The 54,201-nt window shown below is 71.0% G+C and carries 39 protein-coding genes and 1 pseudogene; 24 read left to right on the top strand and 16 right to left on the bottom strand.

The features are described 5' to 3' along the window. Positions 1-256: ricin-type beta-trefoil lectin domain protein (locus tag JT723_RS32125; protein WP_205048394.1), on the top strand; the 256-nt coding region annotated here is incomplete at its 5' end. A 140-nt stretch (positions 257-396) separates the two neighbouring features. Next, positions 397-1,833 carry an arabinofuranosidase catalytic domain-containing protein gene (locus JT723_RS32120; protein WP_205048398.1) on the top strand — a complete coding sequence of 479 codons (1,437 nt, stop codon included), beginning with the start codon at positions 397-399 and terminating at the stop codon, positions 1,831-1,833. Between the two features lie 68 nt (positions 1,834-1,901). Here JT723_RS32120 and JT723_RS32115 read toward each other — a convergent pair whose 3' ends face one another. From JT723_RS32115 to JT723_RS32100, 4 genes are all read right to left on the bottom strand, one after another. After that, a complete protein-coding gene (locus JT723_RS32115) occupies positions 1,902-2,939 on the bottom strand; it encodes an ABC transporter permease (RefSeq protein ID WP_205048393.1) in 1,038 nt (345 codons plus the stop codon). Continuing rightward, positions 2,932-4,440 (bottom strand): sugar ABC transporter ATP-binding protein, encoded by a 1,509-nt coding sequence (locus tag JT723_RS32110; RefSeq protein ID WP_205048392.1) that lies wholly within the window; start codon positions 4,438-4,440, stop codon positions 2,932-2,934. Before JT723_RS32110 ends, JT723_RS32115 begins: the two co-directional genes overlap by 8 nt. A gap of 20 nt (positions 4,441-4,460) precedes the next feature. After that, a complete protein-coding gene (locus tag JT723_RS32105) occupies positions 4,461-5,516 on the bottom strand; it encodes a sugar ABC transporter substrate-binding protein (protein WP_205048391.1) in 1,056 nt (351 codons plus the stop codon). Between the two features lie 76 nt (positions 5,517-5,592). Next, a complete protein-coding gene (locus JT723_RS32100) occupies positions 5,593-6,897 on the bottom strand; it encodes an L-fuconate dehydratase (RefSeq protein ID WP_205048390.1) in 1,305 nt (434 codons plus the stop codon). Between the two features lie 258 nt (positions 6,898-7,155). On the opposite strand from JT723_RS32100, the gene JT723_RS32095 reads away from it, so the two are divergent. The 5 genes from JT723_RS32095 (at position 7,156) to larE (ending at position 11,905) form a co-directional block, all read left to right on the top strand. Next, positions 7,156-7,869 (top strand): FadR/GntR family transcriptional regulator, encoded by a 714-nt coding sequence (locus JT723_RS32095; protein ID WP_205048389.1) that lies wholly within the window; start codon positions 7,156-7,158, stop codon positions 7,867-7,869. A 25-nt stretch (positions 7,870-7,894) separates the two neighbouring features. After that, on the top strand, positions 7,895-9,169 hold the full coding sequence (gene larA, locus JT723_RS32090; RefSeq protein WP_205048388.1) for a nickel-dependent lactate racemase: 1,275 nt from the start codon (positions 7,895-7,897) through the stop codon (positions 9,167-9,169). Between the two features lie 62 nt (positions 9,170-9,231). After that, positions 9,232-9,909: a nickel pincer cofactor biosynthesis protein LarB gene (larB, locus tag JT723_RS32085; protein WP_205048387.1), complete on the top strand. Its 678-nt coding sequence runs from the start codon at positions 9,232-9,234 to the stop codon at positions 9,907-9,909. After that, positions 9,906-11,069 (top strand): nickel pincer cofactor biosynthesis protein LarC, encoded by a 1,164-nt coding sequence (gene larC, locus JT723_RS32080; RefSeq protein WP_205048386.1) that lies wholly within the window; start codon positions 9,906-9,908, stop codon positions 11,067-11,069. Before larB ends, larC begins: the two co-directional genes overlap by 4 nt. Next, positions 11,066-11,905 (top strand): ATP-dependent sacrificial sulfur transferase LarE, encoded by an 840-nt coding sequence (gene larE, locus JT723_RS32075; RefSeq protein ID WP_205048385.1) that lies wholly within the window; start codon positions 11,066-11,068, stop codon positions 11,903-11,905. The genes larC and larE overlap by 4 nt, the downstream gene beginning before the upstream one ends. A 193-nt stretch (positions 11,906-12,098) precedes the next feature. Here the strand turns inward: larE and JT723_RS32070 are convergent, their stop codons facing one another. Further along, positions 12,099-13,472: a ricin-type beta-trefoil lectin domain protein gene (locus JT723_RS32070; protein ID WP_205048384.1), complete on the bottom strand. Its 1,374-nt coding sequence runs from the start codon at positions 13,470-13,472 to the stop codon at positions 12,099-12,101. Positions 13,473-13,928: 456 nt separating this feature from the next. On the opposite strand from JT723_RS32070, the gene JT723_RS32065 reads away from it, so the two are divergent. Both JT723_RS32065 and JT723_RS32060 read left to right on the top strand, forming a co-directional pair. Then, positions 13,929-16,337 (top strand): ricin-type beta-trefoil lectin domain protein, encoded by a 2,409-nt coding sequence (locus JT723_RS32065; protein ID WP_205048383.1) that lies wholly within the window; start codon positions 13,929-13,931, stop codon positions 16,335-16,337. A gap of 69 nt (positions 16,338-16,406) precedes the next feature. Next, positions 16,407-18,389, top strand: coding sequence for an alpha-L-fucosidase (locus JT723_RS32060; RefSeq protein ID WP_205048382.1), 1,983 nt, complete (start codon positions 16,407-16,409; stop codon positions 18,387-18,389). 79 nt (positions 18,390-18,468) lie between these two features. Here the strand turns inward: JT723_RS32060 and JT723_RS32055 are convergent, their stop codons facing one another. The 4 genes from JT723_RS32055 to JT723_RS32040 are packed head-to-tail and all read right to left on the bottom strand — an operon-like array spanning position 18,469 to position 22,719. After that, positions 18,469-19,329, bottom strand: coding sequence for a carbohydrate ABC transporter permease (locus JT723_RS32055; RefSeq protein ID WP_251512520.1), 861 nt, complete (start codon positions 19,327-19,329; stop codon positions 18,469-18,471). Beyond that, positions 19,326-20,270, bottom strand: a complete 945-nt coding sequence (locus JT723_RS32050) for a carbohydrate ABC transporter permease (protein ID WP_205048381.1) — start codon at positions 20,268-20,270, stop codon at positions 19,326-19,328. The genes JT723_RS32055 and JT723_RS32050 overlap by 4 nt, the downstream gene beginning before the upstream one ends. A 20-nt stretch (positions 20,271-20,290) precedes the next feature. Next, a complete protein-coding gene (locus tag JT723_RS32045; RefSeq protein ID WP_205048380.1) occupies positions 20,291-21,625 on the bottom strand; it encodes an ABC transporter substrate-binding protein in 1,335 nt (444 codons plus the stop codon). Positions 21,626-21,684: 59 nt separating this feature from the next. After that, entirely contained in the window at positions 21,685-22,719 is a 1,035-nt protein-coding gene (locus tag JT723_RS32040; RefSeq protein WP_205048379.1) for a LacI family DNA-binding transcriptional regulator, read from the bottom strand. A gap of 116 nt (positions 22,720-22,835) precedes the next feature. Here JT723_RS32040 and JT723_RS32035 point away from each other — a divergent pair, with 116 nt between their 5' ends. Next, positions 22,836-24,974, top strand: coding sequence for a glycoside hydrolase family 36 protein (locus JT723_RS32035; protein WP_251512519.1), 2,139 nt, complete (start codon positions 22,836-22,838; stop codon positions 24,972-24,974). An 82-nt stretch (positions 24,975-25,056) separates the two neighbouring features. On the opposite strand, the gene JT723_RS35605 is transcribed toward JT723_RS32035, so the two are convergent. Beyond that, complete coding sequence (locus tag JT723_RS35605) at positions 25,057-26,763, bottom strand: ricin-type beta-trefoil lectin domain protein (protein ID WP_251512517.1); 1,707 nt, start codon at positions 26,761-26,763, stop codon at positions 25,057-25,059. Between the two features lie 200 nt (positions 26,764-26,963). Between JT723_RS35605 and JT723_RS32025 the strand changes: the two genes are divergently transcribed. The 8 genes from JT723_RS32025 (at position 26,964) to gtfA (ending at position 36,949) form a co-directional block, all read left to right on the top strand. Beyond that, positions 26,964-28,652: a CocE/NonD family hydrolase gene (locus JT723_RS32025; RefSeq protein ID WP_205048378.1), complete on the top strand. Its 1,689-nt coding sequence runs from the start codon at positions 26,964-26,966 to the stop codon at positions 28,650-28,652. Positions 28,653-28,988: 336 nt separating this feature from the next. Further along, positions 28,989-30,002 carry a LacI family DNA-binding transcriptional regulator gene (locus tag JT723_RS32020; RefSeq protein ID WP_205048377.1) on the top strand — a complete coding sequence of 338 codons (1,014 nt, stop codon included), beginning with the start codon at positions 28,989-28,991 and terminating at the stop codon, positions 30,000-30,002. A 184-nt stretch (positions 30,003-30,186) separates the two neighbouring features. Next, positions 30,187-31,128: a carbohydrate kinase family protein gene (locus tag JT723_RS32015; protein WP_205048376.1), complete on the top strand. Its 942-nt coding sequence runs from the start codon at positions 30,187-30,189 to the stop codon at positions 31,126-31,128. Between the two features lie 113 nt (positions 31,129-31,241). After that, entirely contained in the window at positions 31,242-32,633 is a 1,392-nt protein-coding gene (locus JT723_RS32010; protein ID WP_205048375.1) for an ABC transporter substrate-binding protein, read from the top strand. Next, on the top strand, positions 32,630-33,571 hold the full coding sequence (locus tag JT723_RS32005; protein ID WP_251512516.1) for a carbohydrate ABC transporter permease: 942 nt from the start codon (positions 32,630-32,632) through the stop codon (positions 33,569-33,571). Before JT723_RS32010 ends, JT723_RS32005 begins: the two co-directional genes overlap by 4 nt. Then, positions 33,568-34,392: a carbohydrate ABC transporter permease gene (locus JT723_RS32000; RefSeq protein WP_205048374.1), complete on the top strand. Its 825-nt coding sequence runs from the start codon at positions 33,568-33,570 to the stop codon at positions 34,390-34,392. The genes JT723_RS32005 and JT723_RS32000 overlap by 4 nt, the downstream gene beginning before the upstream one ends. Before the next feature lie 44 nt (positions 34,393-34,436). Further along, positions 34,437-35,402: an alpha/beta hydrolase gene (locus tag JT723_RS31995; protein WP_205048373.1), complete on the top strand. Its 966-nt coding sequence runs from the start codon at positions 34,437-34,439 to the stop codon at positions 35,400-35,402. Beyond that, positions 35,399-36,949 (top strand): sucrose phosphorylase, encoded by a 1,551-nt coding sequence (gene gtfA, locus JT723_RS31990; RefSeq protein ID WP_205048372.1) that lies wholly within the window; start codon positions 35,399-35,401, stop codon positions 36,947-36,949. Before JT723_RS31995 ends, gtfA begins: the two co-directional genes overlap by 4 nt. 87 nt (positions 36,950-37,036) lie before the next feature. Here the strand turns inward: gtfA and arfA are convergent, their stop codons facing one another. The 6 genes from arfA to JT723_RS31960 all read right to left on the bottom strand — a co-directional run bounded on the left by arfA (position 37,037) and on the right by JT723_RS31960 (position 45,560). Further along, the gene (arfA, locus tag JT723_RS31985) at positions 37,037-38,536 is read right to left on the bottom strand and encodes an arabinosylfuranosidase ArfA (RefSeq protein WP_205048371.1); all 1,500 of its coding nucleotides are present in this window, start codon (positions 38,534-38,536) and stop codon (positions 37,037-37,039) included. 115 nt (positions 38,537-38,651) lie between these two features. Next, a complete protein-coding gene (locus JT723_RS31980) occupies positions 38,652-39,554 on the bottom strand; it encodes a carbohydrate ABC transporter permease (protein ID WP_205048370.1) in 903 nt (300 codons plus the stop codon). Further along, positions 39,554-40,570, bottom strand: a complete 1,017-nt coding sequence (locus JT723_RS31975) for a carbohydrate ABC transporter permease (protein ID WP_205048369.1) — start codon at positions 40,568-40,570, stop codon at positions 39,554-39,556. The genes JT723_RS31980 and JT723_RS31975 overlap by 1 nt, the downstream gene beginning before the upstream one ends. Positions 40,571-40,581: 11 nt before the next feature. Beyond that, a complete protein-coding gene (locus JT723_RS31970) occupies positions 40,582-41,895 on the bottom strand; it encodes an ABC transporter substrate-binding protein (protein ID WP_205048368.1) in 1,314 nt (437 codons plus the stop codon). Positions 41,896-42,544: 649 nt separating this feature from the next. Continuing rightward, the gene (locus JT723_RS31965) at positions 42,545-44,287 is read right to left on the bottom strand and encodes an amylo-alpha-1,6-glucosidase (RefSeq protein WP_205048367.1); all 1,743 of its coding nucleotides are present in this window, start codon (positions 44,285-44,287) and stop codon (positions 42,545-42,547) included. A gap of 22 nt (positions 44,288-44,309) precedes the next feature. Further along, complete coding sequence (locus JT723_RS31960) at positions 44,310-45,560, bottom strand: sugar ABC transporter substrate-binding protein (RefSeq protein ID WP_205048366.1); 1,251 nt, start codon at positions 45,558-45,560, stop codon at positions 44,310-44,312. A gap of 231 nt (positions 45,561-45,791) precedes the next feature. Between JT723_RS31960 and JT723_RS31955 the strand changes: the two genes are divergently transcribed. The 6 genes and pseudogenes from JT723_RS31955 to JT723_RS35600 form a co-directional block, all read left to right on the top strand. Continuing rightward, on the top strand, positions 45,792-46,808 hold the full coding sequence (locus JT723_RS31955; RefSeq protein ID WP_205048365.1) for a LacI family DNA-binding transcriptional regulator: 1,017 nt from the start codon (positions 45,792-45,794) through the stop codon (positions 46,806-46,808). Positions 46,809-47,053: 245 nt separating this feature from the next. Beyond that, entirely contained in the window at positions 47,054-48,850 is a 1,797-nt protein-coding gene (locus JT723_RS31950; RefSeq protein WP_205048364.1) for an RICIN domain-containing protein, read from the top strand. Between the two features lie 177 nt (positions 48,851-49,027). Continuing rightward, positions 49,028-50,551, top strand: a complete 1,524-nt coding sequence (locus JT723_RS31945; RefSeq protein WP_205048363.1) for a glycoside hydrolase family 43 protein — start codon at positions 49,028-49,030, stop codon at positions 50,549-50,551. 225 nt (positions 50,552-50,776) lie between these two features. Beyond that, complete coding sequence (locus JT723_RS31940) at positions 50,777-52,513, top strand: RICIN domain-containing protein (RefSeq protein WP_205048362.1); 1,737 nt, start codon at positions 50,777-50,779, stop codon at positions 52,511-52,513. A gap of 393 nt (positions 52,514-52,906) precedes the next feature. Further along, positions 52,907-53,965 carry a LacI family DNA-binding transcriptional regulator gene (locus tag JT723_RS31935; protein ID WP_205048361.1) on the top strand — a complete coding sequence of 353 codons (1,059 nt, stop codon included), beginning with the start codon at positions 52,907-52,909 and terminating at the stop codon, positions 53,963-53,965. Positions 53,966-54,030: 65 nt separating this feature from the next. Continuing rightward, positions 54,031-54,201 (top strand): annotated as a pseudogene (locus tag JT723_RS35600) (ribulokinase); the annotation flags it as partial.

Here is a 54,201-nt window from a genome sequence, read left to right as displayed (position 1 = left end):
ACTGACGGTCGTCTCCGGCGGCGCGCAGCTGTGCCTCGACGCCTACAACAACCAGACCACCGCAGGCACCAAGGTCGAGACCTGGTCCTGCAACGGCGGCGCCAACCAGCAGTGGAGCGTCAACTCCAACGGCACGGTCACCAGTACGCAGTCGGGCCTGTGCCTGGACGTCACAGGGGCCTCGACGGCCAACGGCGCCCTGGTGGAGCTGTGGACCTGCAACGGCGGCAGCAACCAGCAGTGGACGCTGAGCTGAACCACGCCCCATGCCCCTGCCGGACCTCCGGCAGGGGCACACCTTTATCCGCAAGGAGTGGAAACATGCTGCATCCGAACGCCTCGCCAGGCGGCGGCGCACGCAGACGGGCACATCCGTCCCTCGTCGTGTCGTCCGTGCTGGCGCTCCTGGCCACCCTGCTCGCCGCGGCCGTCGGCATGTCGGCGCCCGCGTCGGCCGCGACGGCGCCCGTGGTGAGCGCGGCGTCAGGCCGGTGTCTCGACGTGAAGGGCAACGTCGACACGGTGGGCACAGCGCTGGACATCTGGGACTGCAACGGCCAGAGCGGCCAGGCCTTCGAGTTCACCTCCGCGGGCGAGCTGCGGACGCTGAACGGCACGCGCTGCGCCGACGCCAACGCCCAGGGGACGACCCCGGGGACCCAGGTGATCATCTGGTCCTGCAACGGGCAGGCCAACCAGCAGTGGCGGCAGAACTCCGACGGGTCGGTCACCGGTGTGCAGTCGGGCCTGTGCCTGGACGTCACAGGGGCCTCGACGGCCAACGGCGCCCTGGTGGAGCTGTGGACCTGCAACGGCCAGAGCAACCAGAAGTGGACCACCTCGACGACGACCACCCCGCCCCCGTCAGGCTCGGGGCCGTGCGACATCTACAACTCGGGCGGCACGCCGTGCGTCGCCGCGCACAGCACCGTACGGGCGCTCTACGGCTCCTACACCGGCAGCCTCTACCAGGTGCGGCGCTCGTCGGACAACTCGACCAGGAACATCGGCGTGCTGGCCGCCGGCGGTTACGCCGACGCCGCCGCGCAGGACTCGTTCTGCGCGAACACCTCCTGCGTGATCACGGTGGTCTACGACCAGTCCGGCCGCGGCAACGACCTGTGGTACCAGGGCTCGTCGCAGGTTCCCGGGTCGAGCCAGAGCAGTCCCGCGAAGGCGACGTCGGAAGCGCTGACCGCCGGGGGTAACAAGGCGTACTCGCTCTACATCAACCCGGGCAACAGCTACTGGCGCGACGGCCACCTGACCGGTGTCCCGACCGGCAGCGCGCCGGAGGGCGCGTACATGGTGACCAGCGGGACCCATGTCAACAACGGCTGCTGCTTCGACTACGGCAACAGCGAGACGACCAGGAAGGCGGACGCCGCCGGTGCCATGGACGCGATCAACTTCGGCACCGAGTGCTGGTTCGGCGGCTGCTCGGGCAGCGGCCCGTGGGTGCAGGCCGACCTCGAATGGGGCCTGTACCCCGGGGGAAGCCAGTCCTGGAACTCCAACCAGCGGGCGTTCACCAGCAAGTTCGTCACCGCGATGCTCAAGAACAACGGGACGTCGCGTTTCGCGTTGAAAGGCGCCAACGCCCAGTCCGGTTCGCTGACCACGCTGTGGGACGGCGGACTGCCCAGCGGGTACAGCCCCATGAAGAAGCAGGGGGCCATCGTGCTGGGCAGCGGCGGCGACTGCTGCAAGCCCGGCGGCGGAGCCAACCTCAGCGCGGGGACCTTCTACGAGGGCGCCGTCGTCGCCGGCTACCCCTCCGACGCCACCGACGCCGCGGTGCAGGCGAACATCACCGCCGCCGGCTACCGCTGAGCCGGCCGCCCGTGGTGCCGTCCCCCGTCCGGGACGGCACCACGGGCGGAAAGCCGCGCGGCACCCCGCTACTCCTGGATCTTCCCGCCGGTGACGCGGGACAGGGCCAGGGCGATGAGGATGATGCCGCCGTTGAGGGCGCCGATCCACTGGGCGGGGACACCGCCGAGGGTGAGGACGTTCTGGATGAGGTAGAGCAGCAGGATGCCGGTGAAGGCTCCGAAGACGCTGCCCTTCCCGCCGTTGAGGCTGATGCCGCCGATGACGGCCGCGGCGAAGACGGTGAAGATGTACCCGTTGCCCTGGGCGGAGGCCACCGACGCCAGCCGGCCGGAGAGCATGAGGCCGCTGAGGGCCGCGAGCCCGCCGGCGGTGACCATGACGATCCACAGGACCCGGTCGGTGCGGATGCCGGCCGCCTTCGCGGCGTCGACATTGCCGCCGATGGCGTACAGGGACCGGCCGAAGCTGGTGAAGCCCAGGACCACGATGCCGATCGCGAAGAGGATCAGGCAGACCCACACCGAGGCCGGCATTCCGAGCCATTCGGTGGTGCCGACGTAGAGCATGGAGCCGGGCAGGTGGAAGAAGGTCTGGCCGCCGGAGATGCCCGTGAGGATGCCGCGCAGCACGATGAGCATGCCCAGGGTGACGATGAAGCCGTTGAGTCCGAAGTTGATGATGAACAGGGCGTTGACCGCACCGATGGCCAGCCCGACGGCCAGCGTGACGGGGACGGCCCAGCCGCCGGGGAGCAGCCCGAGCCCGTGGCCCGCACCGGTGGGAACGGTCAGCCAGGCGGCCACGCCCGGGGCCAGCCCCATGGTGGACTCCAGCGACAGGTCCATCTTCTTGACGATCAGGACCATCGTCTCCGCCAGGACCAGGACGGCGATCTCCGACATCGTCTGGAGGACGTTGATGATGTTGTCGGTCTGCAGGAAGACGGAGTTGACCAGCTGCCCGACGACGGCGATCACGATGATGGGCGGGATCAGGGCGAGGTCCCGCAGCCGGGCGAAGGCGATCCGCCGCTCGGCCGAGACGGCGGGCCTGGGGGGTTCTGCGGAGTCCTTGTGCGTACCGGTGGCCACGGTGTCAGGCATCGAGGTCCACTCCTTCCATGGCGGCCACCAGTTCGTGGTCGTTCCATCCGCGGGGCATTTCGGCGACGACCCGGCCCTGCACCATGACCAGGACCCGGTCGCAGACGCGCAGGTCGTCCAGTTCGTCGGAGGCCAGCAGGACGGCGGTGCCGCCGGCCGCCGTCTGCTCCACCTTGTGCAGCAGGAACTCCTTGGACCGGACGTCGACGCCCGCCGTGGGGCTGATCAGGACCAGCAGCCTCGGGTCGTTGGCGAGGGCGCGGGCCATGACGACCTTCTGCTGGTTTCCGCCGGACAGCCCGGCCACCGGCAGGTCGGGGCCGGGCGTCTTGATGGCCAGGTCGTCGATCGCGGCCCGTGCCAGCTCCTCGCGCACCCGTCCGTTGATGAACCCGTACGGTCCCAGTCGGCGGGGGACGGTCAGGGTGCCGTTGTCGGCGATGGACATGTGCGGCACGTACCCCTGGTGGTGCCGGTCCTGGGGGACGAAGCCGACTCCGGCGGCCAGCGTGCCGGGGACGCTGCCCGGCCGGGGGCGGGCACCCCCGACGTCCACGGTCCCGCTGTCGGCGGCGCGCAGCCCCACGACGGTCTCCGCGACCTCGGTGCGGCCGCTGCCCGCGGCCCCGGCCAGGCCGACGATCTCGCCTGCCGCGACCTCGAAGGAGACGTCCTGGTAGCTGCCGGCGCTGGTGAGGGACCCGACGGCGAGGGTCCGGCCGGCGCCTGCGGGGGGCGGACGGCGGGGCGCGCGCCCGCCCGCCTCCGCCGCGTCGCCGGTCATGGCGGCCACCAGTTCGCCGCGCGGCAGGTCCGCCACGGGCGCGGTGAGGACATGGCGGGCGTCGCGGAAGACCGTCACGGTGTCGCAGATGTCGTAGACCTCCTGCAGGTGGTGGCTGATGAACAGGAAGGTCACGCCCTGCTGCTGGAGGTCCCCGATCCGGGTGAACAGCCGGCTGATGGCCGCGGCGTCCAGCTGTGCGGTCGGCTCGTCGAGGACGATGAAGCGGGCGCCGAAGGACAGCGCCCGGGCGATCTCCACGAACTGCCGCTGCTCGATGGTCAGTTCGCGGGCCGGCAGGCGTACGTCCACGTCCACCGACCACTTGTGGAGCAGGTCGCGGGACTTGCGCCTGACCTCGTTCCAGCGGACCAGTCCGAGCTGCCCGCGGTCCAGGCGGTGCAGGAACAGGTTCTCCGCCACGGTCAGTTCCGGGATGATCGTGGACTTCTGGTAGACGCAGGCGACCGACCTGCGCCAGGCGTCCCGGTCCGCCAGCCGCGGGGCGGGCCGGCCGCTGAAGGCGACCGCTCCCCGGTCGGGGGCCTGCAGGCCGGTCATGATGGAGACCAGGGTGGACTTCCCCGCGCCGTTGCGGCCGACGAGTGCGTGGGTCTGTCCCTGGTGGATGGTGATGTGGGCGTCGTCGAGCGCCACGGTGGAGTCGAACTGCTTGACGATTCCCGACGCTTCGGCGACGGGCGGTGCCGTACCCATGGCTGGTGTCGCCTTCCCGGTCAGCTGAGGTGGTTGCCCCACAGGGAGGTGTCGGAGTTCTTCACGCTGGCCACCCCGCCGTACGTGGCCCCGTCTGCCGTCACCAGCGGGGCGGACAGCTGGTCCTCCAGCACACCCGGGCGGACCTGGATGATGGTGCTGGCGTGGTCGGTCTTCCCCGGCTTGAAGGTCTTCCCGTCCAGGGCTGCCTGGAGGTAGTAGAGCGCGTACTTGGCGTACAGGTCGGCCGGCTGGGAGACGGTGGCGTCGATCTTGCCGGCGGCGATGTCGCTGAGTTCCTCCGGGATGCCGTCGTTGGACACGACGAAGACGTGCTTGGGGTCGCTCGGTCCGACCAGCAGTCCCTTCTGCTTGAGGACCTGCAGGGTGCCGGACAGCGCGAAGCTGGACTGCATGTAGACGCCCTTGATGCCCGGGTGGGCGGTCAGGTCCGTCTGCAGTTTCTGCGCTGCGGTCGCGCCGTCCCAGTTGGTGGCCTCCCCGTAGACCTTGATGCCGGGGAAGTCCTGCTTCATGCAGTCGTTGAACGCCTCCGTGCGGTCCCGGCCGTTGATCGAGGACAGGTCGCCCTCCAGCATGACGACCTCGCCCTTGCCGCCGAGCTTGGCGCCGAGGAACTGGCAGGCCTTCTGGCCGTACGCGCGGTTGTCGGCGCGGACCACCATGTAGACGCTGCCGCTGTCAGGGCGGGTGTCGACGGTGACGACGGGGATCTTCTTGCTCGCCAGCTGGTCGAGGGTGGGCGCGATCGCGGCGGTGTCCTGCGGCGCCATCGCCACGCCCTTGACGCCCTGGCTGATGAAGGTCTGGACGTTGGCGGTGAGTTTGGCCACGTCGTTCTGGGAGTTCGTCGTCTTCAGCGTCATCTTCAGCTGCTTGGCGAACTGCGGGGTGTACTTGATGTACGAGTTCCAGAAGTCGGTGTCGGAGCGGGGGTAGTCCACGCCGACGGCCGAGGAGCCGCCGGAGTCGGAGTTGCAGGCGGTGAGCACGGGTATCGCCACGGCGGCGAGCACGGCTGCCAGCGCGGTGGTCCTTCTCGTGGGTGGCTTCATTGCTCAGGTCTCCTCGGGTCCTTGCGCGGACGAAGCTGGGCTGGGGCGGTGCGGGGACGGACTCGGCGCGGGCCGCTCATGCCGCCTTCCGCTTCCACACGGCGCCTTCGGGGAAGCGGTGGGCGGCTGCCGACTGGGCGTGCAGCTCGGCGCTGAGCCCGGGTGCGGTCGGCGCCAGATAGCGGCCCCGGCGGATGCGCACCGGATCGGTGAAGTGCTCGTGGAGGTGGTCGACGTACTCGATGACGCGGTTGTCCATGGAGCCGGAGACGGCCACGTAGTCGAACATGGCCAGGTGCTGGACCATCTCGCACAGGCCCAGGCCGCCGGCGTGCGGGCACACCGGAACGCCGAACTTGGCGGCCAGCAGCAGGATCGCGACGTTCTCGGTCACCCCCGCGGTCCTGCTGGCGTCCATCTGCAGGACGTCCAGTGCGCCGGCCTGCAGCAGCTGCTTGAACATCACCTGGTTGTGGGTGTGCTCCCCGGTGGCCACCTTGATCGGCGCGACCGCCCTGCGGACCGCGGCGTGGCCGAGGATGTCGTCGGGGGAGGTGGGCTCCTCGATCCAGTACGGGTCGTAGGGCGCCAGCCGCCGCATCCAGTCGATCGCCTGCGGCACGCCCCAGGCCTGGTTGGCGTCGACCGCGATGCGGATGCCGGGGCCTACCGCCTCGCGGGCCAGCCGCATCCGCCGGACGTCGTCGTCGGGGTCGGCCCCCACCTTCAGCTTGATCTGGGTGAAGCCCTCGGCGACGGCGGCCTGCGACAGGCGGACCAGCTTCTCGTCGGAGTAGCCCAGCCAGCCCGGCGTGGTGGTGTAGGCGGGGAAGCCCTCGGACAGCAGCTGCTCGGCCCGTTGAGCACGGCCGGGCTCGGCCCGGCGCAGGATGTCCAGCGCCTCCTCGCGGGTCAGGGCGTCCTGCAGGTAGCGGAAGTCCACCAGGTCGACCAGCTGCTCGGGGGACAGCCCGGCCAGCAGCCGCCAGACCGGTTTGCCCTCCCGGCGGCCGTACAGGTCCCAGACGGCGTTGACGATCGCCGCGGCGGCCATGTGGATCGCCCCCTTCTCCGGCCCCAGCCAACGCAGTTGGCTGTCGCCGGTCAGGCGGCGGGAGAAGGCGCCGAGATCGCCCAGCACCTCCTCGACCGGCAGGCCGACCACGAGCCGGGCGAGGGACCGGACGGCCGCGACCTCCACCTCGTTGCCCCGGCCCACGGTGAAGGCCAGGCCGTAGCCGGCCGCCCCGCTGCTGGTCCGTACGGTCACATAGGCGCCCGAGTAGTCCGGCTCCGGGTTCATCGCGTCGGATCCGTCCAGGTCGAGCGAGGTGGGGAAGCGGACATCGGCCGTCTCCACGGCGATGATCAGCTCGGCCATGTGTCCTGGCCCTTCCGGAATCCATGGGCATGCGCCCAGGGGCACTGCTGCATCCATGACATGGGATGGATTTATACGGGTCGTGTCGACGGCCTGTCTAGAGGACGTCATCGAATCGCTGTTGATGTTGCAGGTGGAGCCGGTGGCAGCCGATGTGGGGCATGTCGCGCGATCGGGGAATATCCATCCCATGTCTGTCAGACATTGGATGACGCTGCTACTCTCATGCAGCGCCTGCAGGGGAGTGGGGACGAATCGATGTCACTGACGGACAAGGCCATCGCCCGGATCAGGGAACTCATCCAGTCAGGAGAGCTGCTCCCCGGGGCGAAACTGCCTCCGGAACAGCAACTGGCCTCCGACCTCGGGCTCTCCCGGAACCTGATGCGCGAGGCGGTCAAAGCCCTCGTCGTCGCACGGGTCCTGGAGATCCGGCGGGGGGACGGCACCTATGTGACCAGCCTGGAGCCCGCACTGCTGCTGGAGAGCCTCGGGTCCGCGGTGGAACTGCTGCGCGGCGACACGCTGCTGGAGCTGACCGAGGTCCGCAGGCTCTTCGAGCCGATCGCCACAGGGCTGGCCGCAGGCCGGGTCACCGAGGAGAACCTGACCGAGATCAGGTACCACCTGGACGCGATGACGCGCGCCAGCGACGACGTCGAACTGCTCAACGAGCACGACGCGGCCTTCCACCGCGCCGTGATCGCCTCCGCGGGCAACAGCACGCTGGCCACCCTGCTGGAGGGCATCTCCAGCCGCACGGTACGCGCCCGGGTCTGGCGCGGGCTGGTCGACGACAAGGCCGGCGACCGCACCATCGCCGAGCACCGGGCGATCTACAACGCCCTGGTCGCACGGGACCGCGCGCTGGCCGAAGCGGTGGCGCTGATCCACGTCAGTACGACCGAGCAGTGGCTGCGCGAGCACGTCGAGCAGGAAGGCCCGCCCGGCGGCGCGGGCAGCCGGCCGTGACCGCCCGGCGGGAAGGACCGCAGCGGTGAGGATACGGCTGGCCTACGGCGAGAGCGGGCTGGACATCGACGTCGACCCCGCGGTGACCACCGTCGTCGAACCGGTGCACCATGACGCCGCCCCCGACCAGGCCGCGGCACTGACCGCGGCGCTGCGGCACCCGGTCGCCGGGCCCCCGCTGCGCGAGCGGGTCCGCCCCGGGCAGACGGTGGCGATCTCGATGTGCGACGGCACCCGCCCGCAGCCGCGGCACCTGATGATCCCCGCCGTCCTGGCGGAACTGGAGGGTGTCGTACGCCTCGACGACGTGGTGATCCTGGTCGCCACCGGGACGCACCGCGGCAACACCGACGCGGAACTGCGGCGGATGCTCGGCGACGACGTGGTCGACCGGGTGCGCGTGGTCAACCACGACGCACGCGACCGCAGCCGGCTGACCTGGATGGGCACCCACGGCGACGGGGTGCCGGTGTGGCTCGCCAGGGAGTGGGCCGAGGCGGACGTGCGGATCACGACCGGGTTCGTCGAACCGCACTTCTTCGCGGGCTTCTCCGGCGGTCCCAAGCTCGTCGCGCCGGGACTTGCCGCACTGGAGACCGTACTCGTCCTGCACGACGCCGCCCGTATCGGCAGCCCCCGCGCCACCTGGGGCATCACCCGCGGCAACCCCGTCCACGACGACGTGCGCGCCATCGCGGAGGCCACCGGCGTCACCTTCGCCCTCGACGTGATCCTCAACCGGGACAAGGACGTCGTCGCCGCATTCGGCGGGGACCTGCTGCCCATGCACGCCGCCGCCACCGCCGCCGCCAGGCGCATGGCCATGCGCCCGGTGCCCGCGCCCTTCGACGTGGTCGTCACGACCAACTCCGGCTTCCCGCTGGACCAGAACCTCTACCAGGCGGTGAAGGGGATGTCGGCCGCCTACCAGGTCGTACGGCCGGGAGGGACGATCGTGTGCGCCGCCGAATGCCGCGACGGCTTCCCCGACCACGGCTCCTACCGCCAGGTCCTGGCCTCGGCGGCCTCGCCGCAGGAACTGCTCGCGGCCATCGGGGCACGCTCCGCGGGGGAGACCGTGCCCGACCAGTGGCAGGTGCAGATACAGGCCCGTATCCAGTCGGGAAGCGACGTCGTGATGGCGACCTCGTACCTGACCGACGACGAACTGGCGGGCGCGCACCTGCGGCAGACCCGGGACGTGTCGGAAACCGTGGCACAGGCGCTGGCCGCCGCGGGGCCCGGGGCGCGGCTGTGCGTGCTGCCCGAGGGCCCGCAGACGATCCCGTATCTCGCCTGACCGGTCGGCGACCGGATACCGCTCGAACCGACCGGACCGATACGACACCTGAGGGGGTCCGCGTGGACACCACGTATCTCGACCTCGGCTTCGCCCGGGTCGACGTCGACCGCGAGGCCCGGCAGGGCGTGCCCGAGGTCGTGTACGGCCCCGGCAAGACCACCGGGCAGATCGCCGGCATCGTCACCGCACTGCTGCGGCACAACCAGGGGCCCGTCCTGGTCACCCGCATCGGACCCGCCGAGGCGGCAGCCGTCGCACAGGAGGTGCCCGAGGGGCGCTACGACGCCGAGGCGCGGCTGCTGACGTGGCGTCCGGCGGACCCGCGCGGCTTCGCGCTGGGCGTCGTGGCCGCCGGTACCGCCGACCGGCCGGTGGCAGCGGAGGCCGCTGCCGTCGCCGCCGCGCTGGGGCTGGCCACCACCGCCTGGCACGACGTCGGCGTGGCCGCGCTGGACCGGGTGCTGGCCGTCAAGGACGAGTTGCGGCGGCAGGACGCCGTGATCGTCGTGGCGGGGATGGAGGGCGCCCTGGCCAGCGTGGTGGGCGGCCTGGTCGCCTGCCCGGTCGTCGCCGTGCCCACCTCGACCGGCTACGGGGCATCGCTGGAAGGCGTCACCGCCCTGCTGGCGATGCACGCCTCCTGCGCCGCGGGGGTCACCGTGGTCAACATCGACTCCGGTTTCGGGGCGGCGATGGCGGCGCACCGCCTCGCCAGGACGCGTGAGGACGTGTCGTGATCTGCTGGATCAACCCCTTCACCGGACTGGCGGGGGACATGCTGCTGGCCGCCCTCGTCGACGCGGGCGCGCCGCTGGACCGGATCAGGGAGGCCGTCGGCTCCACCGGCCTGACCGGATGGGACCTCACGGCAGAGCGGGTCACCACGCACGGCCTGGCCGCGGTACGGGTCCGCGTGGAGGTGACGGACACCGCCGCGCGGCGCCCGGCCGGCCTGCTCATGGACATGGTCTCCCGCGCCCGCCCGCGGCCCGTCGCGGCGCTCGCCACCGCCGCCCTGACCGCGATAGCGGCCGTGGAGGGCAGGCTGCACGGCGTCGACCCGCACGAGGTGCACCTCCACGAACTCGGCGGGCACGACACGGTCGTGGACATCGTCGGCATCGCGGCGGCGCTGCACCACCTTGGTGTCACGCAGGTGGTCTGCGGCCCGCTGCCGCTCGGCGTCGGGCGCACGCGTTCCGCGCACGGCATCATCCCGGTCCCCGCCCCCGCCACCCTGGAACTCCTCAGGGGAGCCGCCGTGACGGGCACGGACGTCCCCGGCGAGACCGTCACACCGACGGCTGCGGCCGTGCTGTCCGCGGTGGCCGCCAGGTACGAGCCGCTGCCGCCGGCCGTGCTGGGGCGTACCGGCTACGGGGCCGGCACCAGGACGCTGGACGACCGGCCCAACGTCTGCGCCGTCACCGTGGCCGCGGACGTGCGGGACGGCCGGGAGAGCGTCGCGCTGCTGGAGACCAACCTGGACGACGTCACCGGCGAGGTCCTGGCGCACGTGGTCCAGCGGGCGCTGGACGCGGGCGCGCTGGACGCCTGGGTGACGCCCGCGGTGATGAAGAAGGGCCGCCCGGCACACGTGCTGCACTGCCTGTGCCGCCCGGAACTGGCCGGCGCCGTGCAGGAGCTGATGGCGGCCGAGACCGGCACCCTGGGCATCCGCAGGAGCGACGTCTCCCGCACCGCCTTCCCGCGCCGCACCGAGGTGGTGGACGTGCGGGGAGCGGCCGTCCGGGTCAAGCACGGGCCTTACCGGGCCAAGGCGGAACACGACGATGCCGCGGCGGCGGCGGCCCGGCTCGGCCTTCCGCTGCGCGAGGTGGCGGAGTTGGCGGAGACGGCCGCGGCTGCCGCGGCCCGCGAGGAGGACGGGTCATGACCGACGTGGAATCGGATGCGCAGCGGCTGCTGGAGCAGTTCGACGGCAGGGGACGGGTCGCCGTCGCCTTCTCCGGGGGCGCGGACTCGGCGCTGGTGCTGGCCGCCGCGGTACGCGCGCTGGGGGCCGCCGACGTCCTGGCCGTCACCGCCGTCTCCGAGAGCCTGGCCTCGGGGGAGCTGGAGCGGGCGGCGGACGTGGCCGCGGGCCTGCGCGTCGCCCACCTCACGCCCAGGACGAGGGAGCTGGAGCGCGCCGGCTACCGCGCCAACGGCCCCGACCGCTGCTACTTCTGCAAGTCGGAGGTGCTGGACTCGATCGGCAGGATCGCGGCCGAGTCGGGTTTCCGCCAGGTGGCCACCGGCACCAACGCCGACGACGCGGCCGACCTCTTCCGTCCCGGGATCCGGGCGGGCAGCGAACGCGGCGTCCTGACCCCGCTGCTGGGCGCGGGCCTGACCAAGCAGCAGGTGCGCCGGCTCAGCCGCCACTGGTCCCTGCCCACCTGGGACAAGCCGGCCACTCCGTGCCTGGCCAGCCGGGTCGCCTACGGACTGCGGATCTCCGGCCCCCGGCTGGCCCGCGTCGACCGGGCGGAGGCGGCGGTGCGGACCGCACTGGGCGCCGCGGGCGTGGAGGCGGCGGACCTGCGGGTGCGGGACCTCGGCGGCGGCCGGGCACGCGTCGAGGTTCCGGCGGGTGTGCTGGGCGAGGCGGCCGCGCTTGCGGGCCTGCGCGACGTCCTGGCGTCCGCCGGGTTCGACGCGGACGCGGTCGAGGTGGCCGCCTTCCGCTCCGGCGCGCTGAACGACCCGCCCGCCGCTGCTCCCCGCTGACGGGGGGGAGCGGGGGACCGCCCGGCATGACGCGAGAGCCGTCCTCGACCCCCACCGGCCAAGGACGGCCCCCTATGCGGCGGCAGTCCACCCGGGGGAAAGGCCCCGGGCGCTCCAGGACTGCCGCCGCGAGATCTCGCGTCGAGCGCGTACCGACCGGATCACCGCACGGTGCACGGCATCCGGGTCCTGCTCAGCTGCGCAGGCTCCACTGCTGGTTGGAGCCACCGGTGCAGCTCCACAGCTGGATCTTGGTGCCGTTGCCGGTCGCCTGCCCCGCGGCGTCGAGGCACAGCCCCGACTGCACACCGGTCACGGTGCCGTTGGAGTTGATGTTCCACTGCTGGTTGGCCTGGCCGTTGCAGTCCCAGATCACCGCGGCGGTGCCGTTGGCGGTTCCCTGACCCGAGGCGTCCAGGCACTTGTTGCCGTAGACCATCAGCTGCTTGCCCGAGGTGTAGGTCCAGCGCTGGTTGCTGCCGCCGTTGCAGTCCCACAGCTCCGCCTGTGTGCCGTTGGCGGTCGTGGAGTTGCTGATGTCCAGGCACCGGCCGGACTGCTGGCCCACGACCTGCTGGTTGCCCGCAGGGCTGGTGGGCGGTTCGCTGGTGGGGGGTCCGCTGGTGGGCGGGGTGGAGGAGTCGAACTGCGTGAAGAACTTCCACACCTCGCCCGAGGTCCAGGTGTGCCAGCCGTCGCCTGTCGACCCGTCGATGGGGCCGGGGTCGTGTCCGGCTCCGTCGAAGGCCGCCCACACCACCGGATACCCCGCCTTGCACCCGGAGTAGGCGGTGATGATGTGCGTCAGGCTTCCGTAGGCCGGCTCCGGCGGGTTCTGCGGGGTGCAGCCGTTGTTCCTGACGAAGGTGTCGCGCAGCGAGCGCCCGGAGGCGATCGGCAGGACGTTGTCCCTGATGCCGTGCAGCCCCATGTACGCGACGGGCTGGGTGCCGCCGCTGCAGCCGCTGAGGTTGGCACCGGAGTACACCGCGACCGCGCGGAAGACCGTCGGCCGGGCGCAGGCGAGCGCGTACGTCATCGCCCCGCCGTAGCTGAACCCGGACGAGAACAGCTGGGTGCTGTCCACGCACAGGCCGGACTCGAGCTGCCGGACCATGTCGTCGACGAAGGTGACGTCCTGTCCGTTGGTGTTGGCCCAGCCGTTGTTGATGCCCTGGGGGGCGACGAAGATCGTGCCGTTGTTCGCACTGTCGGCCAGGCGCCTGAGCCCGTAGTAGGACCAGTTGTAGCCGTCGGTGCCGCCCGAGTCGACGTCGTTCATGGTGCCGCCCACCCAGTGGAAACCGAAGACCAGGCGGTAGGGGCGGTTGTTGTCGTAGTTGGCGGGGACCCGCAGGATGTAACTGCGGTTCTGGCCGCTGCTGGAGATCGTGTGCGTGCCGCTGGCCAGCGTCGGGGCCTTGCCGCACCCGGCCGTGGCCGCGGCGGCTGTGACCGTGGTGGGCGACGCACCCGTACCGAGGCTGTTGCTCAGCGCGGTGCCGGCCGCGGCCAGGACCAGGGCCAGCGCGGCCAGAACGGGTACGAGGAGGGATTTGCGTCTCATGGGCGCATCCTTTTGTGGGGGGAACAGACATCCTTCGCGTGAGCGCTAACATTCGCACTCGTCACGCGAGGTTTCTCACGATAGGGAGATGGGATGTCTTTGGCCTAACGGGGGCAGCCTGCATCACCCCCGCACGCCGTGTCAACCCTTATCACAAACAGCGCGGTGGTCACACGGGCAGCCCCGTGGCGGGGCGTCTGCCGGTGCGTGCACTCGGCAAGTGCCGTGCTTCCGGCCGGGGTTCGCACCCTTGACAGACCTGAGGAGTTGAGAGCACCGTCTGACCCCGAAACCTCTCGGCAATCCCACTTCATGGCGGGACTTTCCGACAGTTCCGAGTTGTGAGCGCTAACGCACCAGGCAGAACACCCCCCACGCATCACCGTCAGCGGGTCCTGCGGCCGGATCTCCGGCTCCGGCCGCAGGAGACCTCCCACCCTGCGAAAGGAATCCACCGTGTCAGCACTCGGCCAGTTGTTCCGGCGAACGCGAGCCTCGACGGTCGTGCTCCTGGGCCTACTCCTCGCCGCGGGCGGCATCGTGGGCACGGGCGCGTCACCGGCCCATGCCGCGACCTCCATCACGATCAACGGCGCCTCCGGCGGCCGGACGTTCGACGGCGTCGGCGCGATCAGCGGCGGCGGCGGCAACAGCAGACTCCTGATCGACTACCCCGACCCCCAGCGCGGCCAGATCCTGGACTACCTGTTCAAGCCCGGCTACGGCGCCTCCCTGCAGATCCTCAAGGCCGAGGTCGGCGGCGACACCAACTCCACCTCCGGTGCCGAGCCGAGCCACCAGCACACCCGGTCCGACCTGAACTGCAACCGCGGCTACGAGTGGTGGCTGATGGAGCAGGCCAAGGCGCGCAACCCGAACATCAAGCTCTACGGGCTGGCCTGGGGCGCCCCCGGCTGGATCGGCAACGGGAACTTCTGGTCCACCGACATGGTCAACTACCTGGTCTCGTGGCTGGGCTGCGCCAAGCAGCACGGGCTGACTATCGACTACCTCGGCGGCTGGAACGAGCGCGGCTACAACGTCTCGTGGTACGAGCAGCTGCGCAGCGCGCTCAACAGCAACGGCTACTCGGCGATCAAGATCGTCGGGGCCGACTCCGACTGGACGATCGCGAACGACGTCAACTCCAACCCGACGTTCGCCTCCTCGGTGGGCGTCATCGGCACGCACTACCCCTGCGGGTACCGGTCGGCCCAGACCAACTGCAGCGTGCCGTCGTCCGCCCTGTCGTCCGGCAAGCAGCTGTGGGCGAGCGAGAACGGGTCGGACGACTACAACGGCGGTGCCCAGGCGATGGCGCGCGGCATCAACCGCGGCTACATCGACGGGAAGATGACGGCCTACCTCAACTGGCCGGTCGTCGCCTCCGTCACGCCGAACCTGCCCTACCCGACCATGGGACTCGCCCTGGCCTCGCAGCCGTGGTCCGGCTCCTACTCGATCGGCAAGAACGCCTGGGTGATGGCGCAGACCAGCCAGTTCACCGCCCCCGGCTGGAAGTACCTCGACTCCTCCAGCGGCTACATCGGCGGCAACCGCGCCAACGGCAGCTACGTGTCGCTGAAGTCGACCAACAACTCCGACTACTCCACGGTCATCGAGACGATGGACGCCGGCAGCGCCCAGACGCTGAACTTCACCGTCAGCGGCGGGCTGTCCACCGGAGCGGTCCACGTGTGGTCGACCAACGTCAACTCCGGCAACCCGTCCGACTACTTCGTGCACTCCGCGGACATCACCCCGTCGGGCGGGAGCTTCAGCCTCACCGTGCAGCCCGGCCGCGTCTACACCGTGACCACCACGACCGGCCAGGGCAAGGGCACTGCCACCGGGCCGGCTCAGGGCTCGCTGGGGCTGCCCTACAGCGACTCCTTCGACGGCTACACGGCAGGCACCGAGGCGAAGTACCTGATGGACTGGCAGGGCGCCTTCGAGGAGACCGCCTGCGGCGGCGGCCGCAGCGGGATGTGCGTGCGCCAGATGAGCCCGCAGAAGCCGATCACCTGGGACGCGCTGTCCGATCCGCACGCCATGCTCGGTGACGTGGGCTGGAGCAACTACACCGTCTCCTCCGACGTGCTGCTCGAGCAGTCCGGGTACGCCGACCTGCTCGGCCGCGCCAACTCGCAGGACTACACCACCACCGGCGGCCTGAACGCCTACCACCTGCGGGTGACCGACGCGGGAGCCTGGTCGATCCTGAGTTCCAGCACCAACGGGAACGTCTCGACCCTGGCCCACGGCAACGTCTCGGCGCTGGGCACCAACCGGTGGCACACCCTGGGCCTGACCTTCGCCGGCTCGACCATCTCCGCGGTGATCGACGGTGCGGCGGTCGGCTCGGTCAACGACTACTCCTTCGCCGGCGGGCAGGTCGGCTACCAGACCGCCCAGACCGAGACGGCCGAGTTCGACAACCTGTCGATCACGCCCGGCAGCGGCGGCGGCAACGGCGGCACCACCTCCACCATCGTCGGCTCCGCCTCCGGCAGGTGCGTGGACGTGCCCAACCAGTCGCAGACGGCCGGCACCCAGGTGGAGCTGTGGGACTGCAACGGCGGCACCAACCAGCAGTGGACCAGCACCTCGTCGCACGAGCTGCGGGTCTACGGCGGCGACTGCCTCGACGCGTCCGGCGCGGCCACCAGCCCCGGCACCAAGGTGGACATCTGGACCTGCAACGGCGGCGCCAACCAGCAGTGGACGCTCAACGCTGACGGCACCATCACCGGCGTGCAGTCCGGGCTGTGCCTGGACGCCACGGGCAACGGCTCGGCCAACGGCACCCTGCTGGAGCTGTGGACGTGCACCGGGGGCGGCAACCAGAAGTGGACACGCGGCTGAGCGGGCGCCGGCAGCGACGGCTCCCCGACCAGCCAGACCACCTCGACACCCAACCTGAGAGGCTCACGCATGTCTTCCCCCTCTGCGCCGATCAGCCGGCGTAACCTGCTGGCGGCCGCCGGCGCGGCCACGGCCTTCGGACTGCTGCGGTTCGCCCCCGGCGCTGCCGCGACCGACGGCCCCGGCAGCTACAGCGCGAGCTGGTCCTCGGTGGACCAGCACCCCCCGGCCCCGGCCTGGTTCCAGGACGCCAAGTTCGGCATCTACTACCACTGGGGCGTCTTCAGCGTTCCCGCGTTCGGGAACGAGTGGTACCCGCGCAACATGTACATCGGCGGCTCGGCCGAGAACCAGCACCACATCGCCACCTACGGCGACCCCTCGTCGTGGCCGTACAACAACTTCATCGACGGCGCCCGCGACAAGGCGGGCAACTTCGTGCAGTTCGCCCCCAAGCTGGCCTCGCAGGGCGGCAGCTGGGACCCGGCGGCCTGGGCGCAGCTCTTCAAGGACGCCGGCGCCAGGTTCGCCGGCCCGGTGGCCGAGCACCACGACGGCTACTCCATGTGGAACAGCGCGTCCAACCCGTGGAACTCCGTGCGGCACGGCCCCAAGCTCGACCTCGTGGCGCAGCACGCCCAGGCGATCCGCGGGCAGGGTCTGAAGTTCATGGCCTCGCTGCACCACGCCTACCACTTCAACGGCTACTACGACCACGTGCCGTACCAGTCGGACGCGACGCTGCGCATCCTCTACGGCCAGCAGGGCACGTCCGCCGAGAACCAGCTCTGGTACAACAAGCTGATCGAGGTCATCGACGGCTACCAACCGGACCTGATCTGGCAGGACTTCGACCTCGGCCTCGTGCAGGAGTCCTACCGGCTGCAGTTCCTGGCGTACTACTACAACAAGGCCGTCTCCTGGAACAAGGACGTGGCCGCCACCTACAAGGACGGCCTGGACAACAAGGGCGAGGTCTTCGACTTCGAACGCGGCGGCCCTGCCGGCCTGATGACGCCCTACTGGCTCACCGACGACAGCATCTCCTCCTCCAGCTGGTGCTACACCAACGGCATCGGCTACTACACCACCCAGGCCCTGCTGCACGCGCTGATCGACCGGACGGCCAAGGGCGGCACCATGCTGCTGAACATCGCCCCCATGGCCGACGGCACCATCCCCTCGGGGCAGCAGACGATCCTGCGCGGCATGGGCGACTGGCTGGGCCGCTTCGGCGAAGCGGTCTACGGCACGCGCTCGTGGTCCAGCTACGGGGAGGGCCCGACGGCGATGGGCGGCGGCTCGTTCAGCGGCCCCAAGGCCGGCGTCGCCAAGGACGTCCGCTTCACCCGCAGCCAGGACAACAAGGTGCTCTACGCCACCGCCCTCGGCTGGCAGGGCGGCACCATGACCATCACCTCGCTCAACTCCAACCAGTTCAACATCAGCAGCCTGACCAGCGCCCAGCTGCTGAACAACACCGCGGGCAGCTACATCAACCTGCCCGCGCCGACCCAGGACGGCTCAGGACTGCACCTGGCCATGCCCTCCTCCACCGCGCCCTTCAGCGCGCTGGCCTACACCGTCAAGCTCACCTTCTCCGGCCAGATCCCCGCACTGGGCGGCGGCGGGACCGGGACCGGATACGTCAAGATCGCCAACGTGACCACAGGACTGGTGCTGGACAGCGGCGGCAACGTCGCCTCCGGCTCCAACCTCAAGCAGTGGAACTACGACGGGAGCACCAACCTCCAGTGGCAGCTGGTGGACCTCGGCAACGGCTACTACCGCATCGTCAACCGCACCAACGGCATGGTCGCCGACAGCTGGGGCAACACCGCCAACGGCGCCCCTGCCCGGCAGACGACGTGGAACGGCGGCAACAACCAGCAGTGGACCCTCACCAGCCTGGGCAACAACCGCTACCAGATCGTCAACCGCGGTACCGGCACCGCCCTTGACGGCGCCGGCAGCACCGCGGCCGGCTCCACGACGGTGATGTGGGCACCGAACTCCAACACCAACAACGAGTGGACGATCAGCGGCGTGTGACCGTCCCGCGTGCGACCCGGGGTGCGTGCCCGCTTCCAGGGGGGAGGCGGCACGCACCCCCGGGTGACTCCTGCCCGGCCTACTTGACGGCCCCGCCGGTGATGCCCGCCACGATCCTGCGCTGGGCGACCAGGAAGACGGCCACCATCGGCAGGCTCATGATGACGACGTAGGCGAAGACCAGGTGCCAGTTGTTGAGGTAGAGCTGGGCACTGGCCACCTTGAAGAGGTTCAGCGGGAGGGTGGCGCGCTCCCCGCTGCCCAGGACGAAGAAGGCGTAGAAGATGTCGCTCCACGCGTAGAGCATCACCATGATCGTCGCGGTGGCCAGGACCGGCCGCAGCAGCGGCAGGACGATGCGGACGAAGATGCGCAGCGGACCCGCGCCGTCCATGCGGGCGGCCTCCTCCAGCTCCAGCGGGATCGCCCGGATGAAGCCGGTGATGAAGAAGACCGACGTGGACAGGTACATCCCGGTGTAGACGGCGATCATGCCCGGCCTGGTGCCCGCCAGGCCCAGCTGCCGCAGCTCCATCACCACGGTGATGACCGACGGCGGCAGCAGCAGTCCGCTGATGCAGACCGCGTAGGCCGCCGTCACCAGCCAGGAGCTGCGGCGGGCGAAGACCCAGGCGGCCGCCGCGCCGAGGATCAGCACGAGCAGCACCGACGGCACCACCACGAGCAGGGAGTTGGCGAAGCCGCGCAGCATCTCGCCCTGGCTCATGGCGTCGCGGTAGTTGCCGGCCGGCTGCCAGTGGTGGGGCGCCGACAGGTTGGGCCTGACCGCCTCGGCCTGCGGCTTGGCGGAGGTGGTCAGGGTCAGCCACAGCGGTATCCCGATGGCGACGACCGCCAGCAGGACGACGATCAGCGGGCGGACGACGCGCCAGGCCGCCGAGGACGGAGCGCGGCCGCTCCTCAAGGCCACGGTGCTCACAGCGACAGCTCCCTTCGCCGCAGGCCGACGACCAGCGGGATCGCGGCGGCGACCACCACGAGGAAGAGGACCAGGCTCATCGCCGACGCCTGTGCGTACAGCCCCTCACCGAAGATGCGGAAGAGGTAGATGTTGAAGACCTCCGTCGAGGCGGCCGGCCCCCCGCCCGTGGTGGCCTGCACGATGTCGAAGGTGTTCATCGAGCCGACCAGGGCCGTGGTGACGTTGAAGGTGACGGCGGGCGCCAGCATGGGCCAGCGCACCGAGCGGAAGGTCTGCCAGGGGCCGGCACCGTCGATGCGGGCGGCCTCCAGCATGTCGCCGGGTATGCCCTTGAGCCCGGCGAGGTAGATCAGCATCGACAGGCCCATCCACTTCCAGCCGTGGATGACGGTGACCACCAGGAGCGTCCAGGTGGTCGAGCCCAGCCAGGGGATGTCGGTGCCCAGCAGGTGGTTGACGGCACCGTCCTGGTTCAGCAGGGCCTGGAAGACATAGCCGGTGGCGAGCGCCGAGATCAGCACCGGCAGGAAGAAGGCGGCACGGAAGAAGCGGTTGAAGCGGGTGTCCTCCTCCAGCAGCAGCGCCAGCACCAGGCCGAAGGCGTTCTGGAAGAGCGCGGCGAGGACCGCGTAGAGCACCGTGGTGCGCAGCGAGCGCAGCAGGGAGCCGTCGTCGAGGATGGAGCGGAAGTTGCCGAGTCCCGTGAAGGAGATGCGGGAGTGGTAGGCGGACCAGTCGGTGAACGGGTAGTAGAAGTTGAGCAGGTTCGGCACCAGGAAGAACGCCGTGAAGACGGCGATCGCCGGCAGGGCGAACCACCACGGGTGGTGGACGGCGGCGCGCGGCAGCCGGCCGGGCCGGGCCGCACGGGCCCGGCCCGGCCGGGCAGGTCGTGCGGCCGGGCCGCCGGGGTCGGTGCTTACGGTGGCGTGGGCCATGGGAGTCCCCCGGTCGAGTGCTAGAAGCCGGGAGCGCCCTGCGCCTTGGCGATCTGCGCGAACTGGTCCTCGATGGCCTGGGCCACCTGCTGGGGGTTCTTCTTGCCGAAGATCATGTCCGCCAGGTACAGATGCGTGTCGGGCGCGACGATGGCCTTGGCCTGGAAGACCCCGGTGGCCGTGGGCAGGGCGGCGATCTGCGCCTTCGACGACTGCGGCAGATCGGCGGGGCTGGGCACGGCGGGCTCGACCGAGGGGATCTTCATCGTCGTGATGTAGTCGGCGTAGTCCGGGCCGAGCCAGAAGGCGAGGAACTGGCGGGCGGCGTCCTGGCGCTTGGTGTCCCCGGTCTTGAAGGCCACGACCCCGTTGGTCTGGTCGGGCGAGTACATACCGGTGGCCGAGGAGTTCGAGATGGGGAACCAGCCGATGTGCTGGTCGAGTTCCGCGGTGCTGTGCTTGGCCTGCAGCTGCGACTGGAAGGACGTGACGTTGAGCGCCATGCCGACGTCGCCGTTCCACAGGGCGTCGGCCTGCCCGGTGAAGGTGCCCGTGCGGTAGTCCTTCTGGGCCAGGCCCGCGTCCAGCAGCTTGTCCTTGTACTTCGTGATCGCGGCGACGACCGTGGGGTCGGTCCACTTGACCTTGTTGTGGTTCAGGTCGGTCCACCACTGCGGCTTGAGGTCGGTGAGCTGGACCTGCATCTGCCACTGCATCGGCCACTTGTCACCGCCCGCCTCGTAGAAGGCCGCCGCGTCCGTGCGGTCGACGATCTTGTGGCCGAGCGCGAGCAGCTGGTCGTAGGACTTGGGGAAGTCCTGCTCGGTCAGTCCTGCCTTCTTGAAGACGTCCTTGTTGTAGTAGACGCCGAGCATCGCGGGGCTGGTCACGATCGCGGCGTACCGCTTGCCGTCGATGACGCCCAGGGAGCGCTCGGTGTCGCCCAGCTTGGACTCCCACGGCTCGCCGTCCAGCGTCAGCAGGTTCCGCTGCGGCTGGATGAAGGGCAGGGTGGATATGGACGGCTGCCAGAACATCAGGTCCGGCCGGTCGCCAGAGGCGAGCTTGGTCGGCACGTTCTGCTCGTACAGATCCGGGATGGCCTGCACGCTGACGCTCGCGCCGGTGGCCTTCTGGAAGGCGTCGATGACCTGCTTGGGTGCGTTGACGGTGTTCTGCGCGGTCCACATGGTCAGCTTCACGCCGTCCAGGCGGCCCGTCGGGTTCACCGAGGACGCGGGTGCGGCACTGCTGGGGCCGGAGTCGTCCGAGCCGGGGTCACTGCAGGCGCTCGCCAGGACGGCGGTGGTCACGGCCAGCGCCAGCAGGAACGCTCGTCTCCTCGGGTGATGCATGGCGACCTCTTCGTCGTTGTGGTGTGCGGATGGGTGGGCGGCGCGACGCGGACACCGCGTCAGGGGTGCCGCGGCGGGGCGGAGCTCTCCCGGACCACCAGCTCGGGCACGGCGGCCGAGTGGTACTGCACCGGGGTCGAGGTGGCCAGCAGGCCGTGCAGCAGGTCGAAGGCGGAGCGGCCGAGCCCGGAGAAGTCCAGCCGGACCGTGGTGAGCGAGGGGGTGACGAACGCGGAGTGCGGAGCGTCGTCGAAGCCGACCACGCTCACGTCGCCGGGGACGGACCGGCCGGCCTCGTGCAGGGCGCGCATCACGCCGATCGCCAGGTCGTCGTTGCCGCACAGCACCGCGGTGACGTCCGGGTCACGGGCCAGCCTGCTGCCCGCCGCGTAACCGCTCTGCGGCCCCCACCCCTCGTGGACGACCTCGGGTACGGCGGCGCCCGCGTCCTCCAGCGCCTGCTGCCAGCCCGCGGTACGCGCGCTCACCCGGTGGGTGCCGGACGGGATGGCCACGTAGTGCACGCTGCGGTGGCCCAGCGACAGCAGGTGGCCGGTCGCCTCGTACGCCGCCCGGCGGTCGTCGGTCCACACCCAGGGCCGGTCGTGCGGCGGTTCCTGCGAGGGTGTCTCCACCACGCCGACCACCGGGACGTCCGGGTCGGCCGCGGCGAGTGCCGCCACGCCCGCGGGGTCGTACGCGATCACGATCAGGCCGCCCACGGAGTCGCCGGCCCGCTGGACAGCCGCGCTGACGGTCTGCTCGTCCGCGGACTCCAGCACGCTGATGCCCACCGCGTAGGCCGCCTTGCGGGCCGCCTCCTCCACGCCCTGCAGCACCGACGCGTAGCCGTGGTGGGTGGTGTTCGCGGTGAGGACGGTGACGCTCCGGTTGCGTCCGCTGGCCAGCGCGAGCGCGGTCGCGCTGCGCCGGAAGCCCAGTTCCTCGATGGCCCGGTTGACCCGCTCGCGCGTGGCGGACTTGACGCTCGGGTGGTTGTTGATGACCCGGGAGACCGTCTGGTGGGAGACGCCCGCGGCGGTGGCGACATCCCGGATGCTGGGCTGACGCCTTGTGTGACCGGTCACATTCATGCCAGGATTGTTACCGGTCACAATGCGGCCGTCAAGATGCGTGAGAGAACGGATTCTCCCGGCTGCGCGGCCCCCCGCCGCCAGGCCGCGGGAAGGCCCAGGACAAGGAGAACAGGGTGACCGATGCGGCGACAGCGGCCGGACCGGCCGGTGACCGGGTCGACGAACCGCTCGTGTGGGGTCACGCGGCGCTGCGCCTGGAGGTGACCACCGGCCCCGACGGCGTACCCCGGCTGGCCCGGCTGGAGCGCCCCGGCGCGGCGGGCGGCGGCACCGACCCCGCCACCCGGCTGCCCCTGCTGGAGGTGACGGCACTCGGACACGGCACCGGCTGGTCAGGGCCGCGCTTCACCGGCACGGCACTGAACCAGCGGATGCGCGCAGGCGCCGTACGGTCCGGCGTCCGGGACGGCTGGCACTTCCTCGACATCGACGTCCACGACCCGGCCGGCGGACTGAGCGCCACCGTCGAACTCTCCTCGCCCGACGGGGTCGCGGTGCTGCGCTCCCGGGTGCGGCTGCGCAACGACGGCAATCGCCCCGCGGTCGTGCAGTCCGTCAGCAGCCTTCTGCTGGGCGGACTCCCGCCGGCCGGCGCGCTGGAGGTGCACCGGGCGCGCAACGACTGGCTGGCGGAGGGCCGGTGGTATGCCGAGCCGCTGCGCGCCACCGTGGCCGACATCGGGGTCGACAGCCACCAGCACGACAGCCGCGCCACCCTCGCACTCGTCGGCCGCGGCAGCTGGCCGACCGACGGCCACCTGGCGGCGGGCGCACTGACCGACCGCGCCGGCGGACGGGCCTGGGCGTGGCAGATCGAGTCGCCCGCCGGCTGGCGCTGGGACATCGGCGAGTACGCCCACGGCAGCCACCTGACGCTGAACGGGCCCGCCGACGCCGACCACCAGTGGCGCCAGGCCCTGGCCCCGGGCGAGGAGTTCACCACCGTGCCGGCCGCGGTGGCGCTCGGCTCCGGCTTCGAGGACGCGATCGCCGCCCTGACCGCGTACCGGCGGGCCGTGCGCCGGGCACACCCCGACCACACCGCGCTCCCGGTCGTCTTCAACGACTACATGAACACCCTGATGGGCGACCCGACCACCGCCAAGCTGCTGCCGCTGATCGACGCCGCCGCCGAGGCCGGCGCCGAGTACTTCTGCATCGACTCCGGCTGGTACGACGACGACCTGCACGGCTGGTGGGACAGCGTGGGGGAGTGGCTGCCCTCCTCCGCCCGCTTCCCCGGCGGCATCCAGGTCGTCCTCGGCCGCATCAGGGACCGGGGCATGGTGCCCGGCCTGTGGCTGGAGCCCGAAGTCGTCGGCGTCCGCAGCCCGGTCGCCGCCGCGCTCCCCGACGACGCCTTCTTCCAGCAGGACGGCGTCCGCATCACCGAGCAGGGCCGCCACCAGCTCGACCTGCGCCACCCCGCGGCCCGGGCGCACCTGGACGCCACCGTCGACCGCATCGTCGGCGCATGGGGCGTGGGCTACCTCAAGCTCGACTACAACATCGTCGTCGCCCCCGGCACCCAGGCCCCCGGCGACACCTCACCCGGCGCGGGGCTGCTCGGCCACGCGCGCGCCTACCTCGACTGGATCACCGGCGTCCTGGACCGCTACCCCGGCCTGGTCATCGAGAACTGCGCCTCAGGGGGCATGCGCATGGACGGCGCCAGCCTCGCCGTCACCCAGCTCCAGTCCACCAGCGACCAGCAGGACCCGCTGCGCTACCCGCCGATCACCGTCACGGCGCCCGCCGCGATGCCGCCCGAGCAGTGCGCCGTGTGGGCCTATCCGCAGCCGGAGTTCTCCGACGACGAGATCACCTTCGCGCTCGCCGGCGCCCTGCTCGGCCGGGTCCATCTCTCCGGCCGCCTCGACTGGATGACACCGCATCAGCTGGGCCTGGTCGCCGACGCGATGGCGGTGTACAAGCAACTGCGGGGCGACCTGCCGCGCGCCCTGCCCTTCTGGCCGCTCGGCCTGCCCGGCTGGAGCGACGACCGGCTGGCGCTGGGCATGCGGGTGCCGGACGGACCGACGTATCTGCTGGTGTGGCGCAGGCAGGGCGCAGGGCCGCGGCTCTCGGTGCCGGTACCCCATCTCGCGGGCGGGCACGGGCCGGCCGTGCGGATACTGCACCCGCGCAAGACGGCGGCCGAGGCGGTGTGGGAGGCGGGTGACGCGGCCGTCGGGCTGCTGCTGCCCGCGGCGCCGTCGGCGGTGCTGCTGCGGCTGGACCCGGTGGGCTGAACCCGATGGGCTGAAGCCCCCCGTACGACCAGGCCGTACCCGGGTTGCCTTTCACCGGGTACGGCCTGGTCCGCATGTGGGCTCACCGGGGGGTGAGCACCAGCTGGTAGGCGCCGCTCGGGTCCTCGTCGGGCACGGGGAAGGTGACGGTGCCGTCGGTGACGGGGTAGGCGGCGGACGACAGCGTCGTCGCGGAGGCCACGTTCGTCGTACGTCCGCTGCCGGGGACGTACCTGAGGGTGGCGGTCACCGAGGAGCCCATGGCGCCGAGCCCGCTGACCTTGACGGTGTTGCTGCCCGACTCGCCGCCGAAGACCAGGCTGAAGGTCTTCTGGCCCGAGTCGTAGGCCGCCACGCCGTCCTGGTTCTGGGTCGGGGTGACCTTGACGACGTTGCCGGTCTGGTCGCCGTACCACTTGTACATCCAGTACGAGGCGGTCGGCTGGTTGTTGTAGAGCAGCCCGTTGAGCGTGCCCGCCTCGTACCAGAAGGCCCGCTCGGCGTCCCGGACGCCGTCGCGCTCGAACTGGGCCACGTAGTGGTTGGTGCTGCTGGGCACGTCGATCTCGCTCGTGGTGGCGTACTCGTCGATGGAGATCGGCCGCGCCGAGATCCCCAGCTGCTGCTCCAGCGAGCGGTAGGCCTGGACGTCGTTGGTGACGTTCTTCCAACCGCCCAGCTCGTGCCAGCAGATGACGTCGGGCAGGGTGCCCGAGGCCTTGGCGGCGGTGAGGAAGTTCCGCATCCAGTCCAGGTTCAGGTACGAGATGCTGGGGCCGAGGATGGGCATGTCGGGCAGGGTCTTCCTGACCTGCTGGACGGTGCGCGTCCAGCCGTCGGTGAAGCTTCCCGCCGCGCTCGGCCAGGTCCAGTCCGGCTCGTTCCACGGTTCGAAGGCGTTGATGTTCGTCACGTCCGGCCGGGCCTTGACCGCGGCGGTCATGCTGTCGACGTCGGCGAGCCAGCCCGTCCAGCCCGGCCAGTTGTAGGGGAAGCCGTCGAGGTAGTCGGCCATGTTGACGGTCATCTTGGCGCCGGCCTGCATCGCGGTGGCCGAGACCTTCATGGCGTCACCGACGGGCACCGGGTAGCCGTTGGGCCGGTGCTGGGTGCCGGGCGGGGCCTGGCGTATCTGGTTCAGGTGCAGCGGCACCACGACGGACGCCGGGGGAGTCGTCTCGTCCTTGAGCCCGTCGAGGGTGCCGGAGCCGACGTGGGTGACCGGGCGCACCACGGAGGAGGCGTCGACCACCAGGGTGCTCCCGGTGCCGCTGCTCCCGCCGCTCGTCCAGCGCTGGTTGGACTGGCCGTTGCAGGTCCACAGCGTCACCCGGGTGCCGTTCGCGGTGCCCGCGTGGTCGACGTCCAGGCACAGCCCCGACTGCACGCCGGTGATCGTGCCGTTGGAGTTCACCTGCCACTTCTGGTTCTGCTGGCCGTTGCACGACCAGATGTCGACCGCGGTGCCGGGGGAAGTGCCGTTGTCGTACGCGTCCAGGCATCGCGTGCCGTTGAAGGTGCGCAGCTCGCCGGCCGAGGTGGCCTCGAACTGCTGGTTGGGCTGGCCGTTGCAGTCCCAGATCTCCAGCAGGCTGCCGAGCGTGTCCGTGTTGCCGGTGACGTCCAGGCAGCGGCCCGACCCGGCGCCGGTGAACTGGGACGTCGCGGCGGCGGCCGGAGAGGCGGACGCGAGCGAGACGGTCAGGGCCGCGGCGGTGCTGAACGCGGCGCCCAGAGCTGTCCAGGTACGTCGCCGCGCTCCCGCGCGGCCTGTCCTTGTCGGTGGCACAACTCCTCCTTCGAGGGGGCGTGGGGGGAAGCCGGATGTGTGTTACCGGTCACAACGGCATGAGTGTGACCGGTAACACGAGGAGGCGTCAAGGCACAGCGCGACAGCGGCCGCCCCGCGGACCGCCGGCCCGGCAGCCTCCCCAAGCGCCCGGGCAGGTGGAATCGTGTCCCTGACCTCCCCGAACAGAAGGACGTGCCATGACCGGGATACGCGGACGCCTCGCGCGCCGGCTGCAGGCCAGGCAGCTCCCCGGAGTCACGCCCGGCCCTTGCGAGTTGAGGGTGCGGCGCGGACTGCGGGTGCCCATGGACGACGGCGTCGAACTCCTCGCCGACCTCTACACGCCGGCCGGCCAGGTGGAACCGGGCCTGCCCACGATCGTCATCCGCTCCCCGTACGGCCGCAGCAACTCCGTCACCCACGCTGCCGCGCTCGCCCGCGAGGGCTTCACCGTCGTGGTCCAGAGCTGCCGGGGCACGTGGGGGTCGGGCGGGACCTTCACCCCCCAGGTCCACGAGCAGGCGGACGGCACGGCCACCCACCGGTGGGTGCGCGCGCAGCCGTGGTTCACCGGCTCGGTCGCGACATACGGGCAGAGCTACCTGGGGTACTGCCAGTGGGCGGTGGCCGGGCGGATGCAGCGCGAGGACCCCGGCCGTGCGCCCGACGCGCTCTGCCTGACCAACACCATGGCCGACTTCGGCGCGGTCACCTGGGACAACGGGGCCTTCGCGCTGGGCAACGCGCTCGGCTGGTCGCAGTGGATGGACCTGACGGCGCGGCGCGGCCCCGCGCAGCTGCTGCGCCGCATGCGGCGGCGGCCCGACCGCGACCTGGGCAGGGCCTTCGGCGTCCTGCCGCTGGGCGCAGGCGACACCGCGGCCGCGGGCCGGCCGATCGGCTGGTACCAGGACTGGCTCGCCAACGAGCAGCTCACCGCCGGCTACTGGACGCAGCAGTCGCACACCGCGTCGGTGCCCGACGTCACCGCGCCGGTCTGCATGAGCACCGGCTGGTACGACATCTTCCTGCCCTGGCAGCTGCGCACCTACGCCCAGCTCGTGCGGGCCGGCCGCCCGCCGCGGCTGACCGTCGGCCCGTGGGGCCACATCGGCGGCGGTGAGGCCACGTCGTTCACCGAGGCCGTCGACTTCCTGAAGGAGCAGTTCGCCGGGGCCGCGAGCCGCCGCGTCGCACCCGTGCGCGCCTTCCTCACCGGCGCCGGGCAGTGGCACGACCTGCCCGCATGGCCGCCGCCCGGCGCCGCCAGGCCCTGGCACCTGCACGCGTCCGGCCTGCTCGACCAGGCCGCACCGGACGGCGGCGTCACCCGCTACACCTACGACCCCGGCGACCCCACACCTGCCGTCGGCGGCCCCGGCCTCACCCCGGACTCCGCACCGGCCGACAACCGGGCACACGAACTCCGCTCCGACGTCGCGGTCTTCCGCAGCGCTCCGCTGGAGGCCGCCGTCGTCATCGCCGGCGAGCCGGTCGCCCGTGTCCGCTTCCGCTCCTCCGCGCCCAGCGCCGACGTGTTCGTGCGCATCTGCGACGTGCATCCCGACGGCCGCTCCCTGACCGTCTGCGACGGCATCCGCCGGATCGGGGGTGCCGGCACGGCCGCCACCGGCCCGCGGCCCGGCGCCGACGGGTTCGCCGAGGTGGAAGTGCCGCTGTGGCCGGCCTTCCACGAGTTCGCCGCCGGCCACCGCATCGGCGTCCAGATCGGCTCCGGCGCGCACCCGCGCTACGCACGCAACCCCGGCACCGGGGAGCCCGCCGTCAGCGCCACGGCGACCGTCCGCGCCGAGCAGGAGATCTCCCACGACACCGCCGGGGCCTCGCGGATCGACCTGCCGGTGTGGGCACCCGAGGCGCCCTAGGCCGTGTTGTGGAAGTCCCGCCTGCCCCGCGACGCCTGGCACGCACGCTCGCTGCGTTGTCGGAGTCGTCCGAGCAGGCCCACTACGAGGACGACCCTCCGCCTTGCGATCGCACGCACCGGACGCCGCGGGGCCCGCCCTGTGGGCGGACGGCGCTACTTCCAAAACACGGCCTAGAGAACGCAAGCGCATGCGTTATCTTTCCGTGACGTGAGTGTTATCAGGAGAAAATCCCTGCTGTCAGGCTACTCAAACGCTTGCGCAAGTCCATGTCCGGGTTTACGTTCTGGTCACTCGCGGATCACACCCGCGTGAACCGGAAAGAAGGGTCGGGCCGTGGCAGCCAGCATCAACGACGTCGCCCAGGCGGTCGGCGTCTCCGCCTCGACGGTCTCCCGCGCGCTGCGCGGCAAGGCCGGCGTCTCGGACGACGTGCGGTCCAGGATCGTCGAGGCGGCGGCCGACCTGGGCTACGTCGCCTCCCGGTCGGCGTCGAGCCTGGCCGGCGGGCGCACCTTCACCGTCGGGGTGATCGCCCCCTACGTCGGCCGGTGGTTCTTCGGGACCGTACTCGACGCGGCCGAGGACGTCCTCAGCGCCGCCGGCTACGACCTGCTGCTGTACAACCTCGGCCCCCGTGAGGCACGCAAGCGGTTCTTCGCCGAGCTCCCGGTCCGCAAGCGGGTGGACGCGCTGCTGTCCCTGCTCATCCCGGACGAGGCCGAGGGCCTCGCCCTGCGCTCCCTCGGTGTGCCGCTGGCCACCACGGTGGGCGCCCCCCGGCCCGGCTTCACCGTCGTCGGCATCGACGACCGGGCCGGCGCGCAGGCCGCGGTCCGGCACCTGGTGAACCTCGGGCACCGCAGGATCGGCATGATCGCGGGGGCCAGCGGCCCGCTGCACTGGACCGCCCCCGTCGAACGCCGCCGCGCCTACCTCGACGTCCTGGCCGAGGCCGGGATCGCCTGCGACCCGGCGCTGGAGGTGGACGGCGACTACACGGTCCAGGGCGGTCAGCGCGCGATGACCCAGCTGCTCGCCGTCCCCAATCCGCCGACGGCGGTCTTCGCCCAGTCCGACGAGATGGCGATGGGCGCGCTGCGGGCGCTGCGCCTGCACCGCCTGAAGGTGCCGGAGGACATCTCGGTCGTCGGCTTCGACGACCACGAGCTGTCCGAGGTCGTGGGCCTGACCACGATCGCCCAGCCGGTGGCCGAGCAGGGCGCCGAGGCGGCCCGGCTGCTGCTGAACCAGCTCGACGAGCCCGGGGCCGTACGGCCGGGCCACGTGACCATGCCCATCAGGCTCGTCCTGCGCGACACCACCGCCCCGCCGCGCAACGGGCGCTAGCGGCGCCCCTCCCGCATCGCGCCTCCACCACCTCCGTCCCCTTGGCCCCTCCTATGACGTTGACCACCACCGGCAGGAACCCCTGTACCCGGACATGCACCTTTTGTGACTCTTGCTCCCATGCGACGCGACCGGCCGTCCCGAACAGGGCCGCGGGGCCGCAGCCGCACAGAAAGGCCCCACCATGGGTACGTCCCGTTCGACCGCCGCCGTGACCGTGATCGGCGAGAGCGTGGCCGACGCGTTCACCGAGCGCACCGGGCCACTGGCCGAAGGCCTGACGCTGCACGTCCGGCCGGGCGGCGGCCCCGCCAACACCGCCGCCACCCTGGCCCGGCTGGGCACGCCCACCCGCTTCCTCGGCCGGCTGTCGCAGGACGTCTTCGGCACCATGCTGCGAGGCCGGCTCAGCGCCGCCGGCGTGGACCTGTCCGGCAGCGTCGACGCCCCCGAGCACAGCACCCTGGCCGTCGCGGACCTGGACGACGCCGGCGACGCGGGCTACACCTTCCTCGCCGCCGGCGCCGCCGACTGGCAGTGGTCGGACGAGGAGCTGGCCTCGGCCCTGCGACCGCAGACCGCCTGCGTGCACACCGGGTCCCTGGCTCTCGCGCTGTCCCCGGGCGGCGCCCGGATCGAGGACGCCCTCGCCGTGGTGCGCGGGCGGGCCACCGTCTGCATCGACCCCAACGTCCGCACCCGACTCGTCCCGCCGGCGCATCTGCGCGACCGGCTCGACCGCTGGTGCCGGCTCGCCGACATCCTCCGGCTGAGCCGGGACGACCTCGCAGAACTGCTGCCCGGGACCTCCCCCGAGCAGGCCTGCGACACCTGGCACGCCGCCGGTGTGCCGCTGGTGCTGGTCACCCTGGGCGGCGACGGGCTGCTCGCCTCGTTGCGCGGTGAGCGGCTCACCCTCCCCGCGCCGCCCACGCAGGTCGTCGACACTGTCGGCGCCGGCGACGCCTTCACCGCGGGGGTCCTGAACGCCCTGCACGAAGGCGGGCAGCTGGGCGGCCGCCTCGACACCCTGACCACCGACGACGTGGCGGCAGCCGGCCGCCACGGCCTGCAGATCGCCTCGGCCGCCTGCTCCGTACCCGGCGCCGACCCTCCGCTCGGGTGACGCCGGCCGGCCCGTACGGCATGGCGCCGCCGGCTCGCACGGCACCCTCCCGCCACCGGCCCCCCTCCCCCCGACCTCCAACTCCCCTGCACCTCAGCACACAAGGAGCCGTCGTGTTCACCACCCTCCCCGCCCTCCCCGGCGGTCGTCGCAGTCCCTCAGCCCGCTCCCGCAGATGGGTGCTGGCCGCCGCCGTGGCCGTGACCGCGGTGACCGCCGCGGCGTGCGGCGCCCCCGGCAGCGGTGCGCCTGCCGCCCAGACGTCCTCCGGCGCCACCGGCCAGACCGTCGCCACGACCGCTCCCAAGGGACCTGTGACCCTCAACTTCTACGTGGAGACGGGCTTCCCGCTGCCCGAGAAGCTGGCCGCGGAGTTCCAGAAGGAATACCCGAACGTCAAGATCAAGATCCGTGAGGACCAGTTCGCGGTCCTCACCCAGAACGCGCCGCGGGTCATGGCGGGCAACGACGCGCCGGACCTGATCCGGCTGCCGACCATCGTCGCCTCCGCCAAGGACGGTCTGCTGGCCGACCTCGACAGCTACGCCAAGGCCTACGGCTGGGACGGCTACCCGGCCGGGCTGCTGAACCAGATGCGCGTCAGCCAGGGAGTACGCGGCAGCGGCCCGCTGTACGCGATGGGCGTCGGCTACAACATCACCGGTGTCTTCTACAACAAGTCCCTTGCCGCCCGGATCGGCATGACCAGGCCGCCGCAGACGGTGGCCGAGATGGAGAGCGACCTCGCCAAGGCCAAGGCGGCAGGCATCCAGCCGATCGTCCAGTTCAACGACATCGGCGGGATCAACTTCCCCTTCCAGGCGCTGCTCAACCAGTACGAGGATCCGTCCAAGATCGCCGACTGGGTCTTCGACAAGCCCGGCGCGAACCTCGACACCCCCGCCGCGGTCAAGGCGGCCGACCAGATAGCCGCCTGGGGCAAGGCGGGCTACTTCACCAAGGACGCCAACGCCCTGACGTACACCGACATGATGTCCCGGTTCGGCAAGGGCCAGGGCCTGTTCATGTTCAACGGCGACTGGGAGTCGCAGAACCTCGACAAGGCCATGGGCACCAACGTGGGGTTCTTCCTCGCGCCGCCCGCCACGGCCGGCGCCCGCCCGGTCGCCATGAGCGCCCCCGGCACCTACGCCATCCCCGCCAAGTCCAAGAACATCGCGGCCACCGCCTTCTTCCTGAACTGGGTGCACACCAACCCCAAGGCCCGGCAGATCGTCGTCGACGTCACCGGCGCCTCACCCGGCGGGCCGTCCAGCCTGCCGATCCCGCCGGTCAAGTCCGGTTCCGTGGTGGCCCAGACACTGCAGGCGACCAGGGAACTGGGGCAGAAGGGGGTGGCCGTGGACTTCACCGCCAACGCCACGGCCGGCATCTACGCCAACACGATCAAGCCCGAACTCCAGAAGCTCATCACCGGCCGTGAGACCGGCGCGGGATTCGCCAAGGCACTCCAGGCGGACTACGCCAAGGAGCTCGCGCAGTGACACTGACGACCGACCGCCCGCAGGCGCCCGGCCGGCGGGGCTCCGCGCCCCGCCGGCCGGGCGCCGGGCGCCGGCGGCGGCGCGCCTGGGCGGGGCTGCTCTTCACCCTGCCGGCCCTCGTGCCCTACGCGCTGTTCGTCCTGCGCCCGCTGCTGACCTCCGTGCAGTACTCGCTCTACGACTGGAACGGCATCGGCGTCGCCCGCTTCGTCGGACTGGACAACTACCGCGCGGTACTCACCTCCTCCGACGAGCTGACCCCGCTGCTGCACGCCTTCGAACTCATCGGCTTCTTCACCGTCATCCCCGTGGCGCTGGGCCTGGTCACCGCCGCCCTGCTGCACGGTCTGCCCGACGGCCCGCTCGCCCGCACCGCGCGCGTCGTGCTGTTCGTCCCGCAGGTCATCCCGCTGGTCGCGGCGGCCCTGGCCTGGAGCTGGGTGTACTCCAGCGACGGCGCCTTCAACCAGCTGCTGCGCGCCGTCGGCCTCGGCGGCTGGTCACGGGCCTGGCTCGGCGACTTCACCTGGGCCTTCCCGGCCGTCGGCGTCATCGGCGCCTGGGTGCTGCTGGGCCTGTGCACGCTGCTGCTGATGACCGGTATCAACAAGATCGACCCGACGCTCTACGACGCGGCCAGGATCGACGGCACAGGACCGGTACAGGAGTTCTTCGCGGTCACCTTGCCGGGCCTGCGCCGGGAGATCGGGGTGTGCGTCACCGTCACCGTCATCGCGGCCCTGGCCAGCTTCGACATCGTCTACGTGACCACGCAGGGAGGCCCGGGCGACCAGACGATGGTGCCCGGCCTGCAGATCTTCCAACTCGCCTTCACCCAGCGGGACGTCGGCCTCGCCTCGGCCAACGCCATCGTGCTGATGGTGCTGGTGCTGCTCGTGGTCACCCCGCTCCAGCGGATCTCCAAGGGGGCGGAATGAACCCGCGCGGTACCCGGCTCCTGGCCGGGCGCTCACTGCTCGTGCTGTTCATGGCGGCGACGGCGGTCCCGTTCCTGTCGCTGTTCACCACGGCGCTGGCCCCGCAGGGCTCCACCCCCCACGGCATCAGCTGGCCCTCCCACCCGCACTGGCACAACTTCGTCGACGCGTTCAACGCCGCCGACCTGCTGCCGCTGCTCTACTCCAGCTGCCTGATCGTGCTCGGCGTCGTGCCGATCTGCCTCGCGCTGTGCGCCGCGGCCGGCTACGGCCTGGCGGTGCTGGGCTTCCCCGGCGCCCGGCTGGTCTTCGGCCTGCTGCTGCTGGGGCTGACCGTCCCGATCGAGTCGCTCATCACCCCGCTCTACTACCAGATGCAGTCCCTCGGCCTGCTGAACACGCGATGGGCGCTGATCCTGCCGCTCATCGGCCTGTTCATGCCGTTCGGAGTGTTCTGGATGCGCACCTTCTTCCAGTCGCTGCCCAAAGAGCTGCTGGAAGCCGCCTCCGTGGACGGTGCCGGGCCGTGGGCCGCCTTCCGGCGGGTCCACCTTCCGCTGGCCGCGCCCGCCGTGTCCTCGCTGGCGATCCTGCTCTTCCTGTGGACCTGGAACCAGTTCATCCTCTCGATCGCGATGATCGACGACCCGAGCAAGCGCACCGCGGCCGGCGCTCTCGGCGCCTTCCAGGGCCACTACGGCACCAATGTCGTCCTGCTGTCCGCAGGAGCACTGCTCATCATGCTGCCCACGATCGCCGTGTTCGTGGTCTTCCAGCGGCACTTCGTCAAGGCGCTGCTGCAGGGGGCGGTCAAGGGATGACCTCGACCTCCGCATTCCGCACCGGCCCTCGAAAGGACCCGCACGTGCCCGACCTCCGCTCCGTCGACGCCGCCTCACGTCCCGCGCTGACGGCGATGCTCCGCGACATGCCCGGAGGGATCAACGCCATCCCCGACCTCGAAGGGCGCCGCGCGACCGCGGACCGGCTGGACCGGGAGCGCCGGGCGCAGTCCTCGCCGCGCGTGGCGGTGGAGGACACCGAAGCGACCTCCTGCGGCGGCCACCGCATACCGGTGCGTGTCTACCGGCCGCAAGGCCGGGACGGCGGCTCGCCGCTGGTCTTCTTCGTCCATGGCGGCGGCATGGTGCTGGGCAGCCTCGACGGCGGCGACCCCGTCGCGGTACGGCTCGCCGAGGAACTGGGCGCCACCGTCGTGTCCGCCGGCTACCGGCTGGCTCCCGAACACCCCTACCCCGCGGCCGTCGACGACTGCGTGGACGCGCTGGCATGGGCCGTCGCGGAGGCCGACCGCCTGGGGGCCGACCCCGCGCGGCTGCTGGTGTTCGGCGGCAGCGCCGGCGGCGGACTCGCCCTGGCCACCGCGCTGCGGTGCCGCGACGGCGGCGGTCCCCGGGCGCTGCTGGTGATGGCCCCCTATCCGATGATCGACCACACCGGGGAGAGCCACAGTACGCGCACGCTGCCCGACCTCGGCGTGTGGGACCGGGCGCACAACGCGCAGGCCTGGGGCTGGTACCTGGGCGGCCGTCCGGCCGACGGCTACGCCGCTCCGGCCCATGCCCCCGACGTGTCGGGGCTCCCCCCGACCTTCCTCGACGTCGGCACCGAGGACATCTTCCTCGACGAGACCGTCGACTTCGCCCGCCGCCTTGCCCGCGCGGGCGTCCCGGCCGAACTGCACGTGTACCCCGGCGCCTACCACGGCAGTGAGGACCTCGCCCCCGACGCGCCCCTGTCCAGAACGGTCTGGGCCACCCGGCTCGCCGCCCTGCACCGTGCCCTCGGCGAGCGCGGGGAGGCCGCGTGACCGGCCAGGACCCGCGCGACGGCCGGGACCGTTCCGCCGCCGGGAGCGCAGAAGGACCGCAGCTGATCGCCTACACCGACCGGTTCGGCGGATCGCTGCAGGGCCTGCGCCGACTTCTGGAGGGACTGCTGCACGACGCCTTCGCCGGCGTCCATGTACTGCCGTTCTTCACCCCGTTCGACGGCGCCGACGCCGGCTTCGACCCGGTCGACCACACCCGGGTGGACCCCCGGCTGGGCGGGTGGTCCGACGTCGCCGCACTGGCCGCCGGCCACACGGTCATGGCCGACGTGATCGTCAACCACATGTCGGCGGACTCCGCGCAGTTCCGCGACGTCGTCGAGCGCGGCGACACCTCACCGTGGTCGCCGATGTTTCTCACCTTCGACGCGGTCTTCCCCGAGGGCGCCACCGAGGAGGACCTGACGCGGATCTACCGGCCCCGGCCGGGACTGCCCTTCACCGTGCGCACGCTCGGCGGACGGACCCGGCTGGTGTGGACCACCTTCACCCCGGAGCAGATCGACCTCGACGTCACCCACCCCCTGGCGTGGGAGTACCTCAGCGACGTGGTGACGTCACTCACCTCCGCGGGTGTGCGCATGCTGCGCCTGGACGCGGTCGGATACGCCGGCAAGCAGGCGGGCACCGACTGCTTCCTGACCGAGGACGCCTACGCGCTGACCGACCGGCTGACCGCCCTCGCCCGCGAGCGGGGCGCACGCGTACTCGTCGAGGTGCACGGACACCACACGCAGCAGATCGAGATCGCCCGCAGGGCCGACCTGGTCTACGACTTCGCCCTGCCCCCGCTGGTGCTGCACGCGCTGACCGCAGGCGACGCAGAACCGCTCGGGGCCTGGCTGCGCATCCGGCCGCAGAACACCGTGACCGTCCTGGACACCCACGACGGGATCGGCGTCGTGGACGTCGGCGCCTCCGCGCTCGCCCCGGGATCGGCCGGGCTGCTCTCCGACGAGCAGATCGACGCCCTCGTGGAGGCCGTTCACGCCAACAGCGGCGGCACCAGCCGCGCAGCCACCGGTGCGGCTGCCTCCAACCTGGACCTCTACCAGGTCAACTGCACCTACTACGACGCCCTGGGCCGCGACGACCGCGCCTACCTGCTGGCACGCCTCATCCAGCTCTTCGTCCCCGGCATCCCCCAGATCTACTACGTGGGCCTGCTGGCCGGTGCGAACGACATGGACCTCCTGGGACGCAGCGGTGTCGGACGCGACGTCAACCGCCACGCCTACGGCACCGGGGAGATCGAGGAGGCGATGGAGCGACCCGTGGTGCGCCTGCTGCTCGAAGCGCTGCGCGCCCGCAACGGCCACCCGGCGTTCGGCGGAGCCTTCCACTGGGAGACCGACGGACCGGCCCTGGTCCTGTCCTGGCAGTCGCCCGACGGAGCGACCGCGCGGCTGGACGCCGACGTCAAGCGGGCCGCGTTCACCGCGCACTTCTCCCTCTCACCCGGCGACGAAGGCCGCACGATCACCGATGCGCTGCTGAACCCGCAGCCGAGGCGGCTCGGCGACTGACGCCCGCGGGGGCGCGTGTCCGCGGGGACGCGGTCCGGCGCCGGGACGGAGAGCCGTCGCGGCGCCGGACCTGGTGTGTGCTCCCGGTCAGCGCAGGGCGATCGCCGTCCATGAGACCGGCGGCAGGGTGACGGTGAGGACGCCGTCGGCGAGCACCGCGGTGGTGTTGGCGGCCGGCACCACCCGGTTCTGGTCGTCCAGCGTGTTCTTCGCGTACACGTCGGGGTCGGCGAGCGTGAGCGCCTCGGCCACGCGCGACGAGCCCAGTCCCCGAACGTCGATCGTGACCTGTGCGGCCTCCGCGAGGTCGCGGTTGACCAGGAAGACCGCGGCGCGGTCCTCGTCGACGGTGGCGACCGCGTCCACGAGGGCCGCCTCGCCGTACCGGGCCGTCTCGTAGACGGGCGACTCGATGACGGGGCGTACCACCTCGCCGGACGCGAGCCGGCTGGTGATCGAGAACGGGTGGAAGGTCGTCTGCCGCCAGGCCGGCCCGCCGGGCTCCGTCCTGATCGGCGCGATCACGTTGACGAGCTGCGCGAGGGACGCCGAGGTGACCCGGTCGCTGCGCCGCAGCAGCGTCATCAGCAGGTTGCCGACCACGACTGCGTCGGCCACCGTGTAGGTGTCCTCCAGCTGCCGGGGGGCGTGCCGCCACTCGGTCTCGGCCTGCTGGGACTCCATGTGCTCCTTGAGGTACCAGACGTTCCACTCGTCGAAGGAGATGTTGATCTTCTTGGTGGAGCGCTTCTTGAAGCCCACGTGATCGGCGGTCGCCACGACGGTGTCGATGAAGAAGTCCATGTCGGTCGCCGAGGCGAGGAAGGAGCCGAGGTCGCCGTCGAGCTCCTGGTAGTACGCGTGGCAGGAGACGTAGTCGACATGGTCGTAGGTGTGCTCCAGGACCGTCCGCTCCCAGTCGCCGAACGTCGGCATGCCGGACCCGGAGGAGCCGCACACGACCAGTTCAAGGTCCTTGTCTGCCATCTTCATCGCGGCGGCGGTGCGGGCGGCGATCTTGCCGTAGTCGTCGGCGGTCATGAAGCCGGTCTGCCACGGCCCGTCCATCTCGTTGCCGAGGCACCACATGCGGATGTCGTGCGGCTCCGGGGTGCCGTTGGCGATGCGCAGGTCGGAAAGCGCCGTGCCCGACGGGTGGTTGGCGTACTCCAGCAGGTCGAGGGCGGGCAGGATGCCCCGGGTGGCGACGTTGACCGCCAGCATCAGCTCGGAGTCGGTGAGCTTGAGCCACCTGGCGAACTCGTCGAGGCCGACCTGGTTCGACTCCAGCGCGTGCCAGGCGAGGTCGCGGCGCACCGGGCGCTGCTCGCGCGGGCCGACGGAGTCCTCCCAGCGGAAGCCGGAGACGAAGTTTCCGCCCGGGTAGCGGACGGTCGAGCTGCCGAGTTCCCTGACGAGTGCGACGACGTCCATGCGGAAGCCGTCGTCGTTCGCGGTCGGGTGGCCCGGTTCGTAGAGCCCGGTGTAGACGCAGCGGCCGAGGTGTTCGACGAACGACCCGAAGGTGCGGCGTCGGACAGGGGCGACGAGCGCCTGCCTGTCGAGCGTGATGTGCGCGCGGGGCAATGGAGTGGTCCTTGTCTGGGTGGTGCGGGCCGAGCGAGGGCGCCGCTCAGCGGCCTGCCCCTGCCGGGGTACGGCACGGGCAGGCTCACAGGGGGTGCGTCGTGTGCGGCCGGCTTCAGCCCTTCACCGCGCCCGTGAGACCGCCGACGATCCGCTTCTCGAAGATGGAGAAGAAGACCAGTGCGGGCAGCATCGCGAGCGACGTGAAAGCCAGGACCTTCGCGGTGTCCGTGGAGTACTGCGAGGAGAAGGCCTGCACGCCGAGCGGCAGGGTGAAGTTGGCTTGCGAGTTGAGGATGTACAGGGGCAGGACGTAGTTGTTCCAGCTTCCGATGAAAGACAGGATCGAGACCGTCACGACACCCGGCAGCGACAGCGGGATCACCATCCGGACGAAGAACCCGAGCCGGCTGGTGCCGTCGATCGCGGCGGCCTCCTCGATCTCGTTCGGGATGGCCCGCAGGAACGGCACCAGGATGATCACGGTCGTCGGCAGACCGAAGGCGATCTGCGGGACGATCACGCCGAGCAGGTTGTCGATCAGCCCCAGGTCCTTGATCACGATGTAGAGCGGGGTGATCGCGATGACCATCGGGAACATCAGGCCGGCGGCGAACAGCGAGTACATCGCGCCCTTGAGCTTGAAGTCGTAGCGCGCGATCACGAAGCTCACCATCAGGCCGAGCACGACGATGCCGACGGTGCTGGCCAGCGCGACCAGGACGGAGTTGGCGAACTCGCCCCAGAACCTGTTGGACTTCAGGACGTTGATGTAGTTGGCGGTGATCCAGGGGTGCGGCAGCCCGGCAGGGCTCTTGGTGATCTGCGAGTTGGTGCGGAAGCCGCCCAGCACGATGTAGATCACCGGTGCGATGCAGACCCCGATGAACAGCAGCGCGACGAAGTAGGTGAAGGGGCTGCCCCACTTCTGCGGTGCGTCGCGGCTGTCCCGGCGGCTGCCGGGTCTCCTGCTCCCGGTGGTGGAGGAGAACCAGGATCTTGCGGTGGTCGCGCTCATCAGACGGTTCCTTCCGTGACGGCTCCCCGTAGGTCACGGCGCAGGACGAAGCGCTGGTAGATCAGCGCCACGACCAGCGAGATCAGGAACATCACGACCGCGATGGCGCTGCCGTAGCCGTAGTTGCCCGCGTTGCGGCCCTGGGCGAGCATGTAGATCGCCATGGTCGAGGTGCCCGCGGTGCCCGAGACGTACTGGCCCCAGATGATGTAGACGAGGTCGAACAGCTGCAGCGAGCCGATGATCGACAGGAACGCCCAGATGCGGATCGTCGGCCCCAGCAGCGGCAGCGTGATGCGGCGCTGGATCTGCCAGTAGGAGGCGCCGTCGATCTGCGCCGCCTCGAAGAGTTCCTCGGGGATCGACTGCAGGCCGGCGAGCATCAGGATCACCGCGAACCCGATGTACTTCCAGGAGATGATCGCCATCAGCGTCCAGATGGCCAGCTTCGGGTTCGAGAGCCAGTCGGCCTGCAGCGAGCCGAGGCCGATGTGCCGCAGCAGGTCGTTCATGGCGCCGTCGCCCTGGAGCATCAGGCTCCAGCCGGTGCCGACGATGACCTCGGAGATGATGTAGGGCACGAAGATCAGGATCCGGATGACCGAGCGGCCGCGGATCTTCTGGTTGAGCAGGAGTGCCAGCAGGATGGCCAGCGGGCCCTGGATGACAAGGGACAGGCCCATGATCATGAAGCTGTGCTTGAGGACCTGCTGGAAGGCGGGATCGGTGAGGATCAGCCGGTAGTTGTTCAGGCCGACCCAGTCGGACGGTGCTCCGTAGCCGTGCCAGCGGTAGAAGCCGTAGTACGCGGCGAGCGCGACCGGGAAGATCACGAACGCCAGGAACATGAGGATCGCCGGTCCTGACAGGAGGGCGATCTCGAGTCGCATCTTGGCACGACCGCGGCGGCGCGAGGCCGCTCGCGGCGCGGTCGGGGGCGTGGCAGCGCCCCCGACCCGTGACGTGCCCTGCGACTGGCGGCCGAAGGCCGTTTCAGTACCCAGGGTGTCGCTCATGGGCTACTTACTCAGCCCCTCTCGGCAGCCTTGTTCGTGTCCTTGACGATGTCGGCCGCCGTGCCCTTGCCGGCGAGCAGGTTCACCACCGCGGTGTTCATGGCGTTGCCGACGTTCTGCCCGTACTCGGTGTCAAGGAACTGCATGGAATAGGCGGCCTTGTTGAAGGCCTCCAGGGCGGAGATGTTGTACGAGTCGGTGACGACCGACTGGGCGGCCTTGTTCACCGGGATGGTGACGAAGCCCTTGGCGTAGCCCTCCTGCTGCTCCTTGGTCACCAGGAACTGCAGGAAGTTGAAGGCCTCCTTCGGCGCGTTCTTGGACAGCGAGTACCCCCCGCTGCCGCCCATGATGGCGCTCGGGTCGCCTTGGCCGCCGGCCACCGCGGGGAAGGGGAACCAGCCGAGGTCCGGCAGCGGCTTCTGGTTCGGGGTCAGGCTGCCGATCACTCCGGGGTCCCAGTTGCCCATCAGCTCCATGGCGGCCTTGTGGTTGGCGAGCAGGCCCGCGGAGGAGCCGGCGCCCTGCTGCGCGGAGGCGGTCAGGAACCCGTTCTGGAAGGGGTTGATCTTCAGGAACGAGGCCAGGTCCTCGCCGGCCTTGGTCCAGCACGGGTCGTCGAACTTCAGCGACTTGCCTGCCTTCGACATGGTGTCCTGGCTGCACTCGCGCAGGGCGAAGTTGTAGTACCAGTGCGCGGCGGGCCAGGCGTCCTTCGCGCCGACCGCGATCGGCGCGACCTTGATCGCCTTCAGCTTGGCGACGTCGGCCTGGAGCTCCTCCATCGTCGTCGGCGTGGCGGTGATGCCGGCCTGCTTGAACAGGTCCTTGCTGTAGTAGATGCCCTCGGGAGCGGTGTCGAGCGGCATCGCGTAGACCTTGCCGTCGATCGAGTCCGCGGCCAGGGCTGCCGCGCCGACGTTCGCCTTGTCGGTGTCGGTGAGGTTCAGCGACTGGAGCTGGCCGGCGTCGACCATGGCCTGCATCTTGCCGCCGCCGCGCTGCAGGAAGACGTCGGGCGCGGAACCGGAGTTGAGCGCGGTCTGCAGCTTGCCGTCAAGGTCCTCGTTCTGCACGTACTGGATCTTGATCGTGACGTTCGGGTGCAGCGCGTGGTAGGCCGCAGCGGCGCTCTTCCAGTACTCCGCGCCGGGTCCGGGCTGCGCGTTCTCCCAGACGGTCACCGTGACCTTCTCGCCCGAGGAACCGCCGCCGCTGTTGTCACTGCTGCTGCTGTCGTCGCTGCCGCCGGCACAGGCGGTGGCAGCAAGCGCGATGCCCAAGCCGATCCCCACAGCGGTCACGCTGCGTGTCTTCCTCGTCATCGTGGAATCTCCCTGATGTGTCGTCGCTGTCGCAATTGGTGGGATTGGTGTGCAACGCGATGGCCTGATGGGCGCCGGAGCTCTCGTGCACGTGCTGATCTGGTGGTCCGGGCCGCATGCTGATGTGGCGGGCCGGGGAAGTCCCCGAACGGAGGCGGGCGAAATGCGGCTGCTGCCTGCTGAGGGTGAGCGCAGGCGAACACCGCACCGTGAGCGGGGTGTTGCGGGGGTGGGAATGCGGCGTACGGCTACGTCGTCGCTGACGGGCACCCGTGAGGTGCGATGGGAGCCCGGCGGTCGGCGATCAGCGCACGGATTACGTGGTGAGCGTTAACATTCAAGATCCCCTCCCCGCTTCGTGTCGTTCCGGACTCTCCCCCCCGGGACCGAAAGTTTCGCGCGCCTTGCGATCGTTTCGGGCACCTTAGGTCGGCCATCGGCGCACGTCAATACATCTCACACAAAGAGGCCTCCGGCCCAGGTCGGTCCCGTGTCGCCCGTCCGCCTGCCGCGAGTCGGCCTCGCCGGGCCGGCTGTTCGAAAATTTTCGAGTATGGCGGGGGCTGTTGTTTCGGACGCCTCGCGGCGGCCCCACGGAGGGCGGCGGCGGGCAGCGACGGGCCGTGCGCACAACGTCGCTGACGGTGGGTCAGCGCGGGCCGGATGCCGCGCTGCGGCTGTGCTGTCCGTCCGCGAGCAGCAGGTAGCTGCTCGCGGTCCAGGTGTAGGCGCGGTCGCGCAGCCCCTCGCCGGTGAGGGCGTCGAAGTTCTCGGCGAACCCGGACGTCTCGCACAGCCGCAGGAAGCGGCGGCCGATCTCGTCGGCGAGTGCGGTGTGGCCGGCCCGGCGCAGCCCGTCCTCGACGAGCACGGTGGCCGGCGCCCAGATCGGGCCTCGCCAGTAGCCGTCGGACAGGTAGTGGGGCGAGCCGGTGTGCTCGGTGGCCAGGCCGTGCGGAGTCAGGTGCTCCGCGATACGCTCCGCGAGGCGGTCGGCGACCTCGCGGGGCAGCCGCTCGCCCAGGACGATCGGCATCAGGTCCAGGAGACTGCGGCTGGTGGACACCTCGCCGGAGTGCGGTGAACGGCTGCCGAAGCGCCCGTCGGACCACAGCTCTTCCAGCAGTGCGTCCTGGACCGCGTCCGCGGTGCCCAGGTGCCGCTCCGCGGCGTCGGACTCCCCGAGGTCCTTGGCCAGTTCGGCCAGTTCTGCCAGTTGGAGGACGAGGAAGGCCGCGAGGTCCGCGGTGATCAGCACCCGCCGGCCGTCGAAGGTGGTGGCGTTGTCCCAGCCGCTGTCGTTGCCGTGCTGGTAGTGCGGCAGCCGCAGACCGGGCGCGGTGCGGGCCCGGAGCCAGAAGTCGGTCCAGCGCCCCAGGCGCCGGTAGGTCTCCCGCAGCTCCGCGGACTCCGGTTGCCTGGGCAGGCGTTCGCGCAGCCGCCGCAGCGCCCAGCCGTGGATGGGCGGCTTGACGAAGTTGAAGAGGATCTCCGAGTGCGTCACCGAGTCGGGCAGCGCCCCGCTCTCGTCCTGGTGGTCGAAGGGTATCTGGAACTGGTCCCACGCCAGGTCCGGCAGACCCCGGGCCAGCGCGAGGGCGTTGAAGCAGTGGTCCCAGCTCCAGACCTTGTCCATCCAGTGCTTGGACATCAGCACCGCGGGACGCCGCAGTAGGCCGGCCGGGCGGGTGGTGGCCGACCACAGGACGTACGCGGCCAGTTCCGCGGCGGGCGCCTCGCCTGCCGGGAGCGGGGCCACGGCGTCGGCGAAGTCCCGGAAGGCCCCGGCGTGCGCGGCCGCCGCCGCGGCGAAGTCCCCCCGGGCGGCATAGGGCTGCCGCGCGCTGTCGATCTCCTCGACGACCGCTTCCCAGCCCCGCGGCCCCGACAGGACGAGGCGGCGGTCCGCACCGGCAAGCCCCTCCAGCCCCTCGGCGGTCGCGACCGCGCCGCCCAGCGGGGTGACGCGGTAGCGGCGGCCCGTCTCGTACGAGGTGAAGTGGTAGGAACCGTCGACGGGGTCGCGGTAGAAGTACGTGCCGGTGAAGGGGGTCAGCTCCTGGTCCGCCGGCGTGATCGCCAGGTCGAGCATGTCGCCGCGCAGCCGGACGGTGTCGGCGCTCTCGTAGACCAGGGCGATGCGCCCGGCGTCCCCCTCCCAGGCCAGCATCGCGGGGGTCGCCGTCCAGGCGGTCCGCGCGCGGGCACCGCTCGACGGGTCGAGCGGCACGAAGCGCAGGACCGCGTGCATGCCGTTCTGGTGGGAGACCAGGTGCAGGTCTTCTGCCTGGCTGTGCTGGGCGGTGACCGACGAGATGTTGAACCACGATCCCTGGCGGCTGAACGGAATCTCCCGGATCGCGAACGCGCGGCTGTCGGGGGTGGCGGTCATCGGCGGAATTCGATCCTCTGGGCTACTGGGAGACGGACGACTGCGCCGCCGACATGGCGTCCTTCGGCGACTTCGAACCGGTCAGTGCCGCCTGCACCGCGCGCCACATCTGCTCGGAGATCTTGGGGTACTTGGTGCCGAGGTCGTCGCTCGTGCGGCCCTTGGCCGCCTGCACCGCCTGTACCCACACCTTGAGTTCCGGGGTGGCGGCCGCCTGCTGGTCCTGGACCTGCCTGGTCGGGCCGACGTAGGACAGCGTCGTGTCGGTGGTCATGAGGTTCTTCGCGTCGGTCAGGCAGGAGACGATCTTGTCCGAGACGGCGTAGCGCCCGCTGTCCTTCTGCACGGGGACGGTGACGAACTCGCCACCGGTGGGGGCCGGTGCGGTGCCCGCGGTCGCGGCGGGGACGGGGATGGTGCCGTAGCCGAACCCGGCCTTCTTGGCGTTGGCCAGCTGCCAGGTGCCGTTCTCGGCGAAGGCGTACTGCCCGGTCGCGAACTCCTGCCAGCTGGTGGTCTGGGTGTTGTTGATCACGGAGTTGGGCGCGTAGCCCTTCGTGAGCCAGTCCTTCCACAGGCTGACCGCGGCGACCGCCTTGTCCGAGCCGAGGTCGGTGAGCTGGGCACCGGAACCCCAGAACCAGGGCAGGAACTGGAAGCTGCCCTCCTCGGTGCCGATGGCGGAGAAGGTGATGCCCTTCTTCCCCGCGGCCTTCACCTTGGCCAGCGCCGCATTCAGCGACGCCCAGTCCTTGACCGAGGCCGGGTCCACCCCCGCGGCCTTGAGGATGTCCTTGTTGTAGTACAGCGCCAGGGTGTTCGCCCCGATCGGTGTGCCGTAGGTCTTGCCGCCGCTCTGGCCGGCCGCCAGCAGGTTGGGCTCCGCCTGCGAGGTGTCGATCCCGTTCTCCTGCGTGGTGGTCAGGATGCCGGCTTCGGCGAGCGTGGAGACGACGGGGTTGTCCACGATCAGGACGTCGGGGGAGTTGCCCTGCTGCGCCGCGAGCAGCGTCTTGTTGGTCAGGTCCGTGGTGTCGAAGCTGGTCCGCTTCACCTTGACGCCGGCCTGGCTGCCGCAGCTGTCCAGCAGCTTCACCCAGTCCGATGTGCCGTCGAACTGCGGGTAGGGGTCCCAGATCGTGTAGGTGCCGCCGGCCGCCGTCGAGTCCGAGGATCCGTCCGAGGACGACGACCCGCAGGCGGTGGCCGTGGCCGCCACCAGGGCGGCTGCCAGCGACGCGACAACGAACCTCCGCCGGACGGGAGTGTTCATGGCGCATGTCCCCTTCGCTCGGTGTCCGTCCCGCCGAAGTAGCGAATCGGTTCGACCGAGAAGGTAGGACTCCGGCCCACGGCCGTCAAGGCTCCTGCCGCAACCGGACCGCGCGCTCCAAGGGCCGTCTGCCGACAGTGCAGGCCAGGCCGCTGCGACCGGCTGTCCGCCATGCCACGAACCGATTCGCGAAGAGTAGGATTCCCCCGGACCAAGGGCGTGAGGAGCCGGATGAACATCGGAGAGATTGCCCGGCGGGCGGGTGTGTCGCGCAGCACGGTCTCGTACGCCCTCAGCGGCAAGCGCCCCGTCGCGGCGGATACCCGTAAACGTATCCAGGACGTGATCGACGAGCTGGGCTACCGGCCGAACGCGACCGCGCGGGCGCTCAAGGAGGGGCGGACCAGGACGATCGGCCTGGTGATCCCGCCGGCCGGCAACCGGCTCACCCACATGCAGCTGGACTTCGTCGCCAGCGTCGTCGACGCGGCGGCCGGCGCCGACCTGGACGTGCTGCTGTCCCCGTCCGGGGGCGACCACGACCGGTCCTTCGAACGGCTCGTCTCCGAGAGCCGGGTCGACGGCGTGATCCTCATGGAGATCCGGCTCCAGGACGCCCGGGTGGACCGCCTCCTGCGGACCCGGCTGCCCTTCGTCGGGATCGGGCACACCGTGGACGACGCCGCCATGTGCTGGATCGACGTCGACTACGCGGGCCTGATCCGGCACACCGTGCGCCACCTGGCCGACCTCGGCCATCGCAAGGTCGCACTCATCAGCCGCTCGCCCGAACTCGTCGCCGCCGGCTACGGCCCCGCGCTCAGGGCGCGCCAGGGCTTCACCGCGGCCCTCGGCGAGCGGGGGATCGATGGCGTCGAAGTCGCCTGCGGGGACGACGCGCGCTCCGGCCAGGAGTGCATCGAGAACCTGCTGCGGGAGCACCGGGACCTCACCGCGGTCACCACGGTCAACGAGGCCGCCCTGCCCGGCATCCAGCGGGCGCTGGCCGACGCCGGCCTGCGGGTGCCGCAGGACTTCTCGGTGACCGGGGTCGCCGGCCGGCTGTGGACCGAGGACTTCCGCCCGCCCCTGACCGCGGCCGACGTTCCCGCCCACGACATGGGCGAGCAGGCCGTCGCCCTGCTCATCGAACGCATCGCGGCCCCGCAGACCCCGCCCCGCCACATCCTGCTCGCGCCGCCCGTCTCGCTGCGCTCCAGCACCGGCGCCGCCCCCGCCCGCCGCTGACCGCGGCCGGGCTCTTCGGGAGCGCGTTGAACCGGTTCGAAAGTCGGCAGCTCCACGGGGTTCCGGCCCAAGTGCCGTGCCGGATACCAGGCTTGAGGCACTTCATTGACCGCGTTGACCCCCGGTCGTACTATCCCGTCGAACCGATTCCGCCAATCGGTTCGACAACGACCACCTCGCGCCCCGACCACCCCGCCGCGCGCCCCCCACCGCCACGCAGTGGCGACAGCCGTAGGAGGAAGTCGATGAGAACGAGAGCAAAACCGGGCCGCCTGGCCATGGCCGCAGCCGCCGCGCTGGGCCTCGCCGCCCTGCTGGTGATGCCGGGCACAGGCCACGCCGCCGACACCAAGTCGCTGAGTGTGGACCTGAGTTCCAGCCGCGGACCCTCGACCGGGGTCGGCGAGGGCTTCCTCTACGGGATCACCCAGGACGGCACCCAGCCCGCCGACCAGTACCTGCAGCCGCTGGGGATCAACGCCTTCCGCGGCGGCGGCTGGTTCTCCGGCGGCTGGATCAAGGACAACTACAGCTACGGGTCCGCCACCAAGGCCGACATCGCCTCGATCACCCAGCAGGCCAGGCGGCTGACGCAGCCGCCCTACCACGCCCAGTACCAGGTCATCCTGAGCGACCTGTGGGGCAACAACGGTGGGCAGCCCTCGAACGAGGTGTACCCCTGCGACAACGGCAACTGCTCGAACTGGGTCAGCTTCATCGACTCCTCGGTCGCCGCGCTGCAGGCGACGGGGCTGCCCTTCGCCTACGACATCTACAACGAGCCGGACATCTCGGTGTTCTGGACCCGCGGGATGAACAGCACGCAGTACTTCCAGATGTGGGACAGCGCCTACCGGGAGATCCGCCGTGTCGCCCCGAACGCGACGATCGTCGGCCCGTCCCTCGCCTTCACCCCGCAGAGCAACCCGGGGGAGTGGAACACCTGGCTGGCCCACGTCAAGTCGGCCGGGACGGTCCCCGACATGATCACCAACCATGACGAGGGAGACGTCGACGACCCCGTCACCGTCTCGCAGTCGCTCAACAACGCGCTGTCGGCGAACGGCGTCTCGGCCCGCCCGCTGTCGGCGAACGAGTACCAGCCCGCCGACCGGCAGACGGCCGGCGTGACCGCCTGGTACCTCGCACGGTTCGCGCAGTCCGGATACACCAACGCCATGCGCGGCAACTGGTCGTGCTGCATGACCCCGAACCTGACCGGGGTCCTCACCCAGAGCAACGGCACCTGGCAGCCCAACGGGAACTGGTGGGCGCTGCGCACCTACGCCGACATGACCGGGACGCTCGTCAACACCTCGGGCATGGTCGGCTCGACCGCGATCTCCGCGTCGAAGGACAGCACGGCCAAGCGCGCGGTGGCCGTGATCGGCGACAGCAACGGCTACACCGGCGCCGCCTCGGTGACCTTCAACGGCCTGGCCTCCGCGTCCTGGCTGGCGAACAACGGCAGCGTCAACGTGACCGTCGAGCGCATCCCCGACCAGTACCCGCTCAGCGCGCCGCAGGTGGTCTACAACCAGAACCTGAGCGCCTCGTCGGGGTCGGTCACGGTTCCCGTCACCTTCCAGGCCTCGCACGACGCCTTCGCCGTCTACGTGACGCCGGCCGGGTCGACCGGCGGCAGCACCAGCGGCGAGCTGCACGCCGTGGGCGCGGGCAAGTGCCTGGACGTGCCGAACTCCACTACGACCGCGGGCACCCAGCTGCAGATCTGGGACTGCTCGGGCGGCGCCAACCAGGTCTTCACCCGCACCTCCGGCAACCAGCTGACCGTCTACTCCGGCAGCAGCCAGATGTGCCTGGACGCTAACGGAAACGGCACCACGGCCGGCACCAAGGTCATCATCTGGTCCTGCAACGGCCAGACGAACCAGCAGTGGAACGTCAACTCCAACGGGACCGTCACCAGCGCCCTGTCGGGGCTCTGCCTCGACGTGACCGGTGCGAGCACCGCCAACGGGGCGCTGGCCGAGCTGTGGACCTGCAACGGCGGCAGCAACCAGCAGTGGACCCTGGGATAGGCCTCCGTGCCCTGACGCGGGGCCGGCCGGACCCCTCCGGCCGGCCCCGCACCAGGTCAGGGGGCGGTACCGTCGCCGCCGCGGGCAGGGGACTCGTATAGAGTCGCTCGCCCGCGGCGGCTCCTGCGATCCGCCGCGCCGGACATCCCATCCCGTACCTTGAAGGGACCACGTCCTGTGCGGACCTATGACAACCCCGTGATCGGCGGCTTCCACCCCGACCCCAGCGTGTGCCGCGTCGGCGACGACTACTACCTGGTGTGCTCCAGCTTCGAGTACGTGCCCGGCCTGCCGCTCTTCCACAGCAGGGACCTCGTGCACTGGCAGCAGATCGGCAACGTGCTCGACCGCCCCGGGCAGCTGCCGCTGCCGCTGCCCGGCACCATGGCCTCGCGCGGCCTGTACGCCCCGACGATCCGCCACCACGACGGCCGCTTCTGGGTCATCAACACCAACGTCAGCGGCGGCGGCCACTTCATCGTGACCGCCGAGCGGCCCGAGGGTCCCTGGTCGGACCCGGTGTGGCTCGACCTGCCCGGCATCGACCCCGACCTGGCGTGGGAGGAGGACGGCACCTGCTGGGTGGCCTTCACCGTGCCCGGCATCCACATGGCCAGGGTCGACCCGGTCAAGGGCGAGGTGCTCGAAGGACCCTTCCCCGTCTGGTCGGGCACCGGGCTGCTGTACCCCGAGGCCCCGCACCTCTACCGCATCGGCGAGTGGTGGTACCTGCTGATCGCCGAGGGCGGCACCGAGCGCGGCCACGCCGTGTCCATCGCGCGGGCACGCTCGCCGCGCGGCCCGTGGGAGGGCGCCCCTGCCAACCCCGTGCTGACCCACAGCGCCACCGACCGGCCCATCCAGAGCACAGGCCACGCCGACCTGGTCACGGCGCCCGACGGAAGCTGGTGGATGGTGCTGCTCGGCACCAGGCCCCGCGGCTACACGCCCAAGTTCCAGGTGCTCGGCCGCGAGACCTTCCTGACCCCGGTGGAATGGGACGACGACGGCTGGCCCGTCGTGGGACCCGTACTCGAACGCCACCCCGCGCCCGCCGGCGCCTGGCACCCCTTCCCCGCGCGTCCCGTCCGCGACGACTTCGACGCGGACGCCCTCTCGCCGCACTGGATCTCGCCCTACGCCCGCCCCGACGGCTGCTGGTCGCTCGCCGAGCGCCCCGGCTGGCTCAGCCTCACCGCGACCGGCCCCACGCTGGACCGCCCCGGCCACACCTTCGTCGGCCACCGCCAGCAGCACCACGACTGCCGTGTCGCCACGCTGCTGGACCCGGGCAGCGGACGGGGCGGTGTGAGCGTGCGCATGGACGAGGCCCACCACTACGACCTGGAAGCCGGCGGGGGAGAGGTCAGCGTCGTCGCCCGTATCGGGCCGCTGCGCCAGGTGGTGGCGCGTCGCGAGGTGCCGCCCGGCCCGGTCACCCTGACCGTCACGGTCCGCACGAGCGACATCGTCTCCCCGTCACCGGAGTTCGCCGGAGTCGAGCCCACCGGCCCGGACACCGTCGCCTTCTGGATCGGCGATCCGGACGCCCGGGGCGCGGAGCCGCTCGCCGAACTGGAGGGGCGCTACCTGTCCACCGAGGTCGCCACCGGCTTCACCGGACGGGTGATCGGCATGTACGCCACCGCCGGCACCGTCGCCTTCGACTGGTTCGACTACGAGGCGGCCCCCTCGGTGTGACGGCCCGGGCGACGCCGCCGGAGGCACACGGGAAGGTATTCCTGTGCGCTCCCTTGACCAGCCGCTGGATCGCTCCTACGTTGGCCGCCGAGCAAAGCGTTGCTCATGGAGCGCGACCCGTGCCACGCCGGTCGACGCGGAGCCGTTGGACGGGCGGCTCCGTCCCCAGTCGTGCTCGCAGCGGTCGCGGTGCTGTCCCCCCACCTCACCGGAAGGGTGTCCTTCATGCGTGGATTCGCGCATTTCCGCACCACTCGGCGGCTGACAGGCGCGGTCGGCCTCGGTGCCGCCGTGCTGGCCGTCGGCTCCACCGTGGTCGCCGGCCCGCCTGCCCAGGCGGCGGCGTCCCCGTCCACCACACTGGTTGTTAGCGCTAACCAAGTGCTGCGACCGGTGACCCATGTCGCCACCGGCAGCCTCTACGGCCTGGCGAACGCCAGCACCCCGGCCGACAGCCTGGTCCAGGCGATCAAGCCGAACACCTTCGTCCAGAAGCCGCAGGGCGGCCACCAGCAGGGCACCGGCGACATCCTGACGGTGGCCCCCAAGGCGGCCCGGGCCGGCGCCAAGGTCGTCAACCGGCTCTCGGACTACTACGCGGGCTGGCCCTACCAGTTCACCTGGAACAACTGGCTGTCCGTGGTCGACGACCAGATCGCCCAGACCAAGGCGTCCGGCATCACCAACCTGGCCGCGTACGCACCATGGAACGAGTCGGACAACACCTGGCTGTCCTCCAACGGGACCTTCGAGGACTTCTGGACCAGGACCTACCGCGAGATCCGGTCCAAGGACTCCACGACGCCGATCCAGGGTCCGAGCTTCTCGGACAACATCAGCGACATGGACAACTTCCTGAAGAACGCGGTGGCCACCAACACCGTGCCGGACATCATCGCCTGGCACGAGCTGTCGCGTTCGTCGAAGATCGCCGGTGACGTCGCCACGGTCACCGCGCTGGAGAACAAGTACGGGATCAGCCCGCGCCCGATCGCCATCGAGGAGTACGCGGCTCCCTCCGAGGTCGGCGTCCCCGGCGCGCTGGTCGGCTATATCGCCAAGTTCGAGCGGCTGGGCGTCCACGACGCCGAACTCGCCTTCTGGAACCAGTCCGGCGCGCTCGGCGACCTGCTCACCGGCCAGGGCGGCAGCCCCAACGGGGCCTACTGGCTCTACAAGTGGTACGCGGACATGAACGGCTCCATGCTCGTCACCACGCCTCCCGCCCAGACCGGCATCGACGGCGCGGCCTCGCGCAACAGCGCGGGCAACGAGGTCGACGTGGTCTTCGGCGGCAGCTCGGGCGACTCGGCCGTCACCGTGAACGGACTCGGTTCGCTGTCCGCCCTCGGGTCGAGCGTCCACGTCAAGGTGGAGTACACGCCCTCACCCGGGCGTACGGTCGCGGTGTCGGGGCCGACCACCGTCTCGGAGTCCAACTACACGGTGAGCAACGGCAGCATCACCGTCCCGGTCTCGGCGAACAGCGCCTACGCCTACCACGTGGTCATCACCCCGGCGAGCGGGGGCTCCACGCTGGACGGCACCTACCAGATCGCCAACAAGAACAGCGGTCTGGCCCTCGACACCCAGAACGAGGCCACCGGGCAGGGCACGCTGGTCGACCAGGCCACGGCCAACAGCTCGGCGACGCAGAAGTGGCAGCTGGTGTCCGCGGGCTCCGGCCTGTACAAGATCCGCAACCAGGCGAGCGGGCTGGTGCTCGGCATCACGAACATGAGCACCAGCAACGGCGGTACGGCCCTGATCTGGGGTGACAGCGGCACCGCCGACCACCTGTGGCGGCTGACCCCGGACGGCAGCGGCTACTACAAGATCGCCAACAGCAACAGCGGACTCCTGCTGGGCGTGCAGAACATGAGCACCGGAAGCGGCGCCCAGGTCCTGCAGTGGGAGGACAACGGCACCGCCGACCACCTGTGGCGGCTCAACCCGCGCTGACCCGCACCGGGCCGAGCGCCGAGGGCGGGCGCGGACCGGACGGACCCGGGAACGGGGGTACCGCCCCGCCTTCGAACAACCCTTTGCGCACCTGCGGCTCGCGGCCGTGCGGCGACGGACCGGGTACGCCCGGGTCCGCCGCCGCGGCCGGGAGAGCCCTGGCCGGACACGGGTGTCGGACGACCCGGTGTCCTCCCCGCTCCGCCGTGCCACCGACCGTCCCGGTGGCACGGCGGGCACACTCGCGCCGGCGCCCCGCCCGTCCGCGATGCGGGACGCGGCCGTGACCAACGGGCTGAGCTGGGCCGACCCGGTCTGCGAGTTCGTGGCGCAGGGGCTTGACTCCGATATCTGTGAACGCTAACAATATCGTCCAAACACGATCGGAGACACATGTCGCAGACCGCCCCGGGCACCGGACCGCGCCGGGCACCCACGATGGCCGACGTGGCACAGCGTGCCGGGGTCTCGCACCAGACGGTGTCGAGGGTGCTGAGCAACCACCCCAACGTGCGCGACACGACACGGGCCGACGTGGTGCGGGCGATCGAGGAGCTGGGCTACCGGCGGAACTCCTCGGCGCGCGCTCTGGTGACCCGACGCACCCTGACGCTGGGCGTGGTGGCGTGCAACCCGACGCTGTTCGGCCCCGCGAGCATGCTGTTCGGGCTGGAGGAGGCGGCGCGCGACGAGGGGTTCATGGTCTCCGCCGTCACGTTGCGCCGCTACAGCGCCAAGGCGCTCTCCGAGGCGATCGACCACCTCAGCGACTGGGGGGTGGAGGGCATCGTCGTGATCGTCCCGCACCGGGCCGCGGTCGCCGCACTCGCCGACCTGCGGCTGCCCTTCCCCGTGGTGACCGTCGAGGGCGGGCACTCGCTGCCGATCCCCGGGGTGTCGGTCGACCAGGACCTCGGCGCCCGCCTGGTGACCGGCCATCTGCTGGGCGGTGGGCACAGGACCGTCTGGCATGTCGCGGGGCCGTCCGACTGGCTGGAGGCCGAAGCCCGGGTCCGCGGCTGGCGCGCCACGCTGGAGGAAGCCGACGTCGAGGTCCCGCCGCCACTCGTCGGCGACTGGACCCCGCTTTCCGGCTACCGGGCCGGCCAGGAACTGGCGGGGCGGGTCGCCGCCAGCGGGGCACGACGCCGCTCGCCCGAGGTCACCGCGGTCTTCGTGGCCAACGACCAGATGGCGCTCGGCGTGCTCCGGGCCTTCCGTGAGGCGGGCTTGTCGGTGCCGGGGCAGGTCGCGATCGCCGGGTTCGACGACATCCCCGAGGCCGAGTTCTTCGCGCCGCCGCTGACCAGCGTCCGGCAGGACTTCGCCGCGGTCGGGCAGGCCAGCATCCGCCTGCTCCTCAGCCGGATCGAGTCGAGCGGGATGCCGGACGACGAGCGCGTGGTCATCGAACCCCGGCTGATCATCCGCAACAGCAGCACACCTTCATGACACACCCGCCCGCAGGCGGGAATTCCCGGCTGCCGCCGGGACCTCCCGCATATCTGGAGACCATCATGACAACCGATCCACCCGCCGTCACCGTCGGCGTCGACTTCGGGACCCTGTCGGGGCGTGCGCTGGTCGTCGCCGTCGAGGACGGGGCGGAGCTGGGCAGTGCCGTGCACGACTACACCCACGGTGTGGTGGACGGCAGGCTGCCGGGCGGCGGGCAGGTGCTGCCTCCG

Origin of the sequence: Actinacidiphila bryophytorum (assembly GCF_016916835.1) — a bacterium.
Taxonomy (GTDB): Bacteria; Actinomycetota; Actinomycetes; order Streptomycetales; family Streptomycetaceae; genus Actinacidiphila; species Actinacidiphila bryophytorum.
This window is presented reverse-complemented; position numbering and strand designations above follow the sequence as displayed.

Excerpts from the sequence above, each read along its gene's own strand:
- JT723_RS32115 (WP_205048393.1), bottom strand. The coding sequence starts at position 2,939 with ATGCCTGACACCGTGGCCACCGGTACGCACAAGGACTCCGCAGAACCC.
- JT723_RS32110 (WP_205048392.1), bottom strand. The coding sequence starts at position 4,440 with ATGGGTACGGCACCGCCCGTCGCCGAAGCGTCGGGAATCGTCAAGCAG.
- JT723_RS32105 (WP_205048391.1), bottom strand. The coding sequence starts at position 5,516 with ATGAAGCCACCCACGAGAAGGACCACCGCGCTGGCAGCCGTGCTCGCC.
- JT723_RS32100 (WP_205048390.1), bottom strand. The coding sequence starts at position 6,897 with ATGGCCGAGCTGATCATCGCCGTGGAGACGGCCGATGTCCGCTTCCCC.
- JT723_RS32095 (WP_205048389.1), top strand. The coding sequence starts at position 7,156 with ATGTCACTGACGGACAAGGCCATCGCCCGGATCAGGGAACTCATCCAG.
- larE (WP_205048385.1), top strand. The coding sequence starts at position 11,066 with ATGACCGACGTGGAATCGGATGCGCAGCGGCTGCTGGAGCAGTTCGAC.
- JT723_RS32070 (WP_205048384.1), bottom strand. The coding sequence starts at position 13,472 with ATGAGACGCAAATCCCTCCTCGTACCCGTTCTGGCCGCGCTGGCCCTG.
- JT723_RS32060 (WP_205048382.1), top strand. The coding sequence starts at position 16,407 with ATGTCTTCCCCCTCTGCGCCGATCAGCCGGCGTAACCTGCTGGCGGCC.
- JT723_RS32050 (WP_205048381.1), bottom strand. The coding sequence starts at position 20,270 with ATGGCCCACGCCACCGTAAGCACCGACCCCGGCGGCCCGGCCGCACGA.
- JT723_RS32045 (WP_205048380.1), bottom strand. The coding sequence starts at position 21,625 with ATGCATCACCCGAGGAGACGAGCGTTCCTGCTGGCGCTGGCCGTGACC.
- JT723_RS32040 (WP_205048379.1), bottom strand. The coding sequence starts at position 22,719 with ATGAATGTGACCGGTCACACAAGGCGTCAGCCCAGCATCCGGGATGTC.
- JT723_RS32025 (WP_205048378.1), top strand. The coding sequence starts at position 26,964 with ATGACCGGGATACGCGGACGCCTCGCGCGCCGGCTGCAGGCCAGGCAG.
- JT723_RS32015 (WP_205048376.1), top strand. The coding sequence starts at position 30,187 with ATGGGTACGTCCCGTTCGACCGCCGCCGTGACCGTGATCGGCGAGAGC.
- JT723_RS32000 (WP_205048374.1), top strand. The coding sequence starts at position 33,568 with ATGAACCCGCGCGGTACCCGGCTCCTGGCCGGGCGCTCACTGCTCGTG.
- JT723_RS31980 (WP_205048370.1), bottom strand. The coding sequence starts at position 39,554 with ATGAGCGCGACCACCGCAAGATCCTGGTTCTCCTCCACCACCGGGAGC.
- JT723_RS31975 (WP_205048369.1), bottom strand. The coding sequence starts at position 40,570 with ATGAGCGACACCCTGGGTACTGAAACGGCCTTCGGCCGCCAGTCGCAG.
- JT723_RS31970 (WP_205048368.1), bottom strand. The coding sequence starts at position 41,895 with ATGACGAGGAAGACACGCAGCGTGACCGCTGTGGGGATCGGCTTGGGC.
- JT723_RS31965 (WP_205048367.1), bottom strand. The coding sequence starts at position 44,287 with ATGACCGCCACCCCCGACAGCCGCGCGTTCGCGATCCGGGAGATTCCG.
- JT723_RS31960 (WP_205048366.1), bottom strand. The coding sequence starts at position 45,560 with ATGAACACTCCCGTCCGGCGGAGGTTCGTTGTCGCGTCGCTGGCAGCC.
- JT723_RS31955 (WP_205048365.1), top strand. The coding sequence starts at position 45,792 with ATGAACATCGGAGAGATTGCCCGGCGGGCGGGTGTGTCGCGCAGCACG.
- JT723_RS31950 (WP_205048364.1), top strand. The coding sequence starts at position 47,054 with ATGAGAACGAGAGCAAAACCGGGCCGCCTGGCCATGGCCGCAGCCGCC.
- JT723_RS31940 (WP_205048362.1), top strand. The coding sequence starts at position 50,777 with ATGCGTGGATTCGCGCATTTCCGCACCACTCGGCGGCTGACAGGCGCG.
- JT723_RS31935 (WP_205048361.1), top strand. The coding sequence starts at position 52,907 with ATGTCGCAGACCGCCCCGGGCACCGGACCGCGCCGGGCACCCACGATG.